Annotated in this window: 52 protein-coding genes and 3 pseudogenes (2 of these 55 only partly in view); 29 read left to right on the top strand and 26 right to left on the bottom strand. The window is 71.8% G+C overall.

The genetic code is table 11. The annotated features are described in order from the left end of the window. Positions 1–633: the 5' portion of a pectate lyase-like domain-containing protein gene (locus QOL88_RS33060; RefSeq protein ID WP_097221907.1), read on the bottom strand. 1,170 nt of this gene lie to the left of the window's left edge; 633 of the gene's 1,803 nt are visible here — the first part of the coding sequence; its start codon is at positions 631–633; its stop codon lies off the left edge, out of view. A 255-nt stretch (positions 634–888) separates the two neighbouring features. Between QOL88_RS33060 and QOL88_RS33065 the strand changes: the two genes are divergently transcribed. From QOL88_RS33065 to QOL88_RS33080, 4 genes are read left to right on the top strand one after another with little or no spacing between them, the layout of a single operon-like run. Further along, complete coding sequence (locus QOL88_RS33065; RefSeq protein WP_097221908.1) at positions 889–2,205, top strand: ABC transporter substrate-binding protein; 1,317 nt, start codon at positions 889–891, stop codon at positions 2,203–2,205. 5 nt (positions 2,206–2,210) lie between these two features. Then, entirely contained in the window at positions 2,211–3,203 is a 993-nt protein-coding gene (locus tag QOL88_RS33070; RefSeq protein ID WP_097221909.1) for a carbohydrate ABC transporter permease, read from the top strand. An 11-nt stretch (positions 3,204–3,214) separates the two neighbouring features. Continuing rightward, complete coding sequence (locus tag QOL88_RS33075) at positions 3,215–4,054, top strand: carbohydrate ABC transporter permease (RefSeq protein WP_097223290.1); 840 nt, start codon at positions 3,215–3,217, stop codon at positions 4,052–4,054. 29 nt (positions 4,055–4,083) lie between these two features. Then, positions 4,084–5,442 carry a GH1 family beta-glucosidase gene (locus tag QOL88_RS33080; protein ID WP_097221910.1) on the top strand — a complete coding sequence of 453 codons (1,359 nt, stop codon included), beginning with the start codon at positions 4,084–4,086 and terminating at the stop codon, positions 5,440–5,442. A gap of 149 nt (positions 5,443–5,591) precedes the next feature. Here the strand turns inward: QOL88_RS33080 and QOL88_RS39005 are convergent. Continuing rightward, a pseudogene (locus QOL88_RS39005) lies at positions 5,592–6,011 on the bottom strand (hypothetical protein); the annotation flags it as partial. A gap of 245 nt (positions 6,012–6,256) precedes the next feature. Further along, a complete protein-coding gene (locus QOL88_RS33085; protein WP_097221911.1) occupies positions 6,257–6,790 on the bottom strand; it encodes an SMI1/KNR4 family protein in 534 nt (177 codons plus the stop codon). A 366-nt stretch (positions 6,791–7,156) separates the two neighbouring features. Between QOL88_RS33085 and QOL88_RS33090 the strand changes: the two genes are divergently transcribed. Next, entirely contained in the window at positions 7,157–7,717 is a 561-nt protein-coding gene (locus QOL88_RS33090; RefSeq protein WP_097221912.1) for a hypothetical protein, read from the top strand. 117 nt (positions 7,718–7,834) lie between these two features. Here QOL88_RS33090 and QOL88_RS33095 read toward each other — a convergent pair whose 3' ends face one another. After that, positions 7,835–8,458 carry an HD domain-containing protein gene (locus QOL88_RS33095; RefSeq protein WP_097221913.1) on the bottom strand — a complete coding sequence of 208 codons (624 nt, stop codon included), beginning with the start codon at positions 8,456–8,458 and terminating at the stop codon, positions 7,835–7,837. A 170-nt stretch (positions 8,459–8,628) separates the two neighbouring features. On the opposite strand from QOL88_RS33095, the gene QOL88_RS33100 reads away from it, so the two are divergent. Then, complete coding sequence (locus QOL88_RS33100; protein ID WP_097221914.1) at positions 8,629–9,171, top strand: hypothetical protein; 543 nt, start codon at positions 8,629–8,631, stop codon at positions 9,169–9,171. A 77-nt stretch (positions 9,172–9,248) separates the two neighbouring features. After that, positions 9,249–10,115: an alpha/beta fold hydrolase gene (locus QOL88_RS33105; RefSeq protein WP_097221915.1), complete on the top strand. Its 867-nt coding sequence runs from the start codon at positions 9,249–9,251 to the stop codon at positions 10,113–10,115. Here the strand turns inward: QOL88_RS33105 and QOL88_RS33110 are convergent. Next, positions 10,085–11,044, bottom strand: coding sequence for an ATP-binding protein (locus QOL88_RS33110; RefSeq protein WP_097221916.1), 960 nt, complete (start codon positions 11,042–11,044; stop codon positions 10,085–10,087). The two genes, QOL88_RS33105 and QOL88_RS33110, sit on opposite strands and share 31 nt — an antisense overlap. Before the next feature lie 151 nt (positions 11,045–11,195). Between QOL88_RS33110 and QOL88_RS33115 the strand changes: the two genes are divergently transcribed. Further along, positions 11,196–12,722 (top strand): ABC transporter substrate-binding protein, encoded by a 1,527-nt coding sequence (locus QOL88_RS33115; RefSeq protein ID WP_097221917.1) that lies wholly within the window; start codon positions 11,196–11,198, stop codon positions 12,720–12,722. Between the two features lie 9 nt (positions 12,723–12,731). On the opposite strand, the gene QOL88_RS33120 is transcribed toward QOL88_RS33115, so the two are convergent. Next, on the bottom strand, positions 12,732–13,133 hold the full coding sequence (locus tag QOL88_RS33120; RefSeq protein WP_097221918.1) for a Rid family hydrolase: 402 nt from the start codon (positions 13,131–13,133) through the stop codon (positions 12,732–12,734). Between the two features lie 127 nt (positions 13,134–13,260). Here QOL88_RS33120 and QOL88_RS33125 point away from each other — a divergent pair, with 127 nt between their 5' ends. Further along, on the top strand, positions 13,261–13,641 hold the full coding sequence (locus QOL88_RS33125; protein WP_097221919.1) for a winged helix-turn-helix transcriptional regulator: 381 nt from the start codon (positions 13,261–13,263) through the stop codon (positions 13,639–13,641). Positions 13,642–13,661: 20 nt separating this feature from the next. On the opposite strand, the gene QOL88_RS33130 is transcribed toward QOL88_RS33125, so the two are convergent. Beyond that, positions 13,662–14,423, bottom strand: a complete 762-nt coding sequence (locus QOL88_RS33130; RefSeq protein ID WP_097221920.1) for a CDP-alcohol phosphatidyltransferase family protein — start codon at positions 14,421–14,423, stop codon at positions 13,662–13,664. A gap of 108 nt (positions 14,424–14,531) precedes the next feature. Here QOL88_RS33130 and QOL88_RS33135 point away from each other — a divergent pair, with 108 nt between their 5' ends. The 5 genes and pseudogenes from QOL88_RS33135 to QOL88_RS33155 all read left to right on the top strand — a co-directional run. Then, on the top strand, positions 14,532–15,512 hold the full coding sequence (locus QOL88_RS33135) for a zinc-dependent alcohol dehydrogenase (RefSeq protein WP_097221921.1): 981 nt from the start codon (positions 14,532–14,534) through the stop codon (positions 15,510–15,512). 170 nt (positions 15,513–15,682) lie between these two features. After that, the gene (locus QOL88_RS33140) at positions 15,683–16,081 is read left to right on the top strand and encodes a 6-pyruvoyl trahydropterin synthase family protein (protein WP_030843501.1); all 399 of its coding nucleotides are present in this window, start codon (positions 15,683–15,685) and stop codon (positions 16,079–16,081) included. Then, positions 16,078–17,283: a glycosyltransferase family 4 protein gene (locus tag QOL88_RS33145; RefSeq protein WP_283445917.1), complete on the top strand. Its 1,206-nt coding sequence runs from the start codon at positions 16,078–16,080 to the stop codon at positions 17,281–17,283. Before QOL88_RS33140 ends, QOL88_RS33145 begins: the two co-directional genes overlap by 4 nt. After that, positions 17,280–18,452, top strand: coding sequence for a methyltransferase domain-containing protein (locus tag QOL88_RS33150; RefSeq protein WP_257027962.1), 1,173 nt, complete (start codon positions 17,280–17,282; stop codon positions 18,450–18,452). The genes QOL88_RS33145 and QOL88_RS33150 overlap by 4 nt, the downstream gene beginning before the upstream one ends. Before the next feature lie 32 nt (positions 18,453–18,484). Continuing rightward, positions 18,485–19,525, top strand: a pseudogene (locus QOL88_RS33155) (lysylphosphatidylglycerol synthase transmembrane domain-containing protein); the annotation flags it as partial. Positions 19,526–19,677: 152 nt separating this feature from the next. On the opposite strand, the gene QOL88_RS33160 reads toward QOL88_RS33155, so the two are convergent. Continuing rightward, entirely contained in the window at positions 19,678–20,406 is a 729-nt protein-coding gene (locus tag QOL88_RS33160) for a creatininase family protein (RefSeq protein WP_097221923.1), read from the bottom strand. Positions 20,407–20,447: 41 nt separating this feature from the next. On the opposite strand from QOL88_RS33160, the gene ribA reads away from it, so the two are divergent. The 3 genes from ribA (at position 20,448) to QOL88_RS33175 (ending at position 23,458) form a co-directional block, all read left to right on the top strand. Beyond that, entirely contained in the window at positions 20,448–21,107 is a 660-nt protein-coding gene (gene ribA / locus QOL88_RS33165; protein WP_097221924.1) for a GTP cyclohydrolase II, read from the top strand. Positions 21,108–21,249: 142 nt separating this feature from the next. Next, entirely contained in the window at positions 21,250–22,311 is a 1,062-nt protein-coding gene (locus tag QOL88_RS33170; RefSeq protein ID WP_097221925.1) for a saccharopine dehydrogenase, read from the top strand. Continuing rightward, positions 22,301–23,458 carry a saccharopine dehydrogenase family protein gene (locus QOL88_RS33175; RefSeq protein WP_097221926.1) on the top strand — a complete coding sequence of 386 codons (1,158 nt, stop codon included), beginning with the start codon at positions 22,301–22,303 and terminating at the stop codon, positions 23,456–23,458. The genes QOL88_RS33170 and QOL88_RS33175 overlap by 11 nt, the downstream gene beginning before the upstream one ends. Before the next feature lie 6 nt (positions 23,459–23,464). Here QOL88_RS33175 and QOL88_RS33180 read toward each other — a convergent pair whose 3' ends face one another. Beyond that, positions 23,465–24,694, bottom strand: coding sequence for a serine hydrolase domain-containing protein (locus QOL88_RS33180; RefSeq protein ID WP_097221927.1), 1,230 nt, complete (start codon positions 24,692–24,694; stop codon positions 23,465–23,467). Between the two features lie 221 nt (positions 24,695–24,915). On the opposite strand from QOL88_RS33180, the gene QOL88_RS33185 reads away from it, so the two are divergent. Then, entirely contained in the window at positions 24,916–25,326 is a 411-nt protein-coding gene (locus QOL88_RS33185) for a VOC family protein (RefSeq protein WP_097221928.1), read from the top strand. 132 nt (positions 25,327–25,458) lie between these two features. On the opposite strand, the gene QOL88_RS33190 is transcribed toward QOL88_RS33185, so the two are convergent. Both QOL88_RS33190 and QOL88_RS33195 read right to left on the bottom strand, forming a co-directional pair. After that, entirely contained in the window at positions 25,459–26,817 is a 1,359-nt protein-coding gene (locus QOL88_RS33190) for an MFS transporter (RefSeq protein ID WP_097221929.1), read from the bottom strand. 162 nt (positions 26,818–26,979) lie between these two features. After that, a complete protein-coding gene (locus QOL88_RS33195; RefSeq protein WP_097221930.1) occupies positions 26,980–27,645 on the bottom strand; it encodes a TetR/AcrR family transcriptional regulator in 666 nt (221 codons plus the stop codon). 142 nt (positions 27,646–27,787) lie between these two features. Between QOL88_RS33195 and QOL88_RS33200 the strand changes: the two genes are divergently transcribed. Together QOL88_RS33200 and QOL88_RS33205 are read left to right on the top strand one after the other, a co-directional pair. Continuing rightward, positions 27,788–28,663, top strand: coding sequence for a shikimate dehydrogenase (locus QOL88_RS33200; RefSeq protein ID WP_097221931.1), 876 nt, complete (start codon positions 27,788–27,790; stop codon positions 28,661–28,663). Between the two features lie 14 nt (positions 28,664–28,677). Continuing rightward, positions 28,678–30,474 carry a bifunctional sugar phosphate isomerase/epimerase/4-hydroxyphenylpyruvate dioxygenase family protein gene (locus QOL88_RS33205; protein WP_097221932.1) on the top strand — a complete coding sequence of 599 codons (1,797 nt, stop codon included), beginning with the start codon at positions 28,678–28,680 and terminating at the stop codon, positions 30,472–30,474. Positions 30,475–30,754: 280 nt separating this feature from the next. On the opposite strand, the gene QOL88_RS33210 is transcribed toward QOL88_RS33205, so the two are convergent. Genes QOL88_RS33210 through tkt form a run of 7 tightly spaced genes read right to left on the bottom strand, consistent with a single transcriptional unit; the run spans position 30,755 to position 39,725 of the window. Then, positions 30,755–31,342 (bottom strand): histidine phosphatase family protein, encoded by a 588-nt coding sequence (locus tag QOL88_RS33210; protein ID WP_097221933.1) that lies wholly within the window; start codon positions 31,340–31,342, stop codon positions 30,755–30,757. Between the two features lie 3 nt (positions 31,343–31,345). Beyond that, entirely contained in the window at positions 31,346–32,230 is an 885-nt protein-coding gene (gene gnd / locus QOL88_RS33215) for a phosphogluconate dehydrogenase (NAD(+)-dependent, decarboxylating) (protein WP_097221934.1), read from the bottom strand. A 1-nt stretch (position 32,231) separates the two neighbouring features. Beyond that, positions 32,232–33,896: a glucose-6-phosphate isomerase gene (gene pgi / locus QOL88_RS33220; RefSeq protein ID WP_097221935.1), complete on the bottom strand. Its 1,665-nt coding sequence runs from the start codon at positions 33,894–33,896 to the stop codon at positions 32,232–32,234. Beyond that, positions 33,889–34,824, bottom strand: a complete 936-nt coding sequence (opcA, locus tag QOL88_RS33225) for a glucose-6-phosphate dehydrogenase assembly protein OpcA (protein WP_097221936.1) — start codon at positions 34,822–34,824, stop codon at positions 33,889–33,891. Before opcA ends, pgi begins: the two co-directional genes overlap by 8 nt. Beyond that, complete coding sequence (gene zwf, locus QOL88_RS33230; RefSeq protein WP_097221937.1) at positions 34,821–36,488, bottom strand: glucose-6-phosphate dehydrogenase; 1,668 nt, start codon at positions 36,486–36,488, stop codon at positions 34,821–34,823. The genes opcA and zwf overlap by 4 nt, the downstream gene beginning before the upstream one ends. Continuing rightward, a complete protein-coding gene (gene tal / locus QOL88_RS33235) occupies positions 36,485–37,630 on the bottom strand; it encodes a transaldolase (protein WP_097223292.1) in 1,146 nt (381 codons plus the stop codon). The genes zwf and tal overlap by 4 nt, the downstream gene beginning before the upstream one ends. Before the next feature lie 19 nt (positions 37,631–37,649). Then, positions 37,650–39,725: a transketolase gene (gene tkt / locus QOL88_RS33240; protein ID WP_097221938.1), complete on the bottom strand. Its 2,076-nt coding sequence runs from the start codon at positions 39,723–39,725 to the stop codon at positions 37,650–37,652. 166 nt (positions 39,726–39,891) lie between these two features. On the opposite strand from tkt, the gene QOL88_RS33245 reads away from it, so the two are divergent. After that, entirely contained in the window at positions 39,892–40,779 is an 888-nt protein-coding gene (locus QOL88_RS33245) for a helix-turn-helix transcriptional regulator (RefSeq protein ID WP_097223293.1), read from the top strand. A gap of 85 nt (positions 40,780–40,864) precedes the next feature. On the opposite strand, the gene QOL88_RS33250 is transcribed toward QOL88_RS33245, so the two are convergent. Further along, positions 40,865–42,259, bottom strand: coding sequence for a glycoside hydrolase family 16 protein (locus QOL88_RS33250; protein ID WP_097221939.1), 1,395 nt, complete (start codon positions 42,257–42,259; stop codon positions 40,865–40,867). 332 nt (positions 42,260–42,591) lie between these two features. Here QOL88_RS33250 and QOL88_RS33255 point away from each other — a divergent pair, with 332 nt between their 5' ends. From QOL88_RS33255 to QOL88_RS33270, 4 genes are all read left to right on the top strand, one after another. Then, the gene (locus QOL88_RS33255; protein WP_097221940.1) at positions 42,592–43,101 is read left to right on the top strand and encodes an SRPBCC family protein; all 510 of its coding nucleotides are present in this window, start codon (positions 42,592–42,594) and stop codon (positions 43,099–43,101) included. Beyond that, entirely contained in the window at positions 43,094–44,713 is a 1,620-nt protein-coding gene (locus QOL88_RS33260) for a phytoene desaturase family protein (RefSeq protein ID WP_097221941.1), read from the top strand. The genes QOL88_RS33255 and QOL88_RS33260 overlap by 8 nt, the downstream gene beginning before the upstream one ends. Before the next feature lie 46 nt (positions 44,714–44,759). After that, the gene (locus tag QOL88_RS33265; protein WP_097221942.1) at positions 44,760–45,641 is read left to right on the top strand and encodes an SDR family oxidoreductase; all 882 of its coding nucleotides are present in this window, start codon (positions 44,760–44,762) and stop codon (positions 45,639–45,641) included. A gap of 74 nt (positions 45,642–45,715) precedes the next feature. Continuing rightward, entirely contained in the window at positions 45,716–46,567 is an 852-nt protein-coding gene (locus QOL88_RS33270; RefSeq protein ID WP_097221943.1) for an oxygenase MpaB family protein, read from the top strand. 31 nt (positions 46,568–46,598) lie between these two features. Here QOL88_RS33270 and QOL88_RS33275 read toward each other — a convergent pair whose 3' ends face one another. The 4 genes from QOL88_RS33275 to QOL88_RS33290 form a co-directional block, all read right to left on the bottom strand. After that, a complete protein-coding gene (locus tag QOL88_RS33275) occupies positions 46,599–47,342 on the bottom strand; it encodes an IclR family transcriptional regulator (protein WP_097221944.1) in 744 nt (247 codons plus the stop codon). Further along, positions 47,339–48,709 carry an alpha/beta hydrolase family protein gene (locus QOL88_RS33280; RefSeq protein WP_097221945.1) on the bottom strand — a complete coding sequence of 457 codons (1,371 nt, stop codon included), beginning with the start codon at positions 48,707–48,709 and terminating at the stop codon, positions 47,339–47,341. The genes QOL88_RS33275 and QOL88_RS33280 overlap by 4 nt, the downstream gene beginning before the upstream one ends. Continuing rightward, the gene (locus tag QOL88_RS33285; RefSeq protein WP_097221946.1) at positions 48,706–50,052 is read right to left on the bottom strand and encodes an MFS transporter; all 1,347 of its coding nucleotides are present in this window, start codon (positions 50,050–50,052) and stop codon (positions 48,706–48,708) included. The genes QOL88_RS33280 and QOL88_RS33285 overlap by 4 nt, the downstream gene beginning before the upstream one ends. A gap of 80 nt (positions 50,053–50,132) precedes the next feature. Then, positions 50,133–50,651 (bottom strand): MarR family winged helix-turn-helix transcriptional regulator, encoded by a 519-nt coding sequence (locus QOL88_RS33290; protein WP_179879024.1) that lies wholly within the window; start codon positions 50,649–50,651, stop codon positions 50,133–50,135. 93 nt (positions 50,652–50,744) lie between these two features. On the opposite strand from QOL88_RS33290, the gene QOL88_RS33295 reads away from it, so the two are divergent. Genes QOL88_RS33295 through QOL88_RS33310 form a run of 4 tightly spaced genes read left to right on the top strand, consistent with a single transcriptional unit; the run spans position 50,745 to position 54,526 of the window. After that, positions 50,745–51,662: an SDR family NAD(P)-dependent oxidoreductase gene (locus tag QOL88_RS33295; RefSeq protein ID WP_097221947.1), complete on the top strand. Its 918-nt coding sequence runs from the start codon at positions 50,745–50,747 to the stop codon at positions 51,660–51,662. 11 nt (positions 51,663–51,673) lie between these two features. Next, the gene (locus QOL88_RS33300; RefSeq protein ID WP_097223295.1) at positions 51,674–52,549 is read left to right on the top strand and encodes an amidohydrolase family protein; all 876 of its coding nucleotides are present in this window, start codon (positions 51,674–51,676) and stop codon (positions 52,547–52,549) included. A 10-nt stretch (positions 52,550–52,559) separates the two neighbouring features. Next, positions 52,560–54,062, top strand: coding sequence for an acyl-CoA synthetase (locus tag QOL88_RS33305; protein WP_097221948.1), 1,503 nt, complete (start codon positions 52,560–52,562; stop codon positions 54,060–54,062). A gap of 8 nt (positions 54,063–54,070) precedes the next feature. Beyond that, positions 54,071–54,526 carry a MaoC family dehydratase gene (locus tag QOL88_RS33310; protein ID WP_097221949.1) on the top strand — a complete coding sequence of 152 codons (456 nt, stop codon included), beginning with the start codon at positions 54,071–54,073 and terminating at the stop codon, positions 54,524–54,526. Here the strand turns inward: QOL88_RS33310 and QOL88_RS33315 are convergent. From QOL88_RS33315 to QOL88_RS33325, 3 genes and pseudogenes are all read right to left on the bottom strand, one after another. Further along, on the bottom strand, positions 54,517–55,344 hold the full coding sequence (locus tag QOL88_RS33315) for a PaaX family transcriptional regulator (protein WP_097223296.1): 828 nt from the start codon (positions 55,342–55,344) through the stop codon (positions 54,517–54,519). The two genes, QOL88_RS33310 and QOL88_RS33315, sit on opposite strands and share 10 nt — an antisense overlap. A gap of 66 nt (positions 55,345–55,410) precedes the next feature. Then, a pseudogene (locus tag QOL88_RS33320) lies at positions 55,411–55,836 on the bottom strand (histidinol-phosphatase); the annotation flags it as partial. Between the two features lie 32 nt (positions 55,837–55,868). Then, on the bottom strand, positions 55,869–56,522 hold the final stretch of the coding sequence (locus QOL88_RS33325; RefSeq protein WP_097221950.1) for a LamG-like jellyroll fold domain-containing protein. Its footprint extends 1,173 nt past the window's final position; 654 of the gene's 1,827 nt are visible here — the last part of the coding sequence; the start codon falls outside the window, past its right edge — the gene reads right to left on this strand; its stop codon occupies positions 55,869–55,871.

The following is a 56,522-nucleotide window of genomic DNA, read 5'->3' on the forward strand; positions in this document are numbered from 1 at the left end:
CTGGGAGTACGGCTGCACCTGGCCGTCGATCCGGCTGTCGGCGATGTAGCCGCCGCTGGACCAGCCGTAGCCGGTCGGGGCGAGGTTGAGGTTGCCGCGGACGTGCATCCGTCGGAAAGGAGCCGCCTGCGAGACCGCCCACCGGTTGGTGCCGTTCACGGGGACGACCGCGAGGTTCTCCGCCGAACGCCAGAAGTTCTGCGTGGCGTTGCCGTCGAACCAGCCCGCGTCGACCGTGATGTCGCCGTTGATGGTGGTGTCGTCGGGGGAGAGGCCGAGACCGGAGATCGAGGTGTAGAAGCCGATCTGCGCGTTGAGGCCGTGATAGGTGCCGGGTTTGAACAGCAGCTGGTAGCGGCCGGTGCCGAACTGGGCCGACTCCTGCTGCCGGAAGATCTCGTCGAGTCTGCCCTGGATGTTCGGGGTGGCCGGGTCGAAGACCAGCACGTTCGGGCCGAGGTCGCCACCACGGGGCAGGGCGCGCGGCTTGCTGCGCACGGGCGTCTTCCGTGTGTCGGGGGCAGCCGAGGCGGTGCCGGGCAGCGCGGCGAGCGCGGACGCGGTCGCGGCGGCGCCGAGGACGGCCCGGCGGCCGGGCGCGGGCAGGCGGGATGACGGGGAGTCAGGGTGCATGGGGCGGCTCTCCTGGTTCAGGAAGTGAACGGAGTGGGGTGCGGGGAGCGCTCTCTCGCCGCTGAATGGTTCATCCGTGGAACAGATGCGTCAAGGGGTGCGGCGAGACTTCCGAGAGTGTGTCCAAACCCTTGACGGGACTGCCTTCCGAGGATTAACTCACGTCCTAAATTAAGCCATGACGGCCTCCCTTCCCGCCCGGCGCTCGCCCCTGCGGAAGGGGGCCGTACTCCCGGAAGAGAGCCAGGAGCAGCCATGCGCAGCATCCGAGCCGCGGCGGCAGGCGCCGTCACACTGTCACTCGCCCTCGCGGCCACGGCCTGCGGAGGCGGCTCCGCCACCGGCGGCGGATCGAACGATTCGCCGAAGACGCTCACCTACTGGGCGTCCAACCAGGGCGCCGGCATCGAGGTCGACAAGCAGGTCCTCCAGCCCGAACTCGACACGTTCGAGAAGCAGACCGGCATCAAGGTGAAGCTGGAGGTCGTCCCCTGGTCGGACCTGCTGAACCGCATCCTCACCGCCACCACCTCCGGCCAGGGCCCGGACGTGCTGAACATAGGCAACACCTGGAGCGCCTCGCTCCAGGCCACGGGCGCGTTGCTGCCGTGGGACGCCGAGAACTTCGGCAAGATCGGCGGCCGGGACCGGTTCGTCGACTCGGCACTCGGCTCCACGGGCGCGGAGGGCAAGGACCCGGCGGCGGTGCCGCTGTACTCGATGTCGTACGCGCTCTACTACAACAAGAAGCTGTTCGCCGACGCCGGCATCTCCAAGCCCCCGGCCACCTGGGACGAGCTCGTCGCCGACGGCAAGAAGCTGTCCAAGGACGGCAAGTGGGCCCTGGGCATGGAGGGTTCGAACCCGTCGGAGAACATCCACCACGCCTTCGTCTTCGCCAAGCAGCACGGCGCCGACTTCTTCACCGCCGACGGCAAGGCCGACTTCACCGGGGACGGGACGGTCGCCGCGGTCAAGCAGTACGTCGATCTGATGGCCAAGGACAAGGTCATCGCGCCGGGCAACGCCGAGTACGCGCAGAACCAGTCGGTCAGCGACTTCGCCAAGGGGAAGACGGCGATGCTGCTGTGGCAGTCCGCGTCCGCCAACCTCGAGTCGCAGGGCATGAGCAAGGACGACTACGGCATCGCCCCTGTGCCCGTGCAGTCCGGCACCCCCGGCACCGGCAAGCAGGTCAACTCGATGGTCGCCGGCATCAACCTGGCCGTCTTCAAGAACACCGACAACACCGACGGCGCCGCCGAGTTCGTGAAGTTCATGACGAGCGACGCCGAGCAGAAGATCCTCAACAAGGCCTACAGCACGATCCCGCCCGTCAAGTCGGCCCAGGCGGACGCGGCCTTCGCCACCCCGGCCAACGGCGTCCTGAAGGACACCCTGGCGAAGAGCGCCGTGGCACTGCCGCAGGTCGCCGACGAGTCACAGTTCGAGACGGCCGTCGGCACGGCCATCAAGGGCCTGTTCGCCGACGCGGCCGCGGGGCGACCGGTCACCACCGGCTCGGTGAAGGCGGCCCTGGAGAAGGCCCAGCAGCAGATGCCGGCGGCCTGAGCGACATGACGACCACCACTGCGCAGGCCGAGAGGCCGGCGGTCCGCGAGAACCCGCCCGGCGCGGCGCGCGGCCCCCGCCGCCGCACCGGGCGGATCCACCGCGCCGGCCTGCCCTACCTGCTGCTCCTGCCCGCCCTGCTCCTCGAACTCCTCGTCCACCTGGTGCCGATGGTGATCGGCATCGTCATGAGCTTCAAGGAGCTCACGCAGTTCTACATCCGCGACTGGGGCGCCGCCCCCTGGTCCGCCCTCGACAACTACAAGGTGTCGGTGGACTTCGACGCCCCGGTCGGCGAGGCCCTGCTCCACTCGTTCCTCGTCACGATCGCCTTCACCCTGCTGTCGGTGGGCCTGTGCTGGCTGATCGGCACGGCCGCGGCGGTCTTCATGCAGGACACCTTCCGGGGCCGCGGCCTGCTCCGGGCCCTCTTCCTGGTGCCGTACGCGCTGCCGGTCTACGCGGCCGTCATCACGTGGGTCTTCATGTTCCAGCACGACAACGGCCTGGTGAACCACGTCCTGCACGACCAGCTGGGCCTCACCGGCAAGCCGTCCTTCTGGCTCATCGGCGACAACAGCTTCATCGCGCTGCTGACGGTGTCGGTGTGGAAGGGCTGGCCGTTCGCCTTCCTCATCGTCATGGCGGGCCTGCAGAACATTCCGGGCGAGCTGTACGAGGCGGCCGCCCTGGACGGCGCCGGTGTCTGGCAGCGGATCCGCCGGATCACCCTGCCGTCCCTGCGCCCGGTCAACCAGGTCCTGGTGCTCGTCCTCTTCCTGTGGACGTTCAACGACTTCAACACGCCGTTCGTGCTGTTCGGCAGGACCGCACCGGAGGCCGCCGACCTCATCTCGGTGCACATCTACCAGGCGTCGTTCGTCACCTGGAACTTCGGCACCGGCTCCGCGATGTCCGTCCTGCTGCTGCTGTTCCTGCTGCTGGTCACGGGCGGATACCTGGCGCTCACCTCGGGCGGACGGAGAAAGGCCCCATGACCACGTCCCCCATGGCCCCGCCCCGTTCCTTCCTGTGGTCCCGGCGGATCTTCCTGACGCTGCTGACGGGCTTCGTGCTGGTCCCGGTCTACGTCATGGTCTCCAGCTCGCTGAAGCCCCTGGCGGACGTGACGGGAAAGTTCCGCTGGCTGCCCAGCGAGCTGACGATCCGCCCGTACATCGACATCTGGACGACGGTCCCGCTGGCCCGCTACTTCGTCAACTCCCTCGTCGTGGCCGGGGCGGCGACGGTCTGCTCGGTGGTCATCGCCGTCTTCTCGGCCTACGCGGTCAGCCGCTACGACTTCCGCGGCAAACGCGTCTTCACCGTCACCGTCCTGTCCACGCAGATGTTCCCGGGCATCCTCTTCCTGCTGCCGCTGTTCCTGATCTACGTCAACATCGGCAACGCGACGGGCATCGCCCTGTTCGGCTCGCGCGGCGGCCTGATCCTCACCTATCTCACCTTCTCCCTGCCGTTCTCGATCTGGATGCTGATCGGCTACTTCGACTCGGTGCCGCGCGACCTGGACGAGGCGGCCCTGGTCGACGGCTGCGGTCCGCTCGGCGCGCTGTTCCGGGTCGTCGTCCCGGCGGCCGTACCCGGCATCATCGCCGTCGCGGTCTACGCCTTCATGACCGCCTGGGGCGAGGTGTTGTTCGCCTCGGTGATGACCAACGACACCACCCGCACCCTCGCCGTCGGCCTCCAGGGCTACTCGACCCTCAACGACGTGTACTGGAACCAGATCATGGCCGCTTCGCTGGTCGTCAGCGTGCCCGTGGTCGCGGGCTTCCTGCTGCTCCAGCGCTATCTGGTGGCCGGCCTGACGGCGGGAGCCGTCAAGTGACCGACTCGCCCGTATCCGGGAGGACTTCCGTGACCATCGACCTCGCCGCACTCCCGCACGACTTCCTGTGGGGCACGGCCACCTCGGCGTACCAGATCGAGGGAGCCGTGGCGGAGGACGGCCGCTCCCCGTCGATCTGGGACACGTTCTCGCACACCCCCGGGAAGACCGCCGGCGGCGACCACGGCGACGTCGCCTGCGACCACTACCACCGCTGGCGCGAGGACATCGCCCTGATGCGCCGGCTGGGCGTGAACGCCTACCGCCTGTCCATCGCCTGGCCGCGGGTCGTCCCGGGCGGCGACGGCCCCGTCAACGCCAAGGGCCTCGCCTTCTACGACGAGTTGATCGACGGTCTGCTGGAGGCGGGCATCACCCCGTCCGTCACCCTCTACCACTGGGACCTGCCGCAGGCGCTCCAGGACCGGGGCGGCTGGCCGGAGCGCGACACCGCGTCGGCGTTCGCGGAGTACGCCTCGGTCGTCGCAGGGCGCCTGGGCGACCGCGTCTCCCACTGGGCCACCCTCAACGAGCCCCTGTGCTCGGCGTGGATCGGCCACCTCGAGGGCAAGATGGCACCCGGCCTGACGGACCTCACGGCCGCCGTCCGTGCCTCCTACCACCTGCTGCTCGGCCACGGGCTGGCGGCCCGGGCCATCCGCGCGGCGGCCCCGGGAGCGCAGCTCGGTATCGTCAACAACCTCTCCACCATTCACCCCGCGACCGACCGCCCCGAGGATCTCGCCGCCGCCCGCCGCATGGACGGCCACACCAACCGCTGGTGGCTCGACCCGGTGCACGGCCGGGGCTTCCCGGCGGACATGCGTGAGCTCTACGGCGTCGAACTCCCGGAACGCCCCGGCGACTCGGCGGCCATCGCCGCCCCGCTGGACTGGCTGGGCCTGAACTACTACTTCCCGCAGACCGTCGCCGACGACCCGTACGGCCCCGCGCCGTACGCACGGGCCGTACGCCGTGAGGGCGTCCCGCGCACCGGCATGGACTGGGGCATCGACGCGAGCGGCATCGAGTCACTGCTTCTGCGGCTCACCGACGACTACGGGGCCCGTCGCCTGTACGTCACGGAGAACGGCTCGGCCTACCCCGACGTCGTCCGCCCCGACGGCACGGTCGACGACCCCGAGCGGCAGGAGTACCTGCTGGGTCACCTCGCCGCCTGCGCCTCCGCCGCCCGCAAGGGCGCGCCGCTGGCGGGCTACTTCGCCTGGTCGCTGCTGGACAACTTCGAGTGGGCGTACGGCTACGAGAAGCGGTTCGGGCTCGTGCACGTCGACTACGCGACGCAGAAGCGCACGATCAAGGGGGCGGGGTACCGGTACGCCGATGTGGTCCGGGCCCATCGGAGGCAGGTGCGCAAGGCGGCCTGAGAAGCTGGGCCGCCGGAACCCATGCCCGGGTTCCGGCGGCCCAGGGTTGCGGTGCGACGACGAGACCTGTGCATTCATCTCGACTTCTGTGCACAAGGCGGTGGGCGGCGACGGCAGTTGTCGTATGTGCCGTAGATCACTCGCACGTTCTGCCGCCGGCGGTGGTCGAGCACGGGGATCATGAACGACTCGGTCTTGCCGGACCCGATGCCGGTCGTCACGAGGGTGGGCTCGGCCGTCCCCTTGTAGGTGCTCAGCCGCTCCCACGCCTTCGCCTGATGCCGCCACGGTGCGAACGACGGCTGCCACTCCAGCGCCGAGCGCCACCTGTCGTCGGCCGGATGGAACGAAGTCCTGATCCGCAGGTACGGCCCCCGGAAGATGCCCGTCTCCGGATCCCCGAGGAACCGCTCCAGCGCGAGCCGCGTGTCCTTGTCGGCCAGCGCGTACGTCGTCGTGAGGTACTGCGTGAGACTGCCGCGGAGCTGCGCGGCGGCCAGGGTGGGCTTCGCGAGGACCTTTCGGGCAGAGCGGCTGACGGGACCGACGGGTGCACCGCGCCGTGACAGCCGGCGAGGGCACAGTGACGATCAGGGAGCAAACATAACGCCCACCTCGGACATCGGTATCCGCCTCGTCGATCCGGACCCCGGCCGCGCGCCATGGACGGTACACCGCTGCCCGGCGATGGCGAAGGCACCTGCCCGCCGGCTGCCCTTCCCCGGGCCACCTGCCGGACGTCGGCCATCTCACCGATCAACGCTTATGAAGATCTTGGAGGGCCCGGCTCTCTGGACGGCCCCGCGCAGCATCGTCATACAGCACCGAGCTGACGGAACTCATGTGCAGCACGGGGGAACAAGGTCGAGAGAATGCTCGACTGCAGCTCTCCATCAAGGGAGGATGCGAGGAATTGCGTGCAGGACACGGAGAAATGCTCCCATCGGTCGCCGCGCGCCTCGTTCACCATGACGGTCCACTGCTCCGAGTTGTGGCGCGGCCGGACAAGCCAGTAGAGGCATTCTCCGTTGTCCGTGGTTGCCCATGGGATGACCCCGGACCCATCGACCTTCAGTTCCGTCGGCTTCTTCTCGAATTCCCAGAGGTCTTCCAGGTATTCGGCCTGGTTCTTTGCCCATTCGAGGAGGTCGTAGTTCTCGTTGGGGCAACCGGGCTCCAGGACGTACAGATAGTCGTCCCAGTTGCTGCCTCCGTAGACGTGGATGAGCTCCTTGTAGTCGGCGGGTAGTTCGGCCTCAAGGCTGCGCTCGACCTCGTCCCAGTCCTTCAGGCGGGGCTCGCTCGGCGCTGGGGCGATTTCGAGCAGACGCGCAAGAGCGTCAATCATGGCTGGGTCCTGTTCCTGAGGGGCAATGGGTCCGGACAGCAGGGAGGTTGCTTTCATGAGACTGCTCTGGTCAGCCACCCCTCTTCTGGTTGGGCCCCCCGGTAACCGCTGGCCGATCGCTGTGCCGGCAAGGCCGGCCTCGGTGCTGACGCCGGGCGACGGGACCAGAATGCGGTTGGCGCTGTGCTGGTGCGGTAGCTGTCGCGCAACGGCTTGGCCCCGGCGGGGGTGGGGTGAACGCCAAGGCGTACGACGTCACCGGCATCGACACGCGGATCCGGTACGACAGCAGCCGCACCCCGCCGTTCACCGTCATGACGTCCATGCCCTCCAAGCCCTAGCCCCACCGAGAAAGGTCAGCACCACATGTCCGTCGACCAGAATTCCTGGGACACCGCGGTACGCCACTTGTACAGGGATGCGGTCGCGTACATTGCCACGGGCCCGCGCCGCCATGAGGACTGGGTCCTCGACGTTCTCGCGCTGATGGCCCGGGCCGTACCGGACCCCCGGGGTTGGGCCAGCGTCGATGACGAGGCGCAGGCCCCAGAGCGCGTGGGGAACCCCACCTGGCCCTTCGCCGTCCACCCCCCGGAATTCGTCGCGCCGCGCCTCAAGGAGATCGACCGGGACAGTGCCGAGAACCTGCTCCTGGCCCTCACGGAAACGGGCTGCACCCTGTCCAATCTCCAGTACTTCACCGAATCCCCGGACGAACTACGGGCGATGGCGCGCACGATCCTCGCTCGTTACGGGGATGAGGCCACTTATCGCACCAACGTCAGCAAGCACGGCAGCGCGCCCGGCACCATCGACTTCACGCTGGAGAGCTTTGAGTACAGTCCGCTGGGCGTTTTCATGGAGGACTGCGGCCTCGTCATCGTCTCAGACACCGAGGTCGGCCTGTTCTGGAGCTTCGCCGACTAACTGCACGATGAAAAGCTCAACAACGACCGCAGCGAACTCGACGGCTGCCGTGACGCCATTGACAAGGCGACCGCCGTTCAGGAACCTGCCGCCACGGCCTTCCGGCCATGCGGCCCGTCACCCCCGAACCGCGGCAGCCGTCGCGTCTTCCTCCGTCCCGAAGCCCGGCACCGGCCCGCTGAGGTCCGGGTCGCCGAACTCCGCGCGCAGTGCCTCGAAGGCGGTCACCTTGTCCGCGCCGAAGCGGCGGATGTGGGCGGCGTATGCGTCGGGGGAGAGGAACGCCGAGGGCCGGGACTTGGTGTGGAACTTGTCCGCGTACATCACCAGCCTCTCCTCCTGCGTCACCGCCATGTAGTCGGCGGGAGGGAGGGGCAGCCCCTGACTCGTGATGTCCTGCCGCGTGAGTCCCACTCCGGTGTGGTGGGAGCAGAAGCGGCGGAGGGTTTCGGGGAAGCCCTCCGCTGCGAGGATCTCGTGGCCGAGCAGGCCGTGCCGGATGTAGTTCGGGTGGTCCAGGCGCCCCTCGGTGTCGTAGAGGCGGTAGACGCCGATGTCGTGGAGGAGGCAGCCGGCGCGGACCAGGTCGGCGTCGAGGTGAGCGAGGTGGGGCGCCGACAGGAGCTGCTCGGCGATTGCCCAGACGATCTCGCAGTGCGTGTGGACGAGGGTGAATGCCTCGGCGGTGGGCGCGTACTTCTCGTGCAGCGCCTTGATCTCTGCGGGGTCCGGAATCCTCACCGGAGGAGCGTAACAACGCCCGAGCCCGCTGACGTCGCCAGTTCCCACGCCGCCTGTTTTCACGCGATCGGGTGAGGCTTCGGAGAACGGGCACGGGTCGGCTTCGCGGGCCGTTCGAGCTGGTGACGGGGGCTTCTCGTCCATCGACATCACGGCAGCGGGAGCACACCATGGGCCTGCACTTCCACCGCAACCCCGACGGCACGACGACCGGGCGCAACGAGGCCAACGGCTTCACCGTGACGCATGCCGAAGAGGAAGAGGTAAAGCGGCATTTGTACGAGGACGCCGGGTGGGGGTACACGCCTCCACCGCCTCCGGTCCCGCCCGGGTTCCATCGGTTCTCTCTGGTGCACGACGAGTTCCGGGCCTCCGGGTTCGGGGACGAGAGGTATGCGGGGCTGCGGGCACGTCCGCCGGAGGGGTGTGTGCCGGTCGACTGGGGTGACTTCGCCCTGGAGTGCGAGCGGCCGGGGAAGACGCTCCTGGACGCGGTCGCCGGTACCGTCGCGGAGGTCCGCCGAGAGCACGGGCTGGTGATGAACAGCCTGGGTGTCGAGAAGCCCCAGGAGTGGTTCGACGCGGACAACAAGGACGGATACGCGGCGAAGATCGTCGCGCACTTGGTACTGATGGCCGCTGATCGCGCCCGACTGCTCGGGTACGGGCGCAAGGACGTGGTCCGGCTACTCGATGCCACAGGGATCGAGTAGCCGGGGGCCACCGTCACCGGACTCCGGCGGTGGAAATCCCGTTGTACAAAACGCCACCTCCTGACAAGGTCGCGCCCATGCCCACCTTCTCCGCTCCCGACGGCACGGTACTCACCTACCACGTGACCGGAGAAGGCCCGCCCTTGCTCTGTCTCCCGGGCGGCCCCATGCAGGACTCCGTCTACCTGGGGGACCTGGGCGGTCTCACGGCCCACCGCACCCTGATCCGGCTGGACCTCCGGGGCACGGGCCACTCCACGGTGCCGCGGGACCCGGCGTCGTACCGCTGTGACCGGCAGGTCGGCGACGTCGAGGCGCTGCGTGTGGAGTTGGGCCTGGAGCGGGTCGATCTGCTCGGGCACTCCGCCGGGGCGAACCTGGCCGTGCTGTACGCGGCCCGGCATCCGGAGCGGCTGGGGCGGCTCGTGCTCGTCACACCCAGCGTCTTCGCCGTCGGCCTCGCCGTCACTGCCGAGGACCGGCTGGAGACGGCCCGTCTGCGCGGGGGCGAACCGTGGTTCGCCCCGGCGTACGCGGCGTTGGAGGCCGTCACCTCCGGCCGCGCGGCGCCCACCGACTGGGACGCTGTCGCCCCGTTCTGGTTCGGCCGGTGGGACGACGAGGCACGGGAGTTCCGTGTGGCGGAGCAGCAGCAGCGCAACGACGAGGCAGCGGCCCTGTATGCCTCGGAGGGTGCCTTCGAGCCCGAGGGCACGCGTGCCGCCCTCGCCGCGTTCACCGCGCCGGTCCTCGTTCTCACCGGGGAGTACGACGTGGCCGCGCCGGTGCGCGTGATGAAGGAGTACGCGGGCCTGTTTCCGCACGCCGAGCTCACCGTGCAGAGCGGAGCGGGGCACTTTCCGTGGCGGGACGGGCCGGAGGCGTTCGTGACGGCGTTGTCGGCCTCCCCGGATCAGGCGTTCGCCGGCCCGCCCGGCACATAGTCCGGGTCCACCTGCGCCGCCAGATCCTCCCCCGTCCGGGCATCCGCCCAGGCCCGGACGTTGCGCAGGTGGAACTCGACCGCGTGGCGGTGGAGGCGGTCCCAGTCGCGCACGTGGGAGTCGACCGCCTCGCGCAGGACCGTCAGGGCGTGGCGGTTGTGCGGCTCCAGGGAGTTCAGGGCAGCCGGTCCGGCCTCCGTGCGGCCCTGCTCGGCCGCGCGGACCCAGGGGGAGTGCACCAGGTGGGTCAACAGGTCGTCGCCCACCTGCTCCTTGAGGAAGAGCAGATCGTCCTCGCAGGTCACCTTGTTGCCGACCACGGCGATGCGGATCCCGAACTGTTCGGCGTGGTCGCGGTACTGACGGTAGACCGAGACCCCCTTGCGGGTGGGTTCCGCGACGAGGAACGTGATGTCGAAGCGGGTGAACAGGCCCGAGGCGAAGGCGTCGGCGCCCGCCGTCATGTCGACCACGACGTACTCGCCGGGGCCGTCCAGCAGGTGGCTCAGATACAGCTCCACCGCACCCAGCTTGGAGTGGTAGCAAGCCACGCCCAGGTCGGACTCGTCGAACTCGCCCGTCACCATGAGGGGGACGCCGCCGGCCCGGCCGACGTGCCGCCCGTGCAGGTCGTCGTCACCGAGCGGACGGAGGAGGCGTGAACCGCGGCCGGGCGGGGTCGTCTTGATCATCGCCTCGGGGGAGGGGATGCGGGGGTTGTCGCCCCGTAGGAATTTCTTGATCTCGGACAGGTGGGTGCCCAGGGGAGGCGCGGACACCTCTTCGCCGCCGAGCGCCTCGGCCAGGTGCTGGTTGATGTCGCCGTCGATGGCGAGGACCGGGGCGCCGGAGCGCGCCAGGTGGCGGGAGAAGAGCGCGGACAGGGTGGTCTTGCCGCTGCCGCCCTTGCCGACGAACGCGATCCTCACGGCCGCTCCACCGTTTTGAAAATGGATGTCATGTACTTAGGTGTAGGGAGTGCTCCTTGTCGGTGTCAAATCGCCTACTCCGTATGGGATTTGGTGGTCCCTTCGGGTGGGTCACCCGGTTGAACGGCGTGTTCTGCTTGATGCCTATGCTGTGCAAGTGCGTCATCAGAGCATCAAGAGCCGCCTCCGGTTCCTCGCCGCCCTTGCCCTCGTGCCGTGTCTGACCGGCTGCTTCGCCTCTCCCGGCGCGGGGCCGTCGTCGGGTGGCGGGCCGTCGGGGCCGCGGCTGCGCGTCGCCCTCGCCTTCCCGCCCGCCGAGAACTTCTCGCCGTACGGAGCCGACGCCACGCTGCTCAGCCGGCTCGGCGTCACCGAGGGGCTGACCGCCCTGGACGCCAACGGCGCCGCGGCCCCCGCGCTCGCCCGGTCCTGGCGCCGGGAGGACGACCGCACGTGGCGGTTCACCCTGCGCGAGGCCACCTTCCAGGACGGCACGGACGTCACCCCCGCCGCCGTGGCCGCCGCGCTCACCCACGCCACGAAGGTCCGGCCCGCTCCCACCGCCCTCGCCGGAGTCACCCTCAGCGCCGAGCCCGACGGCGACAGCGGCGTCCGCGTCACCACCGCCGCGCCCGACCCCGTCCTGCCCATGCGCCTGGCCGGTCCGAGCCTGGCGATCCTCTCCCCGAAGGCGTACGGCAAGAAGGGCGAGCGCCCGGGCGCCCCCACACCCCTCGGCACCGCCACCGGGCCCTTCGAGATCACCAAGGTCAACGGCGGCGGTTCCGCCACGCTCGACCGCTATGACGACTACTGGGGCGGCCTCGCCCACGCCTCCGGCATCGACGCGCGCTTCGTCAAGGACGGCACCGCACGCGCCAACGCCGTCCGCACCGGTGACGTCGACATAGCCGAGGCGATCCCCGCCGCCCAGGCCACCACGCTCGACAAGTCCACCCTCCAGGAAGCCGGCACCACCCGGACCACCAGCCTTCAGCTCAACACGCGGACCGGGCCCTTTAAGGACCCGGCGCTGCGCGCCGCCGCCCGCACGGCGATCGACTCCTCCGCCCTCGTCAAGGGTGTCTTCGAGGGCTACGCCGACCCGGGCGCCGGTATCTTCGGACCCGCCGTCACCTGGGCCGAGAGCAAGCGCGTGAAGCCGGCCGGGCGCGCGAAGGCCGCCCGGCCCGACGGGGCGTCGATCACCCTCGCCACCTACGACAACCGGCCCGAACTCCCCGAGGTCGCCCAGGTCGTGCAACAGCAGCTCCGGAAGGCGGGCTTCACGGTGAAGCTGGAGGTGCGCGAGTACTCACGGCTGGAGAGCGACGCGCTCGCCGGGAAGTTCGACGCGTTCATCGGCGCCCGCAACAGCCTCCTGGACACCGGCGACCCCGTCGGTGTACTCGGCAGCGACTACACCTGCGACGGCGGCTACAACCTGGCCCGACTGTGCGACAAGAAGGTCGACCGGGCCGTCGCCGAGGCCGTCAGGACCGACGGCACCGGTGAGCGGCAGGACGCCGCCATGGCCGCCGAGGCCGCGATCCTCGGCACGGACGCGGTCGTGCCGCTGGCCCACCAGCAGATCATCGCCGGCGTCTCCACCAAGGTCCGGGGCGTGGTGCTCGACCCCTACGAGCGGGCCCTGGTGGGCACCGGAACGCGTCGCTGACGGGCCCGTTCAGGCGGGCAGCCTCGTGTCGATCACGCAGCTGATCTCGACGAGCTGCCCGGGGAAGGTCAGTTCGGTGACACCGAGGGCCGTGCTGACCGGACGGTGGGCGCCGAAGTACGCCCGGTTGCCCTGCGCGACCACCTCGGCGTTCCGCACGAGGTCCACCACGTACAGCGTCTGGGAGACGATCTGGTTGCGGGTGGCGCCGTAGTGGGCCAGGACCCTGTCGAGGTTGACGTAGGTCCGGTCGAGCTGGGCGGCGACGTCGTCCTCGGGGTCGAAGGCGCCCGCCTCGTCGAACGAGAGCTGCCCCGAGACATGGACCAGGTCACCGGACCTGATCGCCTGGGCGTAGCCGAAGTGGCCCTCGGCCGGTATGCCGTGGTCGTAGACATCGAGCGTGGTCATGGCGCGTGTTCCTTCCGTCGGGCACGGACCGCGGGAACCGGCCCGTGCTCTCTTGTGGTTACTCGGAAACCGTAGGAGAGTGACCGCCGACCTGGAAGAACGCACTTTTCGGTGACTGGGGAACCAGATGGTGACCAAGCAGTTGAGAGACCTGCCCGAGAACGCGGACCTGCGGCGGGCGGACTCCCTGGCCCGGGAGATCTTCTCCGACGTGGCCAACAAGTGGGCGCTGTTGATCATCGAGGCGCTCGGGGAACGCACCCTGCGCTTCAGCGAGTTGCGCGACGAGGTCGAGGGCGTCAGTCACAAGATGCTCACGCAGAACCTGCGGATGCTGGAGCGCAACGGCCTGGTCGACCGGAAGGTGCACCCCACCGTGCCGCCCAAGGTCGAGTACACGCTCACCGAACCGGGCCGCGCCCTGCGTGCCACGGTCGACGCGATCTGCGGCTGGACCCACCAGTACCTCCCGCACATCGAGGCGGCCCGCGGGCGCTTCGGCACCTGACCGGCGAGGCCGGCCGGGCGTCAGCTCGCGACCAGTTCCCGCACCTGACGGGGAGTGGCCCGCTCCTCGGCCCGCGAGGTCCGGTACAGCCACAGCACGTCCCGCCCGAACGACCAGACCAGCAGGCCCAACGCCAGGGCCGCGACCCCGAAGTTGGCCGCGTACGGCAGCAGATCGGCGCCCGCCAGGAGCAGCAGCACACCCTGGAGGGCGGCGACGGTCTTGCGGGCGGTGCTCGGCGGGAGCGCGGCGGTCAGCCACGGCCACACCCTGGCCGCGGCGACGAAGACGTAGCGCATGCCGCCGATCAGCAGCACCCACGGGCCCAGTTGCGTCGACACGTACACGCTCAGCACCAGGATCAGGAACGCGTCGACCTCCATGTCGAAGCGCGCCCCCAGCGGGGTCGAGGTGCCGGTGCGGCGGGCGACCTTGCCGTCGACGCCGTCGAGGATCAGCGCCACCGCCGTCAGACCGACGAACAGCGACACCGGCGGTGAACTCTGGAAGGAGTCGGCGACCAGGGCCGTGACCCCGCCGACGAGGGTGGCCCGGCCCAGGGTGACCCGGTTGGCCGCGCCGAAGGAGCGCAGCCGCGAGCGGTGCAGGGCCCGGGAGAGCACCGCCCAGGTGGCGATCGCGAACGCGAGGCCGCTCAGCCAGCCCGCCGGCCCCATCCCGATCGCCGTGCCGATCAGGGCCAGCAGCAGGACCTGCACACCCGCCCCCAGGGCAGTCTCCTGCTGTACGAGCCTCGCGTCGTATGTGTTGTTCAGGGCCACCGAACGTCCTCCGGCCGTGTGACAGAGTCGATCAACGCCGCTACGTTGTGCGCGGCCTGTGCACCCCTCGGTACGCAAGCAGCAACCCGACCGTTCAGGAGGACTTCGATGAAGCACACCGGACGTGCGTTCTGGATCGGCTCGCCTGGGCGAGGCGAAATCCGGGACGTCACCCTGCCGGCGCCCGGCGAGGGCGAGGTGCTGGTCCGCACGCTCTTCTCCGGCGTGAGCCGCGGCACCGAGACCCTCGTCTTCCGCGGCGGCGTGCCTGTCAGCCAGCACACGGCCATGCGCGCCCCGTTCCAGGAGGGCGACTTCCCCGGCCCGGTGAAGTACGGCTACCTCAACGTCGGCGTGGTGGAGGAGGGCCCTGCGGCGCTCAAGGGCCGCACCGTGTTCTGCCTCTACCCGCACCAGACGCGCTACGTCGTCCCCGCCACCGCGGTCACCCCCGTCCCGGACACCGTGCCCGCCGAACGGGCCGTGCTCGCCGGGACCGTGGAGACCGCCGTCAACGCCCTGTGGGACGCGGCGCCCCTGGTCGGCGACCGCATCGCCGTGGTCGGCGGCGGCATGGTCGGCTGCTCGGTGGCCGCCCTCCTCGCCCGGTTCCCCGGCGTCCGCGTGCAGTTGGTCGACGCCGACCCGTCCCGCGCGAAGATCGCCGAGGCGCTCGGCGTCGGCTTCGCCACCCCCGAGGACGCCGCCGGGGACCGCGACCTCGTCGTGCACGCCAGCGCCACCGAACAGGGCCTCGCCAGGTCCCTGGAACTCCTCACCGCCGAGGGGACCGTCCTCGAACTCAGCTGGTACGGCGACCGGCGGGTCAGCGTCCCGCTCGGCGAGGCCTTCCACTCCCGGCGGCTCGTCATCCGCAGCAGCCAGGTCGGCACCGTCTCCCCGGCCCGCCCGAACCGCACCTACGCCGACCGGCTCGCCGTCGCCCTGGACCTGCTCGCCGACCCCGCGCTCGACGCACTCGTCACCGGCGAATCCCCCTTCGAGGAGCTGCCGGACGTGCTGCCCAGGCTCGTCTCCGGCGAGGTCCCCGCGCTGTGCCACCGCGTCCGTTACGACGAGAGCGATTGACGCATCGGCTGACGATTCGTTCCATCCGGTACGAGTTGGCCACGGCAAGAGCGCCTGACCTGAGAAAAGACGTACGACAGGCTGAACAGGGGAAGGCAACGGTCCGTACTACTCGGCATCCCCGGCACCGAGAGCGGGGAGCAGACGCGCCGCACCTGGAGGGTCGTCCGTTGTTCAGCATCACCGTCCGCGATCACATCATGATCGCCCACAGCTTCCGTGGCGACGTCTTCGGACCGGCCCAGCGCCTGCACGGGGCCACGTTCCTCGTGGACGCCACGTTCCGGCGCGAGCAGCTGGACGAGGACAACATCGTCGTCGACATCGGGCTGGCCACCCAGGAACTCGGCGCGGTCGTCAGCGAGCTGAACTACCGCAATCTCGACAACGAGCCCGACTTCGCGGGGGTCAACACCTCCACGGAGTTCCTCGCCAAGGTCATCGCCGACCGGCTCGCCGAGCGCATCCACAAGGGGGCGCTGGGCGAGGGCGCCAAGGGCATCGCTGGCCTCACCGTCACGCTGCACGAGTCGCACATCGCCTGGGCGAGCTACGAGCGTGCGCTGTGACCGACACGACGATCGAACGGCCCGGGCAGCCCGGGCCGGCGCCGGCGCGGCTGAATTATGTTCCCGTGCAGCACGCTTCCCTGAAGAACGCCGAGATCATCCCCATGTCCCTGCGCACCGTGCACTTCGTGCTGCCGGGCGGCGTCGACGACCCGAAGGCGCCGAGCGGCGGCAACGCCTATGACCGGCGCGTCTGCCTGGACCTGCCCGGCTTCGGCTGGCAGGTCACCAAGCACGCCGTGGCCGGCGACTGGCCCCGGCCCGGAGCCGACGCCCGTACGGAACTGGCGGGCGCCCTGGCCGCGTTGCCCGACGGGGCCGTCGTGCTCCTCGACGGGCTGGTGGCCTGCGGTGTGCCGGAGATCGTGGTGCCCGAGGCGGAACGGCTGCGCATGGCCGTCCTCGTCCACCTCCCACTCGGCGACGAGACGGGGCTCGACGCGGAGGTGGCCGCCGAGCTGGACGCCAAGGAGCGGACGGTGCTGCGGGCGGTGCCGGCGGTGATCGCCACCAGCGACTGGGCGGTCCGCCGCCTGGTCTCCCACCACGGCCTTCCCCCCGAGCGCGTTCATGTCGCCGCCCCCGGCGCCGACATCGCGCCGCTCGCGCCCGGCACGGACGGGGTGTCACGCCTGCTGTGCGTGGCCGCCGTGACCCCGCGCAAGGGCCAGCACCGGCTGGTGGAGGCGCTGGCCGCGGTGCGCGACCTGCCGTGGAGCTGCGTGTGCGTCGGGAGCCTGACCCAGGAACCGGAGTACGTCGCCCATCTGCGGTCCCTCATCGAGAAGCACGGCCTCCAGGACCGGCTCGAGCTGGCCGGGCCGAAGTCCGGCCCCGCGCTGGACGCCGCCTACGCGACCGCCGACCTGATGGTCCTCACCTCCTACGCCGAGACGTACGGCATGGCGGTGACCGAGGCCCTGGCCCGGGGTATCCCGGTGATGGCCACGGACGTCGGCGGGCTGCCGGAGGCGGTCGGCCGCGCGCCCGACGGCGGCGTGCCCGGCATCCTCGTCCCGCCGGAGAACCCCGCCGCCATCGCCGCCGAACTGCGCGGCTGGTTCGGCGAGGCGGACGTACGACGCCGCCTGAAGGCCGCCGCCCGCAGCCGCCGCGCCGCCCTCGCCGGCTGGGCGACGACCGCACAGAGCCTGGCCGCGGTCCTGCGCCGGCTCCCGACCGAACCCCGGAGGGCCGCATGACGAACCCGGCGACGACGACCCAGCAGGGCGGGGCGATACCGGCGCAGCCCGGACCGAGGGAGGTCACGGGCGGGACGGACAGCGCGACGCCGGGCACGAAGCCCGGCTCGGGGCAGGCCGTCGCGGCGGACGTCCCCGGCGTGGTTCCCGGCGGGCCGTCCGGGCGCATCGGCGGCGAGTCCGCAGCCCGGGCGACCGAGCACGCCGCGGTCCCCGGTCTCGGCTCCAGCGTGGCGTTCGGCCCGGGGCACGTCCCCGGCGCCGTCATACCCGGCGCCGGCCCCAGCGGCAAGCCCGGCTCGCGGCCGACCGTCAAGCTGCGTGAGGCCAACCCGGACGACCCGCCCCGGTACGCGCCTGAGTGGCTGGAGCTGCGGGAACCGGCCGACGCCGCCGGGCGGGCGCACGACCTGCTCGACCCGCTGCGGATCCGGCTCGCCAACATGCCGGGCAAGTCGGGCGTCGTCATCCACGACCTGGGCTGCGGCACCGGCTCGATGGGCCGCTGGCTCGCGTCCCGCCTGGACGGCGCCCAGCACTGGATCCTGCACGACCGCGACCCCTACCTGCTGCACTTCGCCGCCGTCTCCTCCCCACGCTCGGCCGCCGACGGCAGCCGGGTCACCGTGGAGACCCGCCGCGGCGACGTCGCCCGCCTCACCCCGGACGCCCTGCAAGGCGCGTCCCTGGTGACCGCGTCCGCCCTGCTGGACGTCCTCACCCGGGAGGAGATCGACACCCTCGCCGCCGCGTGCGCCGGCGCCGGCTGCCCCGCCCTGCTGACGCTGTCCGTCGCAGGGCGGGTCGAACTGACCCCGCCCCACCCGCTGGACGCGGAGCTGGTCCAGGCCTTCAACGACCACCAGCGCCGCGACGGCCTGCTCGGCCCCGACGCGGTCACGGCGGCGGCGGAGGCGTTCTCCGAGCACGGCGCGACCGTACGGCTGCACCCGAGCCCCTGGCGGCTGGGCCCCGAGCAGGCCGCGCTGACCGAGCAGTGGCTGCGCGGCTGGGTCGGCGCCGCCGTCGAGGAGCGCCCCGAGCTGCGGGCCGAGGCCGACGTCTACCTGACCAACCGGCTGGCCGCCCTCGCAGCGGGCGAGCTGCGCGTCACCGTCCACCACGTCGACCTCCTGGCCCTGTCCCGGCCGGGGGGCGGAGCGTCATGAGCCCCCAGGCGACGGGAACGCGCCCGCGCACCATGCCCACGGACAACCCCCGTGTGCCCGCGAACGGGGGCGGCGTCCGGGTGCCCGCGGCATCCGGTGCGGCGGGCACGGCCCGGGCGGACGCGGTCGTGCCGCGCCCGGCCGCCGGAGACAGGAGCGAGCCCGCCGCCCCGGGCCGAAAGGCCGAAGTCCCGGTCGGCACCACCCCGGCGGGTCCCCCTGCCCCTGGCCCCCTCCGTACGGCCCTGGCCCGCCTCGGCTCTCCCAAGGTCCGTACGCACCTCGGCACCGTCGCCGGAATCGCCATCCTGGGCGTGCTGTTCTGGCGGCTCGGCACCGGCGTCTTCCTGGACGGGCTGCGGCGGATCGACGGGATGTCGCTGCTGCTCGCGCTCGGTATCGGCCTCGCCACCACCGTGTGCAGCGCGTGGCGGTGGGCGATCGTGGCCCGGGGGCTCAGGATCCGGCTGCCGTTCGGGCCGGCCGTCGCGGACTACTACCGCGCCCTGTTCCTGAACGCGGCCCTGCCCGGCGGCGTCCTCGGCGATGTGCACCGGGCCGTGCGGCACGGGCAGAGCGAGGGGGACGTGCGGCGGGGCGTGAAGGCCGTCGTCCTCGAACGGGCAGCCGGGCAGATCGCGTTGTTCGCCGTCGGGGCCGTCGTCCTGCTGACCATGCCGTCCCCGGTGCTGACCGAGGCCCGGCACGTCGCCCCGCTGGCGGCCCTGACCGTCCTCGGGGCAGTCGCCGTCGTCCTGGCCCTGCGCATGAACCGCACGGCACCCTCCCGGCGTGGCCGCAGGCTGCGCGCGGCCCTCGCCGAAACCCGCCACGGGCTGCTGTCGCGGGAGAACGGGCCCGGAGTGGTTGTCTCCTCCGTGGCGGTGCTGGCAGGTTACGTCGCGATGTTCGTACTCGCCGCCCGTGTCGCCGGGACCGCCGCCTCCGTGGCCGTCCTGCTGCCCCTCGCCGTTCTCGCCCTGCTGGCGATGGGCCTGCCGCTCAACGTCGGCGGCTGGGGACCCCGGGAGGGCGTCACCGCCTGGGCGTTCGGCGCCGCCGGCCTGGGCGCCGGCCGGGGGCTGGCCGTCGCGGTCGTCTACGGGGTGCTCAGCCTCGTCGCCAGCCTGCCCGGCCTGATCGTGCTCGTGGCCCGCTGGTACGCGGGCGTGCGGGCCGGGGCCACCGCTCAGGCCCCGGCACCCGCCCCCGCGCCGCAGGGTGACTACGCGTCGGAGGTCAGCATCGAGAAATACGCCCCGAAGGAATCCGCGAGGCTCGCCAGGAGTTCCTTCCCTTTTTCCGCCGAACCCAGCGAAGGACGGCCGATGACACCGGAATCGGTATAGCCGGACATGCCGAGGGTGAGCAGATGACGCCGGTCGTCAGCGACGAAATCGGAAGTCTCATAACCGGGTCGGAGCATTTCGGGATGAGCGTGCAGAAGGATGGAGGTCTCAATTTCCCCCGCGTGCATGTCGGTGAGCAGCGAGGTGACCACACCCGCCCGCTCGCGCGCCGCCTCCCAGTCCTCCGCGGCCGGGAAGAGCGCCATCCGCTCGCCGCGGGCGGAGGATTCCTGAACCACGTTGCCCAGCACGTAGTTGCCGCCGTGCCCGTTGACCACCACCAGGACGTCGACCCCGGACCGGCGGAGCGAAGCCGCAATGTCCCGTACCACCGCATGAAGGGTCACCGAGGAGATGCTGACGGTCCCCGGCCAGGCCGCGTGCTCGTGCGAGCACGAGATCGTCACCGGAGGAAGGAGGTGCACCGGGTACGCGCCGGCTATCTCCCGCGCGACGGCACAGGCGACGAGCGTGTCGGTCGCCAGCGGGAGGTACGCACCGTGCTGCTCGAAGCTCCCCACGGGAAGCACCGCGACCTGCCGTGAGACACCGGCGCCCCGCGTCCGTACGTCTTCCGTGGTGTCCGCCGGCACCAGATCACTCATAACGTCACGGCCTTTCGTCTCTGCTTAGGAACTCGAGAATCATGACAGACAACATTGGCGTACTCGGCAAGAAGTCGACGCAGCGGACCGGTGTGGAACGCGTCGTGAATGCCCCCCTGCCCACCGTGTACGGGAAATTCCAGGCGGTCGGCTACCTGGACCACGACCGCGGTGACGAACAGGTGGCGCTGGTCTACGGGGAGATCGGCGCGGACGACGTCCTCATCCGGCTGCACTCGGAGTGCCTGACCGGCGACGCCTTCGGCTCCCAGCACTGCGAGTGCGGCGACCAGCTCGACGCCGCCCTGCGCGCGGTCGTCGCCGAAGGAGCCGGTGTCGTGGTCTACCTCAGAGGGCATGAAGGCCGCGGCATCGGCCTGCTCGGCAAGCTGCGTGCGATGGCCCTGCAGGCGGAGGGCCTGGACACCGTAGAGGCCAACCTCGCCCTCGGCCTGCCGGTCGACGCCCGCGACTACGGCGTCGCCGCCCGGATCCTGGACGACCTGGGCGTGCGGTCCGTGCGGCTGATGTCCAACAACCCGCGCAAGCGTGAGGCGCTGGTGGACCACGGCATCACCGTCGCCGAGACGGTGCCGCTGCTGATCCCGCCGTGCGAGAACAACATCACCTATCTGCGCACCAAGCGGGAACGGCTCGACCACCACCTGCCCCATCTGGACGCGGTGGTCAGCTCCTCCTGACCGCTCGGCCGATTCCGGTTCCCGACGTGACCTGGGCGAATCCGTGCGCGACCCGCAGGCGGGCCGCGTACGCTTCGTGGACGTCCGTCTTTTGAGCGTCGGCCTCCAGCGGCCGACGCCTCACGCCGGAGGCCCATCAGGTATGACCGAGCTCCATCTGTGGCTGCGCCATGAGGCCCGCACGACCGAGCGACGCGCTCCGATCGTTCCCGACGACGCCCGGCGGCTCGTCGGGAACGGAGTGGAACTGACCGTCGAGGAGTCCCCGCAGCGGGTCTTCCCGGTCGAGGAGTACGAGGCGGCCGGCTGCCGCGTCGCCCCCGCGGGCTCCTGGGTGACGGCACCCCGGGACGCCGTCGTGCTCGGCCTGAAGGAACTGCCCGAGGACCCGGCCGAGCTGACGCACCGGCACATCTTCTTCGGCCACGCCTACAAGGGCCAGCCGGGAGCGGCGGAGCTGCTGGGCCGGTTCGCCGCCGGGGGCGGGGCGCTGTTCGACCTGGAGTACCTGGTGGACGACACCGGACGACGCCTGGCCGCCTTCGGTTTCTGGGCCGGCTATCTGGGCGCCGCCCTGGCCGTGCTTGGGCAGCGGGGCCGGCTGCGGGCGCCCCTGACGCCGACCACCAAGGAAGACCTGGACGAAACGCTGAAGCCCGCCGCCGCCGACGCCGGGTTCTCGGGCCTCGTCATCGGCGCCCTGGGCCGCAGCGGCCGCGGTGCCCGCGCGGCCTTCGCCACCGCCGGCGTCGACCCCACCTGCTGGGACCTCGCCGAGACGCGGGACCTGGACCGACCGGCCCTGCTGCGGCACGACGTGATGGTGAACGCGGTGCTCGCCACCACCCCCGTCCCGCCCTTCCTGCGCGAGCGGGACCTCGACACCCCGGACCGCCTCCTGCGCACCCTGTGCGACGTGACCTGCGACGTCGGTTCCCCGCTCAACGTCCTCCCGGTGTACGACGACACCACCTCCTGGGACGAGCCCGTACGACGGCTGCGCGACGCACCCCCGCTCGACCTCATCGCCATCGACAACCTGCCCTCCCTGCTGCCGCTGGAGTCCAGCGCCGACTTCTCGGCCGCCCTCCTGCCCCACCTGCTCGACTTCGGCGTCCTAGGACCATGGGGGCGCTGCCTGGACCGCTTCCGTGACGCGTCCCGCGCCCACGGCCTCGACAAGGGGGAGTCCCTTGAGCACTGAACCGGCGGCGGCGAGCGGCACCGTCCACTGGATCGGCGCCGGCCTGTCCACGGGCAGTGGTCTCGCGGCGCTGTGCGACACGGCCCAGCGGGTCCGGCTCTGGCACCGCACCGAGAGCCGGGCCGCCGACGCCCTCGGCCGGCTGGGCCTCACCGGACGGGCCGAGCCCCGCGCCTACACGTTGCCCGCGCTCGCCGCCGAACTCTCGCCGGGCGATGTCGTCGTGTCGATGCTGCCCGCCCCCGAGCACGCACCGCTCCTGGCGGAGTGCGTACGGCAGGGGGCGCACTTCGCGTGCTCCAGTTATGTGTCGGACGCGGTGCTGGAGCAGGTGCCGGCCGCCGCGAAGGCCGGGCTCGTCGTCCTCACCGAGGCCGGGCTCGACCCGGGCATCGACCACCTCTTCGCCCATGCCCTGGTCGCCCGGGCACGGGAGGCCATCGGCGACGACACGCCCGCCTCGTACACCCTCACGTCGTACTGCGGCGGAGTCCCCGCCGTCCCGAACGACTTCACGTACCGCTTCAGCTGGGCACCCGCGGGGGTGCTGGGCGCCCTGCGCTCCCCGGCCCGTTACATCGAGGACGGTGCGCCGACGGTCGCCGAGCGGCCGTGGGAGGCGACCCGGCGGCATGTCGTCGACGGGGAGGCCTTCGAGGTCTACCCCAACCGCGACAGCGTCCCGTTCGTCGCGCAGTACGGACTGCCGGACGCCTGGACACCGCGGACGTTCGTGCGCGGCACCCTGCGGCTGGAGGGCTGGCTGCGCGCCTGGGACGGTGTCTTCGAGGAGCTCAGGGCCGGCGACGACAACCGCATCGCCGCCCTGGCCCGGGAACTGGCCGCCGCCTACCCGACCACAGAGGACGACCACGACCGGGTCGTCCTCGCCGTGTCGCTGGACGTGCGGGCCGAGTCCGGGCGGGCGTGGGCGGGCGGCTACCTGCTGGACCTGGTGGGCGACGCGGAGGAGAGCGCGATGGCCCGCTGCGTCTCGCGGACCCTCGCCCTCGGCGTCCGGCACATCCTGGACGGCTCCCTGCCGCCGGGCCTGAACCGCGCCGCCGAGACGGCCGCCCGGTCCGAGCAGTGGCTGCGGGAACTCGCCCGGGACGGAGTGGAGTTCACACTCCGCGTCGACCAGTAGCGGGCGTCAGTCCGACAGGGCCTCGTGGACCATCCGCTTGAGGTCCTTGAAGACCGAGTGGGAGGTCCTGGGCCGCACCTGCGTCATGAACTGCACCGTCAGATCGCGGCCCGGATCGACCCAGAACGTCGTGGTGGCCACCCCGCTCCAGCCGAAGGCGCCGAGCCCGGTCGGCACCAGGGTGCGGGACGGATCGATCACCACGGAGCAGTTGAAGCCGAAGCCGAGCCCCTCGTTGCCGGGCTCGTCATGGGCGGGGCGGCTGCCGAAGGCCCGCAGGTCGGCTCCGCCGGGCAGGTGGTTGCGGGTCATCAGGTCCACGGTCCGCGGGGCGAGCAGCCGCACGCCGTCGAGTTCGCCCCGGCGGCGCAGCATCTCCATGAAGCGGTGGTAGTCGTGGGCCGAGCACACCATGCCGCCGCTGCCCGACAGGAACCGTGGCCGGCCACGTAGCGGGAGCCCCGGGATCGGCTCGATGCCACCGCCCTCCTTCTCCCCGTACATCTCGGAGAGCCGGGGCGCCTGCGCGTCCGTGACGTGGAAGCCCGCGTCCGTCATGCCGAGCGGCCCGAAGATCCGCTCGGCGCAGAACACGTCGAGCGGCTGCCCGGACACGACCTCGATGATCCGGCCCAGGACGTTGGCGGCCACCGAGTAGTTCCACTCGGTGCCCGGCTCGAACTGCAGCGGCAGGCTCGCGTACACCTCGATGGTCTCGGCCAGGTCCGCACCCGGCGGCACCGACGACTCCAGGCGGGCCTCGCGGTACAGGGCGTCGACCGGGTGGGCGTGATAGAAGCCGAAGGTCAGGCCCGAGGTGTGGGTCATCAGGTGCCGGACCAGTAGGGGGCCGTCGGCGGGGCGGGTCTCGACGTCGGCGCCGGAGCCGCCGACGTAGACCCGGGGGTCGGCGAACGCGGGCAGGTGGTCGGCGACGGGATCGTCCGGAGACAGCCGGCCCTCCTCCACGAGCAACAGCGCGGCGACCGCGGTGACCGGCTTCGTCATGGAGTAGACCCGCCACAGGGTGTCGGGCTCGACCGGGAGCCCGGCCGCGATGTCACGCCGGCCGTGCGTCGCGAGGTGGGCGACGCGCCCGCCCCGGGCGACGGAGACCAGGAAGCCCGGCAGACGCCCTTCGTCGACCAGCCGGGCGAAGTGCCGGTCCAGGCGGCCCAGCACCTGCGGATCCAGCCCGGCCTCACCCGGATCGACCTCTTGTCGCAGCTGTGCCATGGCTCGTCTCCCGTCGCGCTCGTCGAGGTGAGATCCGGCATACCCCACCCGGACCGCCTCAGACCCCATCGGGGTGCAGGAACGGTTCATGATCGCGCAAGAACAGGTGAGCGAGGGGCCTCGGGCCCGGGACGGAGGACCAATGGCCGATGGCCTGGTGGGGGCCGCGTTCCTAGGCTCGGGTCGTCGCCGTGCTCAGGACGCCAGGAGAAGAGGTCACGATGCCCGTGAACGGTCGCAGTCACATCCGTATCGCCCGTCCCTCCAGGGACCTCGCGGCAGCTGAGCGGTTCTGGAGCGGGGGACTCGGGCTCGGAGTGCTGTGGCGGGCCGAGGGCGGGGACGAACCGGGGGAGCACGACCTGCTGATGCTCGGCTGGCCCGACGCCGACTGGCACCTGGAGCTCGTGCACGAGCCCGCACGACCGGTGGAACCCCGCCCCACGGAGGAGGACCTGCTGGTCGTCTACGTGGACGGCCCCGTCCCCGACGACCTGGTCGCCCGCCTGAAGGAGCACGGCGGCAAGCGGGTGGAGTCCCCCAACCCGTACTGGAACGAGTGGGGGGTCACCGTGGAGGACCCCGACGGCTACCGCCTGGTCCTGTGCCGGCGGGCCTGGTCCAACGGCTGAACCGGTCGAGGCTCGGGGCAAGGTACCCGAGGGGCGCGGGGAACTGCGCGACCGGACCCCACGGACCCGCACCCGACGCACCACCACCGGCTGCCGGGCCCTCAAGGAGCCCGGCAGGACGGCCTGATGACCTCAGGCCGTCACCTTCTCCTGCCACACGGCCCCGGGTCCGGTGCGCTCGCCCAGCCTCTCCGTGGGGACCCGGTGGGTCTCCCGCGCCGACACCGCCGCGATCACCGGCGGCACGCACAACGCCGCCGTGAACAGCGCGACCGCCGACCAGTCGTCACCCTCCGGCCCCGCGATCCGCGCCGCGAACGTCACCGCGAACCCGGCCACCGCGAACCCGATCTGCGTACCGATGGCCACGCCGGACAGCCGGACCCGGGTCGCGAACATCTCGCCGTAGAACGCGGGCCACACCCCGTTCGCGGCGCTGTAGACGACGCCGAAGCAGACGATGCCCGTCAGGAACGTCAGCGGGTAGGAGCCCGTGGAGACCGCCCACAGGTACAGGAACATCGTCACCGCGCTGCCGGCCGCGCCGATCAGGAACACCGGGCGGCGCCCGATCCGGTCGGACAGCGTCGCCCACAGCGGGATCGCCGCGAGCGCGACGACATTGGCCAGGGCGCCCACCCACAGCATGGCCGTACGCGACATGCCGACCGCCTCGCTCGTGGCGTACGCCAGCGCCCACACCGTGAAGATCGTGCTGACCGAGGCGATCAGCGCGCCCCCGATCACCCGCAGCACATCCGCCCAGTGCTCGCGGAGCAGGATCACGAGGGGCAGCTTGACCACACCCTCCTCGGCGGCCTGCTGGGCGAAGGCCGGGGTCTCGTCCAGCTTGCGGCGGATGACCCAGCCGACGACGGCGACCCCGACGCTCAGCCAGAACGGCAGCCGCCAGCCCCACGACAGCAGCTGGTCCTCGGGCAGCGCGGCGACCGGGATGAACACCAGCGTGGCCAGCAGCTGGCCGCCCTGGGTGCCGCTGAGGGTGAAGCTGGTGAAGAAGCCGCGCCGGTCCGGCGGCGCGTGCTCCAGCGTCATGGAGTTGGCGCTGGCCTGCTCGCCCGCCGCCGAGATGCCCTGCAGCACCCGGCACAGCACCAGCAGGACGGGGGCGAGAGAGCCGACCTGGTCCCGGGTCGGCAGACAGCCGATGAGGAACGTCGACAGGCCCATCAGCATCAGCGTGAAGACCATGATCTTCTTGCGGCCGAGCTTGTCGCCGAAGTGCCCGAGCACCAGCGCGCCCACCGGGCGGGCGGCGTACGCGACGCCGAACGTGGCCAGCGACAGCAGGGTCGCGGTCGCCGGGTCGGACGCGTCGAAGAACACCGCGGGGAAGATCAGCGCGGCGGCGCTGCCGTAGATGAAGAAGTCGTAGTACTCCAGGGCGCTGCCGATCCAGGCGGCGGTGGCGGCCTTCCTGGGCTGACCGGGCGGGGCGGCGGACCCTGAGGGCATGGCGGGGACGGACACGGCGGCTCCTTCGGGGGCTCCACACTGAAGCGGAGCGGGCGACGGACGAGCAGAGGGGACGTGCCGGATCGCGGCTAATTAACCCACTGGGTAGTTAGTAGGGGATGGCCAGAGATGCTGCGCCCGTGTGTCGCCGGTGTCAAGGGGTGGTGCGCCGGGCGTTCAGCCGGCCGAGCGCTCCGCCGTCAGGTACGCGATCACCATGTCGCCCAGCATCGCCCGGTAGTGCGCGCGCTGCGCCCCGTCGAGCAGGTCGCGGCCGAACAGCGCGCCGAAGGTGTGCCGGTTGGAGACCCGGAAGAAGCAGAAGGAGGAGATCATGGCGTGCAGGTCGACGGCGTCGACGTCGGCCGTGAACAGGCCGGACTCCTGGCCCGATGCCAGGATCCGGCGGATCACGTCCAGGGCGGGGGAGCCGATCTTCCCGAGCTTCTCGGAGCCGGCGATGTGGTGGGCCTCGTGGATGTTCTCGATGCTGACCAGGCGGATGAAGTCCGGGTGTTGCTCGTGGTGGTCGAAGGTCAGCTCGGCCAGCCGCCGGATCGCCGCCACCGGGTCCAGGTGGTCGACGTCGAGCTCCTGCTCGGCCTCCCGGATCACGCCGTACGCGCGCTCCAGCACGGCCGTGAACAACTGCTCCTTGCCGCCGAAGTAGTAGTAGATCATCCGCTTGGTGGTGCTTGTGCGGGCGGCGATCTCGTCCACCCGGGCGCCGTCGTAGCCGGCCCGGGCGAACTCCTGGGTGGCGACGTCGAGGATCTCGGCCCGGGTGCGGGCGGCGTCACGGATGCGCTCGCCGGATCGTGCCGGTTCTTCGACGCTGGTCATCAGGTTCCTTCGGGCGGAGGGTCCGGTGCCGGTGATTCTAGGAGCAGGGGCCCGTCCGCCCATGGGGTCTTCCCGAGCCCGTGCTCGACTGATATAGCTAACGTACTAGTTCGTACATTAGTGAGCCGCTCGGGAGGCGCGCGTGCCCAAGGAGTCGTATCTCGTCGGACTGATCGGTTCCGGCATCGGCCCGTCACTCAGTCCGGCGCTGCACGAGCGGGAGGCCGACCGGCAGGGCCTGCGCCTGGTGTACCGGCTGATCGACATCGACACCCTCGGGGCGCCGCCCGAGGCGGTCGGGGACCTGGTGCGCGCCGCCCGCGACCTGGGCTTCGACGGGCTCAACATCACGCACCCCTGCAAGCAGCTCGTCATCGAGCACCTGGACGCGCTCGCCCCGCAGGCCGAGGCGCTGGGCGCGGTCAACACCGTCGTCTTCGAGGACGGCCGCGCGGTCGGCCACAACACGGACGTCACCGGCTTCGCCGCCTCGTTCGCCCGCGGGCTGCCCGACGCGCCGCTGGAGCGGGTCGTGCAGCTGGGCGCCGGCGGTGCGGGGGCGGCCGTCGCGCACGCCACGCTCACCCTCGGCGCCGGGCGGGTCACCGTCGTCGACGCCCTGCCCGAGCGGGCCGAAGCACTGGCCGGAGCCCTCAACCGGACCTTCGGAGCCGGCCGGGCGGCCGCCGCCTCTCCGGACCGGCAGGCCGAGCTGCTCGCCGCGGCCGACGGCATCGTGCACGCGACCCCCACCGGCATGGCCGCCCACCCCGGCCTGCCCCTGCCCGCCGGGCTGCTCCACTCCGGACTGTGGGTGGCCGAGGTGGTCTACCGCCCGCTGGAAACCGAGTTGCTGCGGACCGCCCGTGCTTTGGGCTGCGCAACCCTCGACGGCGGCGGCATGGCCGCTTTCCAGGCCGCCGACGCGTTCCGCCTGTTCACCGGCCGGGAACCCGACGCCGCGCGGATGCTGGCGGACCTGACCGAACTGGCCGGGGCCGTCGGAGCTCCGAACTAGAGAGAGGTACCGACGTGCGTACGTCCATCGCCACCGTCTCCCTCAGCGGCTCCCTCACCGGGAAACTCGACGCCGCCGCCCGGGCCGGCTTCGACGGGGTGGAGATCTTCGAGAACGACCTGCTGGCCTGCCCCCTCACCCCCGAGGACATCCGCGCCCGCTGCGCCGACCTCGGGCTCCGCATCGACCTCTACCAGCCGATGCGGGACATCGAGGCCGTCCCCGAGGCGGAGTTCGCCCGGAACCTGCGGCGGGCCCGGCACAAGTTCGAGCTGATGCGCCGGCTCGGCGCCGACACGGTCCTCGTCTGCTCCAGCGTCTCCCCGCAGGCGGTGGACGACGACGCCCTCGCCGCCGAGCAGCTGAGCCGGCTCGCCGACCTGGCGGCGGAGTCCGGTGTCCGGGTCGCCTACGAGGCGCTCGCGTGGGGGCGGCACATCAGTACGTACGACCACGCCTGGCGCATCGTCGAGACGGCCGGTCACCCCGCGCTCGGCACCTGCCTGGACAGCTTCCACATCCTCTCGCGCGGCTCGGATCCCAAGGGCATCGCGGACATCCCCGGCGAGAAGATCTTCTTCCTCCAGCTCGCCGACGCCCCGCTGCCGGCCATGGACGTCCTGCATTGGAGCCGCCATCACCGCTGCTTCCCCGGCCAGGGCGGCTTCGACGTGGCCGGGTTGGTGCGCCAGGTGCTGGCCACCGGCTACCACGGCCCGCTCTCCCTGGAGGTCTTCAACGACGTGTTTCGGCAGGCCGACGCCGGTCCGACCGCCGTCGACGCCCGGCGCTCCCTGCTGGTCCTCCAGGAGACGGTGGGCAGGGCCCCACTGCCCGCCCCCGTCGTCCCCACCGGCGTCGCCTTCGCCGAGCTGGTCACGCCCGACGCCGAGCCCCTCGCCGCCCTGCTCGGCGCCCTGGGCTTCACCCGCACCGCTCGCCATGGCGGCAAGCCCGTCGCCCTGTGGGAGCAGGGCGACGCCCGCGTCCTGGTCAACACCGGGACGGCCGTCCGCCGCGACGGCACCCGGCTCGCCGCGATCGGGCTGGAGTCACCGGACCCGGCCGCAGCCGCCCGGCGGGCCGAGGCCCTGCTCGCGCCCGTACTGCCGCGCCGCCGCGCGCCGCAGGACGCCCCGCTGGACGCGGTCGCCGCCCCCGACGGCACGGAGCTGTTCTTCTGCGCCACCGGCCGTCCCGAACTGCCCGACTGGCGGGCCGACTTCGAGAACACGGGCGTGCCCCCGGCGCAAGCCGGCATCCGGGGCATCGACCACCTCGCCCTCACCCAGCCCTGGCATCACTTCGACGAGGCGGCCCTCTTCCACCAGGGCGTGCTCGGCCTGCACGCCCAGGAGAGCGTGAACGTCGCCGACCCCTACGGTCTGATGCGCAGCCGGGCCGTCACCAACCCCGACGGCAGCGTCCGGATCGCCCTCACCGTCGGCGCCGCGCCCACCGACGACACCGTCCACGCCCAGCACATCGCCCTGGCCACAGACGACGTGGTCGCGGCGGCCCGCCGGTTCCGCGAGGCGGGCGGCAGCCTGCTGCCGGTGCCCGCGAACTACTTCGACGACCTCGCCGCCCGCTTCGAGTTCGCCGACGGCGAGCTGGAGACCTACCGCGAGCTCGGCATCCTCTACGACCGCGACGACCACGGCGTCTTCCGCCACTGCTACACCCGCACCGTCGGCCGGGTCTTCTTCGAACTGGTCCAGCGCGACGGCGGCTACCGGGGCTACGGCGCCGCCAACGCCCCGGTGCGGCTGGCCGCGCAGCACGCGGCACGGGCGCTCACCGGCACCTGACGGTCCGGGTGATGCCGGTGACGGCGGTGGCGAGGATCGTGTGGAACACCGGGTTGAGCTGCGGTGCCTCGTCGGCGCCCTGGTACGGCGCCAGCACGGACACCATGGGCAGTTCGATGGTGGGCAGAAGCCGCTGCTTGAGCTGGGGTATCGCGATCGCCCCGCCTTGAAGCCGTCGACGGCATCAGCGGCGTCACCTCTACCGCAAGCGAGGGCTCCATCAGCCGGGACCCCTGGCGTGCCCGGCCGGAGGTGTCAACTCACCTCCGGCCGGGGCTCGTTACGCCCTGGAGTTCCACTCCGCGATCACGGGCCGGCCGTGCTCGGTCGACAGTCGGCTGACCGTGCCGGTCTCCAGCCGGAACAACTGCCCCCGCGCCGGAGGCAGACCCAGCCGGCGGGCCGTCAGGACGCGGAGGAAGTGGCCGTGCGCCACCAGCATCACATCGCCCTCGGGCAGCGACTTCTCCGCCCGGGCCAGCACCCGGTCGGCGCGTTCGCCGACCTCCTCGGGGGACTCGCCGGGCTCGCCGTCGGGGCCGGGCGGGCACCCGTCGGTCCACAGGTCCCAGTCGGGGCGGGTGCGGTGTGTCTCCTCGGTGGTGACGCCCTCGTAGGCGCCGTAGTGCCACTCGTGCAGGTCCGCCTCCCGCACGGCCCCCGTCAGGCCCGCGAGTTCGGCGGTGCGCACCGCGCGGCCGAGCGGGCTGGTGAGGACCAGTGCGAAGGAGCGATCCGTCAGGAGCGGGGCGAGCGAGGCGGCCTGCTCCTCACCGTGCGGGGTGAGGGGCAGGTCGGTGAAGCTGGTGTGCTGTCCGCTCCGGCTCCACTCCGTCTCGCCGTGGCGGACCAGCAGTAGATCACCCACGTCCTACGCCTTCTTCGCGGACTCGACGGCGTGGCCGCCGAACTGGTTGCGCAGCGCCGCGATCATCTTCATCTGCGGCGAGTCGTCCTGCCGGGAGGCGAACCGGGAGTAGAGAGAGGCGGTGATCGCGGGCAGCGGCACGGAGTTGTCGATCGCGGCCTCCACCGTCCAGCGTCCCTCACCGGAGTCCTGGGCGTAGCCCCTGAGCTCCTCCAGGTGCTCGTCCTCGTCCAGGGCGTCCACCGCCAGGTCGAGCAGCCAGGAGCGGATGACGGTGCCGTCCTGCCAGGAGCGGAACACCTCGCGGACGTTGTCCACCGAGTCCACGGCCTCCAGCAGCTCCCAGCCCTCGGCGTAGGCCTGCATCATCGCGTACTCGATGCCGTTGTGGACCATCTTCGCGAAGTGCCCGGCGCCGACCTTGCCCGCGTGGACGAAGCCGTACGGGCCCTCCGGCTTGAGCGCCTCGAAGATCGGCCGCAGCCGGTCGACGTACTCCTTCTCTCCGCCGACCATCAGGGCGTAGCCGTTCTTCAGTCCCCACACGCCGCCGGAGACGCCCGCGTCGACGAAGCCGATGCCGCGCTTGCTCAGTTCCTCGGCGTGCTTCTCGTCGTCCGTCCAGCGCGAGTTGCCGCCGTCCACCACCGTGTCGTACGGCTTGAGAAGGTCCGCCAGGCGGTCGATGACGTGCTGGGTGGGTTCGCCGGCCGGGACCATGACCCAGACTGTGCGAGGCGCCTCCAGCTGGTTGACGAGCTCGGCCAGGCTGGCGACGTCGGACTTCTCGGGGTTGTTGTCGTAGCCGATGACGGTGTGGCCGGCGTTGCGCAGGCGCTCGCGCATGTTGCCGCCCATCTTGCCGAGACCCACAAGACCGATCTGCATGTCAGTTCACTTCCCGAAGTGTGCGGTAGGCGGCCACCAGCGCGGCCGTGGACGGGTCGAGACCGGGGACGTCCGCGCCCTCGGTCAGGGCGGGCTCGACGCGTTTGGCGAGGACCTTGCCGAGCTCGACGCCCCACTGGTCGAAGGAGTCGATGTTCCAGACGGCGCCCTGCACGAACACCTTGTGCTCGTAGAGGGCGATCAGCTGGCCGAGGACCGACGGGGACAGCTCGGTGGCCAGGATCGTCGTGGTGGGGTGGTTGCCCCGGAAGGTGCGGTGCGGCACCTGCTCCTCGGGCACGCCCTCCGCGCGGACCTCCTCGGCGGTCTTGCCGAAGGCGAGCGCCTGCCCCTGCGCGAACAGGTTGGCCATCAGCAGGTCGTGCTGCGCCTTCAGTTCGTCGCTCAGCTCGGCGACGGGCCGGGCGAAGCCGATCAGGTCGGCCGGGATGAGCTTGGTGCCCTGGTGGATGAGCTGGTAGTAGGCGTGCTGCCCGTTGGTGCCGGGCGTGCCCCACACCACCGGCCCGGTCTGCCACTCCACCGGGTTCCCGTCGCGGTCCACCGACTTGCCGTTGGACTCCATGTCGAGCTGCTGGAGGTAGGCGGTGAACTTGGACAGGTAGTGGCTGTAGGGCAGGACGGCGTGCGACTGGGCGTCGTGGAAGTTGCCGTACCAGATGCCCAGCAGGCCCAGCAGAAGCGGAGCGTTGGCCTCGGCCGGGGCGTTGCGGAAGTGCTCGTCGACGATGCGGAAGCCGTCGAGCATCTCCCGGAAACGGTCCGGGCCGATCGCGATCATCAGGGACAGGCCGATCGCGGAGTCGTACGAGTAGCGGCCGCCGACCCAGTCCCAGAACTCGAACATGTTGTCGACGTCGATGCCGAAGTCGGCGACCTTCTCCGCGTTGGTCGACAGCGCCACGAAGTGCTTGGCGACCGCCTTCTCGTCGGTCCCCAGACCCTCCAGCAGCCAGGAGCGGGCCGAGGTCGCGTTGGTGATCGTCTCGATCGTGGTGAAGGTCTTGGACGCGACGATGAACAGCGTCTGAGCCGGGTCCAGGTCGCGCACCGCCTCGTGCAGGTCCGAGCCGTCCACGTTCGACACGAAGCGGAACGTCAGATCCCGGTCGGTGAACGGCCGCAGCGCCTCGTAGGCCATCGCCGGGCCGAGGTCCGAGCCGCCGATGCCGATGTTGACGATGTTGCGGATGCGCTTGCCGGTGTGGCCGGTCCACTCCCCGGAGCGCACCCGGTCCGCGAAGGCGGCCATCTTGTCGAGGACGGCGTGCACGCCCGGGACGACGTTCTCGCCGTCGACCTCGACGACGGTGTCCCGAGGCGCCCGCAGGGCGGTGTGCAGCACGGCCCGGTCCTCGGTGACGTTGATCCTCTCACCGGCGAACATGGCGTCCCGCAACCCGAACACATCGGTCGCGGCGGCCAGCTCCTGGAGCAGGGCCAGCGTCTCGTCGGTGACCAGGTGCTTGGAGTAGTCGATGCGCAGGTCGCCCACGTGCACGACGTAGCGCTCGGCGCGTCCCGGGTCCGCCGCGAACAGCTCCCGCAGATCGGGCTGCGGCAGGGCATCCTTGCGGTGGTCCTCCAGGGCGGTCCACTCGGGACGCCGGTCGAGCCTCGGGGAACCGGAGGGGGAGTCAGACATGAGCGGGGGTCTCCTCGGTTGCCTCGCCGTTCAGGGCGATGGCGTACATCTCGTCCGCGTCGAGGCGCCGCAGCTCCTCGGCGATGAGTTCGGAGGTGGCACGGACCTTCAGGGCGAGGGTGCGCGACGGCTGGCCCGGCAGGGTCAGCGTGGCCAGCGGTCCCTCGGGGCGGTCGATGACGATCTCGCCGTTCTCCGTGCCCAGGCGTACGGCCGTGACGACCGGCCCGGCGGTGACCACCCGGTCGACCCGCACGTGCAGCCGCGCCTCCAGCCAGCGGGCCAGCAGCTCGGCGGCCGGGTTCTCGGCCTCGGCCTCCACCGCCGCCGAGACGATCCGCGCCCGGGCCTGGTCCAGCGCCGCGGCCAGCATCGACCGCCAGGGCGTCAGCCGGGTCCAGGCGAGGTCGGTGTCACCGGGCGCGTAGGCGCGCACCCGGGCCTGGAGCGTCTCCAGCGGGTTCTCGACGGCGTACAGGTCGGTGATCCGCCGCTGGGCCAGCGCCCCGAGCGGGTCCTTGGAGGGCACCTCGGGGGCGTCCACCGGCCACCACACCACCACCGGAGCGTCCGGCAGCAGCAGCGGCAGCACCACCGAGTCGGCGTGGTCGGACACCTCGCCGTAGGTCCGCAGGATCACGGTCTCGCCGGTGCCCGCGTCGGCGCCCACCCGGACCTCGGCGTCGAGGCGGGAGGACTGGCGGTCGCGCGGGGTGCGGGCGTGGCGCTTGATGACGACCAGGGTGCGCGAGGGGTGCTCGTGCGAGGCCTCCTCGGCCGCCTTGATCGCGTCGTAGGCGTTCTCCTCGTCCGTGACGATCACCATCGTCAGGACCATGCCCACGGCGGGTGTGCCGATGGCGCGGCGCCCCTGCACCAGCGCCTTGTTGATCTTGCTTGCCGTGGTGTCGGTCAGGTCGATCTTCATGGCCTGCGCCAGCTCCGTCCGTCTCGTGCGAGCATCTCGTCTGCCTCCTCGGGTCCCCAGCTGCCCGAGGCGTACTGCGCGGGCCGGCCGTGCGTGGCCCAGTACTGCTCGATCGGGTCGAGGATCTTCCAGGACTCTTCCACTTCCTGGTGACGGGGGAACAGGTTGGCGTCGCCCAGGAGGACGTCAAGGATGAGCCGTTCGTACGCCTCGGGGCTCGATTCGGTGAACGACTCGCCGTAGGCGAAGTCCATCGTGACGTCCCGGATCTCCATCGACGTGCCCGGCACCTTCGACCCGAAGCGGACGGTCATGCCCTCGTCCGGCTGGACGCGGATGACGATCGCGTTGGAGCCCAGCTCCTCGGTCGCGCTGGAGTCGAAGGGGGAGTGCGGCGCCCGCTGGAACACCACGGCGATCTCCGTCACGCGGCGGCCCAGCCGCTTGCCGGTGCGCAGGTAGAACGGGACACCCGCCCAGCGGCGGTTGTCCACCTGGAGCCGGACCGCGGCATAGGTGTCGGTCGTGGAGGACTGGTCGATGCCGTCCTCCTCCAGGTACCCGCGCACCTTCGTGCCGCCCTGCCAGGCCGCCGCGTACTGACCGCGCACGGTGCCCTGCCCCAGGTCCTGCGGCAGCCGCACCGCCTTGAGGACCTTCAGCTTCTCCGTGAGCAGCGAGGCCGCGTCGAAGGCGGCCGGTTCCTCCATCGCGGTGAGCGCCATCAACTGGAGCAGGTGGTTCTGGATGACGTCACGGGCGGCGCCGATGCCGTCGTAGTAACCGGCCCGGCCGCCGATGCCGATGTCCTCGGCCATGGTGATCTGCACGTGGTCGACGTACGACCGGTTCCAGATCGGCTCGAACATCTGGTTGGCGAAACGCAGCGCCAGGAGGTTCTGGACGGTCTCCTTGCCGAGGTAGTGGTCGATCCGGAAGACCTGCTCCGGGTCGAACACGTCGTGCACGATCCGGTTGAGCTCCTCGGCCGACCCCAGATCGTGCCCGAACGGCTTCTCGATGACCGCCCGGCGCCAGGAACCCTCGGGGGCACTGGCCAGCTTGTGCTTCTTCAGCTGCTGGACGACCTTGGGGAAGAACTTCGGCGGCACCGACAGGTAGAAGGCGTAGTTGCCGCTGGTGCCCCGGGAGGCGTCCAGCTCCTCGACGGCGGATCGCAGCTGCTTGAAGGCCGTGTCGTCGTCGAAGTCACCGGGGATGAACCGCATGCCCTCGGCGAGCTGCTGCCAGACCTCCTCGCGGAACGGGGTGCGCGCGTGTTCGCGGACCGCGTCGTGCACCACCTGCGCGAAGTCCTGGTCCTCCCAGTCCCGGCGGGCGAAGCCCACCAGCGAGAAGCCCGGCGGCAGCAGACCTCGGTTGGCCAGGTCGTACACGGCCGGCATCAGCTTCTTGCGGGACAGGTCGCCGGTCACGCCGAAGATGACGAGCCCGGACGGACCCGCGATCCTGGGCAGACGGCGGTCGCGCGGGTCGCGCAGGGGGTTCTCGAAGTGGGTGTCGGCGTGCTCCGTCCGGCGGGGCGCGTGACCGCTCACCCCGGTCTGCTCCACCCCGGCCGCCTCCTGCGCGGCCCGGGCTTCCTTCTCCTCCTTGGTGCCCTTGGTCTCCTGCTCGGCCGTCTGAGGGATGCCCTCGCTCATTCCGCGTCAACTCCCTTGCTGTTCAAGGACTTGGTGACCGCGTCCAGCAGCTCCTGCCAGGCCACCTCGAACTTGGCCACGCCCTCGTTCTCCAGTTGCCGCACCACCTCGTCGTATGCAATGCCGAGCCGTTCGACGGCCGCCAGGTCGGCTCGGGCCTGGGCGTAACCGCCGGTGACCGTGTCTCCCTGGACGTCCCCATGGTCGGCGACGGCGTTCAGCGTGGCCTCCGGCATGGTGTTGACCGTGCCGGGGGCGACCAGTTCGTCCACGTACAGGGTGTCCTTGTATGCGGGGTCCTTCACACCGGTGGAGGCCCAAAGGGGGCGCTGCCGGTTCGCACGGGCGCCGCCCAGCGCCTGCCAGCGCGCCCCGGCGAAGACGTGCTCGTACGCCTCGTAGGCGAGCCGCGCGTTGGCCAGGGCCGCGCGGCCCTTCAGGGCGAGGGCCTCGTCCGTGCCCAGCAGCGTCAGCCGCTTGTCGATCTCGGAGTCCACACGGGAGACGAAGAACGACGCGACCGAGTGAATGCCCGACAGGTCGAGACCGGCCGCCCGGGCCTTCTCCAGGCCGGTGACGTAGGCGTCCATCACCTCGCGGTAGCGCTCCAGGGAGAAGATCAGCGTCACGTTCACGCTGATGCCCGCGCCGATCACCTCGGTGATCGCCGGCAGGCCCGCCTTCGTCGCCGGGATCTTGATCATCACGTTGGGGCGGTCCACCAGCCAGGCCAGCTGCCGGGCCTCGGCGACGGTCGCCGTCGTGTCGTGGGCGAGGCGCGGGTCGACCTCGATGGAGACGCGGCCGTCCCGGCCTCCGGTCGACTCGTACACCGGCCGCAGGACGTCGGCGGCGGCCCGGACGTCGGCGGTCGTCATCATCCGCACGGCCTCGTCCACGGTCACCCCGCGCACCGCCAGGTCGGCGAGCTGCTCCTCGTAGCCCGCGCCGGAGCCGATGGCGGCCTGGAAGATGGACGGGTTGGTGGTGACGCCGACGACGTTCCTCGTGGCGACGAGCTCCGCCAGGTTGCCGGACTCGATCCGCCGGCGCGACAGGTCGTCGAGCCAGATGGACACGCCTTCGTCGGACAGGCGCTTCAGTGCTCCCGCGTTCGCGGTCGCTTCGGTCACAGTGATCATCTTCTTTCGGGCGGTCGGATCAGCCACGGGCGGCGGTGAGGGACTCCCGCGCGGCGGCGACGACGTTCTCGGGGGTGAAGCCGTACTCGGCGAACAGGGTCTTCGCGTCGGCGGAGGCACCGAAGTGCTCCAGGGAGACGATGCGCCCCGCGTCTCCGACGAACCGGTGCCAGGTCAGCCCGATCCCGGCCTCGACGGCGACCCGGGCCTTCACGGACGGCGGCAGCACGCTGTCGCGGTAGGAGCGCGGCTGCTCCTCGAACCACTCCACGGACGGCATCGACACGACGCGGGTGGGCACGCCGGCGCCCTGGAGCAGCTCGCGCGCCCCGGCGGCGACGTGCACCTCGGAGCCGGTGGCGATCAGGATCACCTGGGGCGTGCCGCCCTCGGCCTCGAACCTCACGTAGCCGCCGCGCGCGGCGTCCGGGTCCGGCTCGTACGTGGGCACGCCCTGGCGGGTGAGCGCGAGGCCGTGCGGGGCGGGGGCGGTGCTGTGCCGCTTCAGGATCTCGGCCCAGACGATCGCGGTCTCGCCCGCGTCGGCGGGGCGTACGACGTTCAGGCCCGGGATGGCCCGCAGCGCGGCCAGATGTTCCACCGGCTGGTGGGTCGGGCCGTCCTCGCCGAGGCCGATGGAGTCGTGCGTCCACACGTACGTCACCGGCAGCTGCATCAGGGCCGACATCCGCACCGCGTTGCGCATGTAGTCGGAGAACACCAGGAAGGTGCCGCCGTAGACACGGGTGTTGCCGTGCAGCGCGATGCCGTTCATCTCCGCGGCCATGGAGAACTCGCGGATGCCGAAGTGCACGGTGCGGCCGTACGGGTCGGCCTCCGGCAGCGGGTTGCCCGCCGGGAGGAACGAGCTGGTCTTGTCGATGGTGGTGTTGTTGGAGCCGGCCAGGTCGGCGGAGCCGCCCCACAGCTCGGGGACGACCGGGCCGAGCGCCTGGAGGACCTTCCCGGACGCGGCCCGGGTCGCGACCGCCGTGCCCGCCTCGAACACCGGCAGGGCGTCCTCCCAGCCCTCGGGCAGCTCGCCCTTGCTCACCCGGTCGAACGTGGCCGCCCGCTCCGGGTTGTCGGACCGCCAGGCGGCGATCCCCTTGTCCCAGGCGGTGCGCGCCTCGGCGCCCCGGTCCAGGGCCCGGCGGGTGTGGGCCAGCACCTCGTCGGCGACCTCGAAGGACCGCTCCGGGTCGAAGCCGAGGAGCCGCTTGGTGGCCGCGACCTCGTCCTCGCCGAGCGCCGAGCCGTGGGAGGCCTCGGTGTCGCGCGCGTTCGGGGCGGGCCAGGCGATGATCGTGCGCATCGCGATGATGGACGGCCGCGCGGTCTCGGCCTGAGCCGCCCTCAGAGCCGCGTACAGCGCGTGCGGGTCGACGTCGCCGTCCTCCAGCGGCTCGATCCGCTGGACGTGCCAGCCGTAGGCCTCGTAGCGCTTCAGCACGTCCTCGGAGAACGCGGTCGCGGTGTCGCCCTCGATGGAGATGTGGTTGTCGTCGTAGAGGAAGACCAGGTTGCCGAGCTTCTGGTGGCCGGCGAGCGAGGAGGCCTCGGCGGAGACGCCCTCCTGGAGGTCGCCGTCGGAGACGATCGCCCAGATCGTGTGGTCGAAGGGGGAGTCGCCCTCGGGGGCGTCCGGGTCGAACAGGCCGCGCTCGTACCGGGCGGCCATCGCCATGCCGACGGCGTTCGCGACGCCCTGGCCCAGCGGGCCGGTGGTGGTCTCCACACCGGCGGTGTGCCCGTACTCGGGGTGGCCGGGCGTCTTGGAGCCGTGCGTGCGGAACGCCTTGAGGTCGTCCAGCTCCAGCTCGTAGCCCGCGAGGTAGAGCTGCGTGTAGAGGGTCAGCGAGGTGTGGCCGGGGGACAGGACGAAGCGGTCACGGCCGGGCCACTCGGGATCGGCGGGGTCGTGCCGCATCACCTTCTGAAAGATCGTGTAGGCGGCCGGAGCCAGGCTCATCGCGGTACCGGGGTGGCCGTTGCCGACCCGCTGGACGGCGTCCGCCGCCAGAAGACGGGCGGTGTCGACGGCACGCCGGTCGAGTTCGGTCCATGCGAAGCGGTCCGCTGTCTGCGTGCTCATCTTCAAGAAGTCCTCGATGGGAGCGAAGTTGCTGGTCTGACGTGTTCAAAATTAAAAGTCTGACTTTTACGGCGGAAGGTCGGCGTGTGCCAGCCTGTGGTGAAAGTGGGACACCCACCGGCAGCAGGGCACGCGAGCGGAGCGGGACGAGGGGCACTTGGTGGACATCGTGGACAGAAGCATCCAAGGCGGCGACGGGATCGATACCTTCCCCTTCCCGGTCGAGCTCAGCGTCGGCGGCGTCGGCATGCAGATCGGTCCGATGGGGACCGGCCGTACCTGGCACGCCGACGCGCCGCTGGAGCGCGTGCACCGCATCGACTTCCACGTCGTGATGCTGTTCGGCGCGGGCCCGGTCCGGCACATGGTCGACTTCACCGAGTACGAGGCCACGGCCGGGGACCTGCTGTGGATCCGCCCGGGGCAGGTCCACCGCTTCTCGCGCAGCAGCGAGTACCGCGGAACCGTGCTGACCATGCAGCCCGGCTTTCTGCCCCGCTCGACCGTGGAGGCCACCGGCCTCTACCGCTACGACCTGCCGCCCCTGTTGCGCCCCGACGCGGCCCAACTCGCCGGACTGGAAGCCGCGCTCGCCCAGCTGCTGCGCGAGTACGAGGACACGGCCACGCTCCCGCTGAGCCTGCACACCGCCGTTCTGCGCCACACCCTGACGGCGTTCCTGCTGCGGCTCGCCCACCTCGCGGCGAGCGCGGCGCAGGCCCTGCGGCAGCACTCCGACTCCACCTTCACCCTCTTCCGGGACGCCGTGGAGCGGGACTTCGCCACCAACCACAGCGTCAGCGCCTACGCCGACGCGCTCGGCTACTCGCGCCGCACCCTGGTCCGGGCGGTGCGCGCCGCGACCGGCGAGACCCCCAAGGCCTTCATCGACAAGCGCGTGGTCCTCGAGGCCAAGCGGCTCCTCGCCCACACCGAACTGCCCATCGGCCGGGTCGGCGTGGCGGTCGGGTTCCCCGACGCCGCGAACTTCTCCAAGTTCTTCCACCAGCACACCGAACAGACCCCGGCGGCCTTCCGGGCGGAACTGCGCTGAGGGCGACGGGCGCGACGAAGCCGAGGGCGGACCGGCGCGGCGAAAAGGGGCCCCACGCGCGCGTGGAGCCCCTCCGCGAGGGCCGTCAGTGCCCGAAGGTGAACCAGTTGACGTTCACGAAGTCCGCCGGCTGACCGCTGGTGAAGGTCAGATACACGTCGTGCGTGCCCGTCACGGCGCTGATGTTCGCCGGGACGGTCTTCCATGACTGCCAGCCCCCGGTGCTGCCCACCGCGAAACTCCCGACGGGCGCGTTGCCGCGGCTGTCCAGCCGCACCTCCACCAGCCCGCTGACGCCGCCGGCCGCTCCGCTCGCGACCCGGGCGTTGAACTGACGGGCCGCCGAGGAGCCGAAGTTCACGCCCTTGAAGTGCAGCCAGTCGCCGCCTGCGAGCGCGCCGACGTTCTGCCCGCCGCCGGAGTCGGCCGTCGTCTCGGTGATCACGCCGGACTGACCGTCGTAGGACTCGGCCTGGATGGCGGAGTAGGCGTCGCGGTTCCCGGTCGGCGGGGGCGTGGTGCCGCCGCCGGACGACAGCACCTGCACGTAGTCGACGACCATCGCGTGGCCTGCTTGCGTCCCGGCGTCCGGGCCGCCGCCGAACGCGTCGGGGAAGCCGCCGCCCATCGCGACGTTCAGGATGACGAAGAAGCCGTGGTCGGTGGCGTTCTTCCAGGTCGTCGCGTCGACCTGATCGGCGCGCACGGTGTGGTAGTTGACGCCGTCGAGGGAGAAGCGGATCTCCTCCACGCTCGTCGAGCGGTCCCACTCCATCCGGTACGTGTGGAAGCCGGCCTGGCAGGAGGTGCCCTGGCAGGTGGTCGAACCGCCGATGCCGCTGGTCTCGTTGCAAGGACCGCCCGGCGAGGTGCCGCAGTGCATCGTCGCGAACACCGTGTTCATGCCCTGGGTGTTCTCCATGATGTCCAGCTCGCCGACCGCCGGCCAGTTCCAGTAGTCGCCGCGGTACGGGGCGCCCAGCATCCAGAACGCCGGCCAGTAGCCCTTGGCGGCGGCGCCGGTGACGTTCGGCACCTGGATGCGCGACTCGACGCGGAGCGTGCCGCCGGCGGGGGGCCGGAAGTCGGTGCGGTTGGTCTCGATCCGGCCGGAGGTCCAGTTGCCGGCGGCGTCCCGCCGGGGCGTGATGCGGAGGTTGCCGTTGCCGTCGAGCGCGACGTTGTCCGTGCTGTTCGTCATCGTCTCGATCTCGCCGGTGCCCCAGCCGGTGGGACCGCCCGGGTAACCCCGGCCGGTCGCGTACTGCCAGTCGGAGGTGTTGACGCCGGTGCCGGCGGCGCCGTTGAAGTCGTCCACGAAGAGCTGTGTCCAGCCCGACGGGGGCGTCGGGGCGGAGGCGGTCGCGGACGGGGTGGCGACCGCGGAGGCGGCGGCCGCGAGGCCGAGCGTGCTGACGACGGCGACGAACGCCCGCCGCAGCGGGCGCCGTCCGCGCCGGGTGCCGGTGGTGTCGCTCATGTGGGGATGCCTCTCGGATCGGATGCGGGAGGGGTGAGAGCGCTCTCAAAGTGCGGTCAATGTGCTCCACGCGTCCCGGGTCGTCAAGAGCCGAAGCCGGGATTGGTGCGAGGGCGCTCGGTGGTTGCACAGCTTGAAACAGGCCGTGCCGACGGGGGAGGCGCGGGCGGGGAGCGAGGCAGACCCGGTAAGCCTGCATCCGCCGCCTGAGAGCGCTCTCACTCCCCCTGCGACGCGACAGGGGCGAGCCGCCGGGTCGCGCTGTTGAACCAGGACTTACCGGGGCACTCGGGGTGGACGCAGACCACCGGTCGAGGCAGCAGGAGGCATCCGTGGCCGTACGCCATCACCTGATCCGAGTCGGCCCGGGCGCCGTGTGGGACGTCCTCGCCGACGGCCACCGCTACGCGGAATGGGTCGTGGGCACCTCCGAGTCCCACCCGGTGCGCGGGCAGTGGCCACGCACCGGCGCGGCGATCAACTACGAGGTCCGGCTCGGCCCCGTGCGGCTCGACAACGAGACGGTCGTCCGCCACTGCGAGGAAGGCAAGCTGCTGGAGCTGGAGGCCCACGCCGGTGCGCTCGGCTCGGCACGCATCGCGATCGAGCTGCGGCCCTGGGGAGAGCACTGCCTGGTGATCGTGGACGAGCATCCCCTGCGGGGCGCCGGCGGCCGGCTGCACAACGTCGGATTCGAGGCGCTGATCCAGCTGCGCCACCGCGCCATGCTGGCCCGGCTGGCCAGACTGTGCGAGGCCGAGGCGCGGGTTCCGGGAGGCACCCGCCGCGGCCTGGGTCAAGTGACCGCGGGGTCCGACGCGGACGGGCCCCGCCATGCCTGACGCCGTGGTGATCGGCGCGGGCCCCAACGGCCTGGTGGCCGCCAACGTTCTCGCGGACGCCGGGTGGAGCGTCGAGGTTCTGGAGGACCAGCCCGAACCGGGCGGCGCCGTACGCCACGACCGGGGCGTCGATCCCGCCTTCGTCAACGACCTGTTCAGTTCCTTCTACCCCCTCGCGGCCGCCTCGCCCGTCCTGGCCGCGCTGCGCCCCGAGGAACACGGACTGCGCTGGAGCCACGCGCCCAGCGTGCTGGCCCACCCCCTCACCGACGGCAGCTGCGCCGTCCTGGACCGGAACATCGACACCACCGCCGCGTCCCTCGACACCTTCGAGCCGGGCGACGGAGCCGCCTGGCAGCGGCTGCACCAGGTGTGGCAGAACTTGCGCCCCGGCCTCCTGGACGCCCTGTTCACCCCGTTCCCGCCCCTCCGCGCCACGGCACGGCTCGCACTGCGGCTGCGGGCCGCGGGCGGACTGCGCATGGCCCGCTCCCTGGTGCTGCCGGTGCGGCGCCTGGGGGAGGAGGAGTTCCGCGGCCAGGGCGGCCGGCTGCTGCTGGCCGGCAACGCCCTGCACGCCGACCTCGCCCCCGAGTCGGCCGGCAGCGGCGGCTTCGGCTGGCTGATGGCCATGCTGGGCCAGACCTACGGCTTCCCGGTCCCGGCCGGCGGCTCCGGCGCGCTGACCTCGGCCCTGGTCCGGCGTCTGGAGACCCGGGGCGGCCGGGTCCGCTGCGGGCAGCGCGTCGAGCACGTCGTCGTCCGCGGCGGGCGGGCCGTCGGCGTGCGCACGGCGGGCGGTGACGCGGTGCGGGCCCGCCGGGCGGTGCTCGCGGACGTGTCGGTGCCCGCCCTGTACGGCGAGCTGGTCGACGCCGCTCACCTGCCCCCGCAACTCCTCGACGACCTGCGGCGCTTCCAGTGGGACTTCGCCACCTTCAAGGTCGACTGGGCGCTCGACGGGCCGGTGCCCTGGCAGACCGAGCAGGCGTCCCGGGCCGGCACCGTGCACCTCGCCGACGGCATGGACGAGCTGACCCGCTTCACCGCGCAGATCGCCATGCGGCAGGTCCCGGACCGGCCGTTCACGATCTTCGGCCAGATGACCACCTCCGACGCCACCCGCTCCCCCCAGGGCACCGAATCGGCCTGGGCGTACACCCACATCCCGCACGAGATCCGCGCCGACGCCGCCGACGAGGGCATCACCGGCCGCTGGGACACCAAGGACCAGGAACTCATGGCCGATCGCGTCGAACGCCAGGTGGAGCGCTTCGCACCCGGCTTCCGCTCACTGATCCGGGGCCGCCGCATCCTGGCGCCCCCGACCCTGGAGGCGCTCGACGGCAATCTCGCGGGCGGCGCCATCAACGGCGGCACCACCGCCATGCACCAGCAGCTCGTCTTCCGCCCCCTGCCCGGCACCGGCCGCCCGGAGACCCCGGTGCCGGGCCTGTACCTCGCCTCCGCCGGAGCCCATCCCGGCGGCGGGGTGCACGGCGCGCCCGGGGCCAACGCCGCCCGGGCCGCCCTGCGCCGCAACCGGTCTCCCGGCCTCGCCGGGGCCCAGCGGCTCCTCGCCCACCGCGACCGCACCGGAGCCAGGCGCTGAACCCGGCCCTCCGGGGCAGGGCCGGCGCCGTAAGGAAGGGCAGCCCATGGCAAGCAGTCCGCTCGCCGAGCGCACGATCGTCGTCACCGGAGCCGCCCGCGGCGTGGGCGCGGCCGTGGCCCGCGAGGCCGCCCGGCGCGGCGCCCGGGTCGCGCTCGTCGGTCACGAGAAGACCGCCCTGGACGCGGTCGCCGCCTCCCTGCCGGGCCCGGCCCTCGCCCTGGAGGCCGACGTCACCGACCTCCCCGCGCTGGAAGCGGCGGCGGGCACCGTGCGGGACCGTCTCGGCCCGCCCTCGGCCGTGGTGGCGAACGCCGGCATCGCCGAGGGCGGCGCACTCCTCGCCACGGACCCGGCCGCCTGGCGCCGTGTGATCGACGTCAACCTCACCGGCAGCGCCCAGACGGCCCGCGCGTTCCTGCCGGACCTGCTCGCCACGGCGGGTTACTTCCTCCAGGTCGCCTCCCTGGCCGCGATCGGCGCCGCCCCGCTGATGAGCGCCTACTGCGCCTCCAAGGCGGGGGTCGAGGCCTTCGCGCACTCGCTGCGCGCGGAGGTGGCGCACCGCGGGGTCGCGGTGGGCATCGCCTACCTCAACTGGACGGACACCGACATGATCCGCGACGCCGACCGGTACGACGTCCTGCGCGAACTGCGCCTGCACATGCCCCCGCCGGCCCGCCGCGTGTACCCCGTGGAAACGGTCGCCGCCCGCCTGGTCACCGGCATGGAGCGCCGCCGCACGGCCGTCTACGCACCGGCGTGGCTGCGCCTCGCCCAGCCGATCCGCCCGGCCATGCCCCCGGTGGTCCTGCGCGTCGCGCGCCGCGCACTGCCCCGCCTGGAGGCCTCGGGCCCGGTCCGCTACACCGGGCCGCTCGGCGCCGGGGGCCGGGCCGACCGCGCGGCGGCCGGGCCGGGTTCCTGAAGCATCTCCCGCCCGGCACGCCCGCACAGCCGGGGCATGCCGGACACTGGTCAGCAGGGGAAGGGAGGCCGACCGTGCTGACCGGAGTCCGTGAACAAGTGGGCCAGGCCCTGTTCCGCCGCGTCGCGGGACCCGGCGGACCCGCGACCCGTGCCCGTATCCACCACACGCCCGGCCCGCGCTGGTTCGCACCGGACCGGCCGATCCGCACGGTCCACGGCGACGCCTCGATGTTCATCGGCGGGCTGACCGCCCTGCTCCTGCAGTCCCTGCATCCGCTCGCGATGGCGGCGGTCGCCTCTCACTCCGGCTTCCGCGGCGACCCGTGGGGCCGCTTGCAGCGCACCAGCACCTTCCTGGCCGTGACGACGTACGGCACCGCCACGGACGCCCAGGAGGCGGTCGACCACGTGCGCGGCATCCACGAACGGATCCGCGGCACGACCGCCGAGGGCGTGCCGTACCACGCGGCCGACCCGCAACTGCTGGGCTGGGTGCACGCCGCCGAGACGGACAGCTTCCTGCGCGCCCACGAGCGCTACGGGTTCCGGCCCCTGGACGCCGCCGGCTACGACGCCTACGTCGCCGACACCGCACGCGTCGCCGAGGCGCTGGGGGCGCTCGACCCGCCGCGCGACCGCGGCGAACTGGCCGAGCGCCTGGCCGCCTACCGGCCCGAACTGCGGGCCACGCCCGAGGCCCGGGCAGCCGCCCGCTTCCTGCTGTTCCAGCCTCCCCTGCCCCTCCCCGTACGGCCGTTCTACGGGGGGCTGGCCGCGAACGCCGTGACCCTGCTCCCGCCCTGGGCACGCGGCATGCTGTGGCTGCCCCGGGTCCCGGTCGTCGAGGACCTCGCCGTGCGCCCCACCGGCCGGGCCCTGACCCGGACCATCCGCTGGGCCATGACCCCGGCCCGGGAAGCCTGAGCCCACGGCGTCCGCCGAGCCCCGGCGACGCTCAGGGCTGCCACCCCAGCGCCCGTGAGATCCCGCGCGCCGCCACCCGCACCGCCGGGCCCAGCACCGGGACCTGGGCGGTCGCGTGGGGCACCACGATCGACACGGCCGCGGTCACCGCGCCGTCCGCGCCGCGCACCGGCGCGGCCACCGACAGGGCGTCCTCCGTGACCTGACGGTCGCTCACCGCCACCCCCGACCTGCGCACATCGGCCAGCACCCGCCGCAGCCGCTCCGGCTCGGTGATCGTGTACGGGGTGAAGGACGCGAGGTCGCCCTCGCAGTACTCCTTCTGGAACACCGGGTCGCCGTGGGCCAGCAGGGCGAGTCCGACCCCGGTGGCGTGCAGCGGCCAGCGGGCGCCGACGCGGATGTGCACACCGACCGCCGACCGCCCCGACAGCCACTCGATGTAGACGACGTCCCGCCCGTCCCGCACGGCCAGCTGCACGTTCTCGTGCGTCGCCTCGTACAGGTCCTCCAGATACGGCAGCGCGATCTGCCGCAGGGCGAGGCCGCGCGGGGCCAGGGCGGCGAGCTCCCACAACCGCAGCCCGACGTGGTAGACGCCGGACTCGTCGCGCTCCAGGGCGCCCCACTCGGTGAGCGCGCCCACCAGCCGGTGCGCCGTGGTCAGGCTCAGCCCGGCCCGCCGGCTGATGTCCGTCAGGCACAGCGCCGGATGCTCGTGGTCGAAGGCCGCGAGCACGGACAGCAGCCGGCCGGGCGCGGTGGGGGCGGTCACGGCCGGGCGTCTCCCGGGTGGGCGAGGTCGTAGGGGCGGGGATAGTCGGCAGGCCGGTAGGGAACGTAGCGGGCCCCGGCCGTCGGGTCCTCCTGCTGCGCACGGGAGTTGAGCGCCCCGGGCGACACGTCCCAGTGGCCCGTGTCCAGGCGGTCTTCCAGGGCGTCCAGGGCGCCCAGCGTCTCGCCGGCGGTGAAGGCGCAGTGGCCGGGGCCGTCGACGTAGGCCTGACGCAGGAGCCCCGCGGAGCCCCCGGCCGTGGCCGCCCGCCGGTAGGCGCTCTCGGCCTGCACCGGGATCAGCGCGTCACCCGTCGTGTGGATGTTCAGCTGGGGGTCGGTGAGCCGGCCCGACGGCACACTGGTCTTCCGCATCCACCCCACGGCTCCCGGGTCCGCCGAGATCCGGGGTGCCCGGCCCAGGACCGAGAGGTCGGTACGCAAGGACAGGCCCGCCTCCTTGTAGAGCTCCGTGACCTCTTTGTACAGCGGGGACCGGGCGAGCATGGCCCCGTAGTCGACGCCAGTGTTCCAGGACGGGTTGCCGCCCGCCCGGCTCTCGGCCTCCTGCCGCCAGCTGAAGGCGGGCCTCTGGATGAGCCCCCGGACGGCGGCGACCTGGTTGGCCTGCTGGGTCCCCCAGTCGGTGGGGCCCGGCTTCGTCTGCGAGGCGTCGTTGTAGCCGGGGATGTTGTGCAGGGCGGCTGCGAGGGCGATACGGGCCCGGCCCTCGGGGGTCTGCTGGGCGGCGTCGACCTTCGTGGTGAGGCTCTTCGCGGCCGCGACCGCCTCGGCCTGGTCCGCGAACCCCGCGAGCCTGATGCCGGAGTCCGGGGCGAGCAGCGTACGCAGCGCGAACACCGGGTCCAGGGTGCTGTTCCAGTTGGCGACGCCGCCCTGCACCAGCCCGCACATCGACAGCGATCCGTCGAAGCGGTCGGCGTGCCGCTCGGCGAGCATGGTGGTGACGAAGCCGCCGTACGAGGTGCCCCAGGCGAGTGTCCGCCGGGCCGACCCGAACTTCTCGGTGAACAGGTCCAGCGTGGCCAGCTGGTCGGGCACCGCCTCGGTGATCGCCCAGCCGTTCGTCGCGTACGAGGAGCCGATCAGGGCGTAGCCCTCGGCCAGCAGCTTGTCCCGGGCGGCCGTACTCGGCGTGTTCTGGGCCTGCTTGGGGGAGCCCGCCGGGGCGTAGCCGTGGCTGTACAGCAGCACCGTGCCGTTCCAGGACGCGGGTACGTCCATCACGTACACGGCGCCGGACGGGAGTGCGCCCTCCAGGTGGGCGTCGGTGGCGTCGGCGGCCTGCGCGGGCAGCGCGCTCGCCACGGAGAGGCAGGTGGTCAGGAGAGCGAGGCGGATCCTCAACGCGGGGTTCCTTCCAGAGCGGGGGTGGCGGCGGCGGAGTCAAGGGCGTCCGTGTGCGTCTCGCGCAGCCGCCACACGGTGACCGCGGTGATGGCGGCGCCCGCGCACAGCAGCAGCGAGACGGGCGTGCTCCCTCCGCCGTACGAGGCGAGGAGGCTGCCGGCGATCAGCGGGGAGAAGCCGGCGCCGATCAGGGTCGCGCCCTGGTAGCCGAGGGAGGCGCCGGTGTAGCGGACGCGGGTGCCGAACATCTCCGTCAGCAGGGCGCCCAGCGGCCCGTACATCGTGGACTGGGCGACGCCGTGGCCGAGAGCGAGGGCGAGGATGAGCAGGCCGGGCGAGCCGGAGTCGACCAGGGCCAGCACGGGGAAGGCGAGCGCCGCCGAGGCGACGGCTCCGGCGAGCACGACGGGCCTGCGGCCGACGCGGTCCGACAGCGCGGACGCGGTGGGCAGCACGACGAGGGCCACGCAGGAGGCGACGGTGACGGCGGTCAGCACCTGTGGGCGGGTGTACCCCTCGTCGACGGCGTAGGAGATCATGAAGCTGGTCAGCAGGGACTGGGCGGTGAAGGCGCCGATGCCGACGCAGGCGGCCAGCAGCACGGGCTTCGGGCGGCGCAGCACCTCCAGGATCGGCGGCTTGTCCACCGGCTCCCGCTTGGCTTGCGCGAACAGCGGGCTCTCGGCGACCTTGAGGCGCACGAACAGGCCGACGGCCAGCAGCATGATGCTGAGCAGGAACGGCACCCGCCAGCCCCAGGAGCGGAACTCGTCGTCGGGCAGGCCGGCGACGAGGGTGACCACACCGGCCGACAGCACGGAGCCGAGCGGGGCGCCGAGCTGGGTGAAGCTGGACCACAGGCCGCGCCGGGAACCCCGCGCGTGCTCGGCGTGCTCGACGACCATCAGCATCGCGCCGCCCCACTCGCCGCCGATCGCGATGCCCTGCACCACGCGCAGGGCGACGAGCAGGACCGGCGCCCAGACGCCGATGGTGTCGTAGGTCGGCAGCAGGCCGATGAGGAAGCTGCCGGAGCCCATCAGGACCATGGTCAGCAGCAGCATCGACTTGCGGCCGAGCCGGTCGCCGAAGTGGCCGAAGAGGATGCCGCCGAGCGGCCGGGCGAGATAGCCCGCGGCGAAGGTGCCGAACGCCGCGATGGTGCCGACCGCCGGGTCGGCCCGCGGGAAGAACAGCTCCCCGAAGACGAGCGCGGCGACGGTGCCGTAGACGAGGAAGTCGTAGAACTCGACGGTCGTGCCGAGCAGGCCGGACACGGCGACGCGGCGCAACTGCCGGGAATCGGAGGAGGGTTGGGGAACGGACGGGGATGGCTGCACGGTGGGCTCCCTGGGGACGGGGCGCGGTTGGTCCGTGAAGTTATGCATCTATCGTGCAGCCGTCAATCATTTGCACAACATCAGTTCAGTCCGTCCTCCGCGATCCGCAGCAGCAGCGCGTGCAGCGACTCCCGTTCGGCCGGGTCCAGCGGGCCCAGCAGTTCGCCGGTCACCCGCAGGCCGGCCTCGTCGGTGTCGCGAAGGACGTCGCGGCCGCTGTCGGTCAGCGCGACGATCCGGCTGCGGCGGTCGTCCGGGGAGGGGCGGCGCTCGGCGAAGCCGAGCTTCTCCAGGTCGTCGACCAGGCCGACGATCGCGCTCGGGTCGTAGCCCAGCCGCGCGCTCAGTTCGCGCTGCAGGGCGCCGTCGGTCCCGGCGAGGAAGCGCAGCACCGCGTAGTGGCGCAGACGCAGGCCCGACTCCTGGAGGCAGGCGTTGAAGAGCTGTCCCGAGCGCAGGCCCAGGCGGTACAGCAGGTAGCCCGTGTCGGCGTGCAGGCCGCGCATCCACGGTTCGTGGGCGTCGATGGGCTTCGGGGTGACGTTCTGGCGTGTGATGGCGGGCTCCCTGGGCTCGGTGCTTCCCGGAGATTCCAGCATCTCGCACCTTCAGGGTGCCAACAACTATTGACGTCAACAATTATTGCTCTTAGCTTCGATCTCGAAGTCGACCCCGTGTGAAGGGACCCACCCGTGCCCAGCATCGATCTCTCCGGCAAGGCCGCCGTCGTCACCGGCAGCGGTCGCGGCCTCGGCCTCGCCTACGCACACGCCCTGGCCGCCCACGGCGCGTCCGTGGTCGTCAACGACGTCGACGAGGCGGTGGCCGAAGCGGCCGTGAAGTCCATCGTGGAAGCGGGCGGCAGGGCCGTCGCCGAGGTCGTCCCGGTCGGCACCTCCGAGGCCGCCGAGCGGCTGGTGAACCGCGCGGTCGAGGAGTTCGGCCGGCTCGACGTGCTCGTCACCAACGCGGGCATCCTGCGCGACAAGGTCCTGTGGAAGATGACCGACGAGGACTTCGACGCGGTCCTCACCACTCACCTCAAGGGCACCTTCACCTGCGCCCGCGCCGCCGCCGTGCGGATGCGCGAGCAGGGCGAGGGCGGCTCGCTGATCCTGGTCGGCTCCCCGGCCGGCCAGCGCGGCAACTTCGGCCAGACGAACTACGCCGCGGCCAAGGCCGGCATCGCGGCGATGGCCCGTACCTGGTCGATGGAGCTGGGCCGCGCGGGCATCACGGTCAACGCGATCGTGCCGGTCGCGGCCACCGCGATGACCGAGACCATTCCGGCCTTCGCCCCGTACATCGAGGCCATGAAGAACGGCGAGCCGCTCCCGGACTTCCTGCGCAAGGGGGAGGGCTTCGGCACCCCCGAGGACTGCGCGTCCCTCGTTCCGTTCCTCGCCTCCGAGGCCGCCCGGGGCGTCACCGGGCAGTGCGTCGGCATCGGCGGGGACAAGGTGGCACTCTGGTCGCATCCGCAGGAGATCAGGGCGGCCTACGCGGACGGCGGCTGGACCCCGGACACGCTGGCCGACGCCTGGCCCACCTCGGTCGGTGCCGAGCTCCAGTCGGTCGGCATCCCGGCGCCGAAGCTCCCGGAGGCGTGATGGACCGCTCGATGAACGTCGACGACCTGGTCGCGATCGACGTCCACACCCACGCCGAGGTGTCCTCCAAGGGCCACTCCTCCCTCGACGACGACCTGCACGACGCCTCCTCCGCCTACTTCAAGGTCGAGGGCAAGCGGAAGCCGACCCTGGAGGAGACCGCCGCGTACTACCGCGAGCGGAACATGGCCGCCGTGATCTTCACGGTCGACGCCGAGTCCGCCACCGGCACCCCGCCCGTCCCCAACGAGGAGGTCGCCGAGGCGGCCGCCGCCAACGCCGACGTCCTCATCCCCTTCGCCTCCATCGACCCCTTCCGGGGGAAGGCGGGAGTGAAGCAGGCCCGGCGGCTGGTCGAGGAGTACGGGGTGAAGGGCTTCAAGTTCCACCCCAGCATCCAGGGCTTCTTCCCCAACGACCGCGCGGTGGCGTACGACCTGTACGAGGTGATCGAGGAGACGGGTGCGATCGCCCTCTTCCACACCGGCCAGACGGGCATCGGCGCCGGGGTCCCCGGCGGGGGCGGGATCAGGCTGAAGTACTCCAACCCGCTCCACGTGGACGACGTGGCGGCCGACTTCCCGCACCTGAAGATCATCCTGGCGCATCCGTCCTTCCCCTGGCAGGACGAGGCCCTGGCCGTCGCCACGCACAAGCCGGGCGTGCACATCGACCTGTCCGGCTGGTCGCCGAAGTACTTCCCTCCGCAGCTCGTGCAGTACGCGAACACGCTGCTGAAGGACAAGGTGCTCTTCGGGTCCGACTTCCCCGTCCTCACCCCCGACCGCTGGCTCGCCGACTTCGGCAAGCTGACGATCAAGGACGAGGTCCGGCCGAAGATCCTCAAGGAGAACGCGGCCCGCCTGCTCGGACTGACGAAACCGTAAGGGGCGTGACATGCGCAACGAGGGACTGGGGTCATGGCCCGCACGCCGGGCCCGCAAGACCCCGCACCGCACCGCCCTGATCCACGGCGAGTCGGCCACCGACTACGGCGCCCTCCACACCCGCACCACCCGACTGGCCCACGCCCTGCGCGCCCGGGGCGTGCGCCGCGGCGACCGGATCGCCTACCTCGGCCCGAACGACCCCTCCTACCTGGAGACCCTGTTCGCGGCCGGCACGCTCGGCGCCGTCTTCGTCCCGCTCAACATCCGCCTCGCCGGTCCCGAGATCGCCTACCAGCTCGCCGACTCCGGCGCGCGGGCCCTCGTCTACGGCCCGTCCTACGCCGGTCTGGTCGCCGGCCTGCCCGGCAGCACGGACGTCCGCGTCTACCTGGAGGTCGGCGGCGAGTACGAGGCGGCCGTCGCCGAGGCACCCGCGGAGCCGATCGACGAACCGGTCGGCGCCGACGACACCTGCATCATCATGTACACCTCGGGCACGACCGGCCGCCCCAAGGGCGCCATGCTCACCCACGGCAACCTCACCTGGAACGCGATCAACGTCCTCATCGACCATGACCTGGTCGCCGACGAACGCGCCCTGGTCTCCGCCCCGCTGTTCCACACGGCGGGCCTGAACATGCTGACCCTGCCCGTCCTGCTCAAGGGCGGCACCTGCGTCCTGGTCGACGCCTTCGACGCGGACGCCACCTTCGACCTCGTCGAACGCCACCGCATCACCTTCATGTTCGGCGTGCCGACGATGTTCGACCAGGTGGCCCGCCACCCGCGCTGGCCGGAGGCGGACCTCTCCTCGCTGCGCATCCTCACCTGCGGCGGCTCCCCGGTCCCCACCCCGCTGATCGAGGCGTACCAGGAGCGCGGCCTGACCTTCCTCCAGGGCTACGGCATGACGGAGGCCGCTCCCGGCACGCTCTTCCTCGACGCCGAACACGCCGTCGCCAAGGCGGGTTCCGCGGGCGTGCCGCACTTCTTCAGCGACGTCCGCGTCGTACGGCCGGACCTGTCGCCGGCCGACACCGGCGAGGTGGGCGAGGTCGTGGTGCGCGGCCCGCACGTCATGCCCGGCTACTGGGGGCTGCCCGAGGAGACGGCCGCCTCCTTCACGGACGGCTGGTTCCGCAGCGGGGACGCCGCCCAGGTCGACGAGGACGGCTACGTCCACATCGTCGACCGCATCAAGGACATGATCATCTCGGGCGGGGAGAACATCTACCCCGCCGAGATCGAGGACCGGCTCCTCGCCCACCCCGACATCGTCGAGTGCGCGGTGATCGGGGTGCCGGACGACAAGTGGGGCGAGGTGCCCCGCGCGGTCGTCGTGCCCCGCGAGGGCGCCGCCCTCGACCCCGACGAGGTGCTCGCCTCCCTCGCGGGCCGCCTCGCCAAGTACAAGATCCCGAAGTCGGTGGTCCTCGCGGACGAACTCCCGCGCACCGCCTCCGGAAAGCTCCTCAAGTCCCGCGTCCGTACCCGCTACGGCAAGAGTTAAGGATCCGCATGAGCATCACCGTCAACGGCCTCGACGAACTCAAGAAGCTCGCCGGCAGCGACCTCGGCACCAGCGAGTGGATCGAGGTGACGCAGGAGCGCATCGACACCTTCGCCGACGCCACGGGCGACCACCAGTGGATCCATGTGGACCCCGAGCGCGCGAAAGACGGCCCCTTCGGCGCCCCCATCGCGCACGGCTACCTCACGCTCTCCCTCTTCATCCCCCTGTTCACCGAGCTGCTGGACGTCCAGGGCGTGACGACGAAGGTCAACTACGGCCTCAACAAGGTGCGTTTCCCCTCACCGGTCAAGGTCGGCTCCCGCATCCGCCTGACGGCGAAGCTCGCCGAGGTCGAGGAGGTGCCGGGCGGTGTGCAGATCACCGTCGAGGGCGCCATCGAGATCGAGGGCGCCACCAAGCCGGCCGCGGTACTGCAGAGCCTGTCGCGGTTCTACGCCTGAGGCCGCGCCGGCACCAGGTCCAGAAGGCGTTCCGAGGCCTCGTGGGCGAGCGGTGAGAGCCGTTCGTGCACGGTCCGGAACGTCTTCTCGGCCTGTTCCGCCGGCCAGTCGTCCGGCAGGTGCCCGACGGGCAGCCGTGGGTCGCGCCGGACGATCTGCAGCCACTCCGTCTGCAGGCGCAGGCGCAGCACGAGGGCGTCGCCGGCGTCCGGCAGGTCGTGCTCCCAGGGCTGCCAGCGCCCCACGAACCCCTGGTAGCGGCCGGCCAGCTCGGACAGCTCCCAGGTCTCCTCGATCATCTGGCCGATGTCCGTGCCGGTGTCCGCGTGCGCCCGGAACACCTTCACATGGGCGGACAGGCCGAGCTCGGCCACCAGGGCCGACACGTCGACCTCGCCGGGGGCGATCCACAGGCCGTTGAACAGCGGGCCGAAACCGCTCCAGGCCAGCTGGGAGCGCAGGTCGTGGCGCCGGCGCTGCCAGGACTCCGGCAGGGAGAAGCCGAGCAGCGTCCAGGTGCCGTCCCAGTGCCGGTTGACGGCACCCGTCTGCCAGATGCGCTGCTCGCCGTCGCGCAGCACCGCCTCCGAGCGTTCCGTCAGCCCGAAGTACATGCGGCGGCCCTCGCGCTGCCGGCGCAGCAGGTCACGGCCCGCCATGCGGCTCAGCGTGGAGCGCGTGGCCTGCTCGCCGATCCCGGCGCGGGCGAACACGTCGATGACGCTGCCCGAGTACACGCACACGTCGCGGCCGAGCACCTGGTCGCCCAGGAACGTCAGCATGAGGGACTGGGGCCGCAGCGACTCTTCACCGGTCACGCGGCCCACCGTACCTCCGCTCGCCCCGTCCGTTCGATCGGTCCGTGACCTGCTGGTACCCGGGGGTCAGGAACCCTCGACGTCGACGAAGACGGGGTTGGAGTAGAACCACGTGTCCTCCCACGGGTCACCGTCCCCGGGCGGATGCGGCAGCGGGCCGTGCGGATCGACCGACGCGCCGAGGCAGCCGGGGCCGTTGCGGTTGCCGTCGCTGCCGCGCAGCCGGACGTAGAAGGACTCCTCGCCCGCGGTCAGCGGGATGCGCAGCGTGCAGGTGCCCGTGCGGCCCGAGACGTCCTTCGACTCGACGACCCGCGTGTCGGGTGCCTTCCAGCTGTCGCGGTCGGCGACCGGGCCGCGCACCGCACCGCGGACGACGTCCACATGCGCCAACTCGGGCAGGATCCCCCGCGGGTTGGGGCGCGAGGAGGTCGTCACCGTGACGTTCAGGGTGAGTTTCTCGCCCTTGCGCACCCGCAGCCTGCTGCCGAGTGCTCGGTCATGATCGGGGGCCCTTCGGGAGCTCAGTGATTCATGAAGGAGGTGACGGGCAGCGCCCGGGCGACGATCCGGACGTCGCCGAGCCGGCCGTGGAAGATCTGGTCGATCTTCCCGCCGTACTCGTAGCCGCCGAGCAGCCACGGCAGGCCGACGGAGGTGATGCCGGTGGAGGACGCCTTGGGGTTGCGGAGCACCGGGCAGCCCTCGACGTACAGCGTGGTGTGCCTGCCGTCGTTGACGACCGCGAGGTGCCACCAGGTCTCCAGCGGCGTCTCCTGCGCCCAGTTGGTGGCGATGCCCTGCTGGTTGAGCGGCCGCATCGCCCACTGCGGCTCACGGTCGTTGGACAGGGACAGCGTGGCCAGCGGCTCGTCCGGGTCGTCGGCGGTCTTCCCGGCGGCGCCGCCCGTGCCCGTGCGGGAGACCAGACCCGACCAGGCGTTGTGGTCCGGGTCCCAGTCGGCGGGCAGCCGGTAGAAGGCCTCGATGGTGTAACCGTCCTTGAACGTGGCCGCGTTGAGCGGGGCGCCGTCGACCGTCCTCAGATACGCGCCCTTCAGCGGGGACTTGAAGCCCTGGAACTCCAGGCTGCCGCGGCCCGGCTGGTCGGGGTGGTGGTCGGCCGACCAGCCCAGCGCACCGCCGCCGACGGTGACCAGGGAGAGGTCGTTGCCCCG

The sequence above is a fragment of the Streptomyces sp. Ag82_O1-12 genome (genome assembly GCF_900182715.1).
GTDB lineage: Bacteria > Actinomycetota > Actinomycetes > Streptomycetales > Streptomycetaceae > Streptomyces > Streptomyces massasporeus.

What these genes read in the sequence shown, in the direction of transcription:
- QOL88_RS33310 (WP_097221949.1), top strand. Translation starts at nt 54,071, where the DNA reads ATGAGCATCACCGTCAACGGCCTCGACGAACTCAAGAAGCTCGCCGGC.
- QOL88_RS33125 (WP_097221919.1), top strand. Translation starts at nt 13,261, where the DNA reads ATGGTGACCAAGCAGTTGAGAGACCTGCCCGAGAACGCGGACCTGCGG.
- QOL88_RS33195 (WP_097221930.1), bottom strand. Translation starts at nt 27,645, where the DNA reads ATGACCAGCGTCGAAGAACCGGCACGATCCGGCGAGCGCATCCGTGAC.
- opcA (WP_097221936.1), bottom strand. Translation starts at nt 34,824, where the DNA reads ATGAAGATCGACCTGACCGACACCACGGCAAGCAAGATCAACAAGGCG.
- pgi (WP_097221935.1), bottom strand. Translation starts at nt 33,896, where the DNA reads ATGTCTGACTCCCCCTCCGGTTCCCCGAGGCTCGACCGGCGTCCCGAG.
- QOL88_RS33250 (WP_097221939.1), bottom strand. Translation starts at nt 42,259, where the DNA reads ATGAGCGACACCACCGGCACCCGGCGCGGACGGCGCCCGCTGCGGCGG.
- QOL88_RS33105 (WP_097221915.1), top strand. Translation starts at nt 9,249, where the DNA reads ATGCCCACCTTCTCCGCTCCCGACGGCACGGTACTCACCTACCACGTG.
- QOL88_RS33075 (WP_097223290.1), top strand. Translation starts at nt 3,215, where the DNA reads ATGGCCCCGCCCCGTTCCTTCCTGTGGTCCCGGCGGATCTTCCTGACG.
- tal (WP_097223292.1), bottom strand. Translation starts at nt 37,630, where the DNA reads ATGATCACTGTGACCGAAGCGACCGCGAACGCGGGAGCACTGAAGCGC.
- QOL88_RS33260 (WP_097221941.1), top strand. Translation starts at nt 43,094, where the DNA reads ATGCCTGACGCCGTGGTGATCGGCGCGGGCCCCAACGGCCTGGTGGCC.
- gnd (WP_097221934.1), bottom strand. Translation starts at nt 32,230, where the DNA reads ATGCAGATCGGTCTTGTGGGTCTCGGCAAGATGGGCGGCAACATGCGC.
- QOL88_RS33170 (WP_097221925.1), top strand. Translation starts at nt 21,250, where the DNA reads ATGACCGAGCTCCATCTGTGGCTGCGCCATGAGGCCCGCACGACCGAG.
- QOL88_RS33090 (WP_097221912.1), top strand. Translation starts at nt 7,157, where the DNA reads ATGTCCGTCGACCAGAATTCCTGGGACACCGCGGTACGCCACTTGTAC.
- QOL88_RS33120 (WP_097221918.1), bottom strand. Translation starts at nt 13,133, where the DNA reads ATGACCACGCTCGATGTCTACGACCACGGCATACCGGCCGAGGGCCAC.
- QOL88_RS33100 (WP_097221914.1), top strand. Translation starts at nt 8,629, where the DNA reads ATGGGCCTGCACTTCCACCGCAACCCCGACGGCACGACGACCGGGCGC.
- QOL88_RS33265 (WP_097221942.1), top strand. Translation starts at nt 44,760, where the DNA reads ATGGCAAGCAGTCCGCTCGCCGAGCGCACGATCGTCGTCACCGGAGCC.
- QOL88_RS33300 (WP_097223295.1), top strand. Translation starts at nt 51,674, where the DNA reads ATGAACGTCGACGACCTGGTCGCGATCGACGTCCACACCCACGCCGAG.
- QOL88_RS33185 (WP_097221928.1), top strand. Translation starts at nt 24,916, where the DNA reads ATGCCCGTGAACGGTCGCAGTCACATCCGTATCGCCCGTCCCTCCAGG.
- QOL88_RS33305 (WP_097221948.1), top strand. Translation starts at nt 52,560, where the DNA reads ATGCGCAACGAGGGACTGGGGTCATGGCCCGCACGCCGGGCCCGCAAG.
- QOL88_RS33180 (WP_097221927.1), bottom strand. Translation starts at nt 24,694, where the DNA reads ATGGCACAGCTGCGACAAGAGGTCGATCCGGGTGAGGCCGGGCTGGAT.
- QOL88_RS33135 (WP_097221921.1), top strand. Translation starts at nt 14,532, where the DNA reads ATGAAGCACACCGGACGTGCGTTCTGGATCGGCTCGCCTGGGCGAGGC.
- tkt (WP_097221938.1), bottom strand. Translation starts at nt 39,725, where the DNA reads ATGAGCACGCAGACAGCGGACCGCTTCGCATGGACCGAACTCGACCGG.
- ribA (WP_097221924.1), top strand. Translation starts at nt 20,448, where the DNA reads ATGACAGACAACATTGGCGTACTCGGCAAGAAGTCGACGCAGCGGACC.
- zwf (WP_097221937.1), bottom strand. Translation starts at nt 36,488, where the DNA reads ATGAGCGAGGGCATCCCTCAGACGGCCGAGCAGGAGACCAAGGGCACC.
- QOL88_RS33085 (WP_097221911.1), bottom strand. Translation starts at nt 6,790, where the DNA reads ATGATTGACGCTCTTGCGCGTCTGCTCGAAATCGCCCCAGCGCCGAGC.
- QOL88_RS33150 (WP_257027962.1), top strand. Translation starts at nt 17,280, where the DNA reads ATGACGAACCCGGCGACGACGACCCAGCAGGGCGGGGCGATACCGGCG.
- QOL88_RS33070 (WP_097221909.1), top strand. Translation starts at nt 2,211, where the DNA reads ATGACGACCACCACTGCGCAGGCCGAGAGGCCGGCGGTCCGCGAGAAC.
- QOL88_RS33290 (WP_179879024.1), bottom strand. Translation starts at nt 50,651, where the DNA reads ATGCTGGAATCTCCGGGAAGCACCGAGCCCAGGGAGCCCGCCATCACA.
- QOL88_RS33160 (WP_097221923.1), bottom strand. Translation starts at nt 20,406, where the DNA reads ATGAGTGATCTGGTGCCGGCGGACACCACGGAAGACGTACGGACGCGG.
- QOL88_RS33065 (WP_097221908.1), top strand. Translation starts at nt 889, where the DNA reads ATGCGCAGCATCCGAGCCGCGGCGGCAGGCGCCGTCACACTGTCACTC.